Annotated in this window: 63 protein-coding genes and 1 tRNA gene (1 of these 64 cut by a window edge); 27 read left to right on the top strand and 37 right to left on the bottom strand. The window is 69.1% G+C overall.

Going from position 1 to position 53,197, the window contains the following annotated elements; translation table 11 throughout:
• Positions 1-126 carry the 5' end (the start) of a type II toxin-antitoxin system VapC family toxin gene (locus AC5Y4Z_RS07090; RefSeq protein ID WP_499962050.1) on the bottom strand. It extends 261 nt beyond the left edge of the window, so only the first 126 of its 387 coding nucleotides appear in the window; its start codon is at positions 124-126; its stop codon lies beyond the left edge, outside the window.
• Positions 123-386: a hypothetical protein gene (locus AC5Y4Z_RS07085; protein WP_499962047.1), complete on the bottom strand. Its 264-nt coding sequence runs from the start codon at positions 384-386 to the stop codon at positions 123-125. The genes AC5Y4Z_RS07090 and AC5Y4Z_RS07085 overlap by 4 nt, the downstream gene beginning before the upstream one ends.
• A 133-nt stretch (positions 387-519) precedes the next feature.
• On the opposite strand from AC5Y4Z_RS07085, the gene AC5Y4Z_RS07080 reads away from it, so the two are divergent.
• Positions 520-1,308, top strand: a complete 789-nt coding sequence (locus tag AC5Y4Z_RS07080) for a rhomboid-like protein (protein ID WP_499962044.1) — start codon at positions 520-522, stop codon at positions 1,306-1,308.
• Here the strand turns inward: AC5Y4Z_RS07080 and AC5Y4Z_RS07075 are convergent.
• From AC5Y4Z_RS07075 to ligD, 5 genes are all read right to left on the bottom strand, one after another.
• Positions 1,245-4,547 (bottom strand): helix-turn-helix transcriptional regulator, encoded by a 3,303-nt coding sequence (locus AC5Y4Z_RS07075; RefSeq protein WP_499962041.1) that lies wholly within the window; start codon positions 4,545-4,547, stop codon positions 1,245-1,247. The genes AC5Y4Z_RS07080 and AC5Y4Z_RS07075 overlap by 64 nt on opposite strands.
• 92 nt (positions 4,548-4,639) lie before the next feature.
• Positions 4,640-5,848, bottom strand: a complete 1,209-nt coding sequence (locus AC5Y4Z_RS07070; RefSeq protein WP_499962039.1) for an FAD-dependent oxidoreductase — start codon at positions 5,846-5,848, stop codon at positions 4,640-4,642.
• 69 nt (positions 5,849-5,917) lie between these two features.
• On the bottom strand, positions 5,918-6,268 hold the full coding sequence (locus tag AC5Y4Z_RS07065) for a type II toxin-antitoxin system PemK/MazF family toxin (protein ID WP_499962036.1): 351 nt from the start codon (positions 6,266-6,268) through the stop codon (positions 5,918-5,920).
• A complete protein-coding gene (locus tag AC5Y4Z_RS07060) occupies positions 6,261-6,497 on the bottom strand; it encodes a type II toxin-antitoxin system antitoxin MazE7 (protein WP_499962034.1) in 237 nt (78 codons plus the stop codon). Before AC5Y4Z_RS07060 ends, AC5Y4Z_RS07065 begins: the two co-directional genes overlap by 8 nt.
• Positions 6,498-6,531: 34 nt before the next feature.
• The gene (gene ligD / locus AC5Y4Z_RS07055) at positions 6,532-7,581 is read right to left on the bottom strand and encodes a non-homologous end-joining DNA ligase (protein WP_499962032.1); all 1,050 of its coding nucleotides are present in this window, start codon (positions 7,579-7,581) and stop codon (positions 6,532-6,534) included.
• Between the two features lie 26 nt (positions 7,582-7,607).
• Between ligD and AC5Y4Z_RS07050 the strand changes: the two genes are divergently transcribed.
• The gene (locus AC5Y4Z_RS07050; protein ID WP_499962030.1) at positions 7,608-8,681 is read left to right on the top strand and encodes an ATP-dependent DNA ligase; all 1,074 of its coding nucleotides are present in this window, start codon (positions 7,608-7,610) and stop codon (positions 8,679-8,681) included.
• Here AC5Y4Z_RS07050 and AC5Y4Z_RS07045 read toward each other — a convergent pair.
• Complete coding sequence (locus AC5Y4Z_RS07045; protein ID WP_499962028.1) at positions 8,672-9,058, bottom strand: hypothetical protein; 387 nt, start codon at positions 9,056-9,058, stop codon at positions 8,672-8,674. The genes AC5Y4Z_RS07050 and AC5Y4Z_RS07045 overlap by 10 nt on opposite strands.
• A gap of 168 nt (positions 9,059-9,226) precedes the next feature.
• Positions 9,227-9,916 (bottom strand): hypothetical protein, encoded by a 690-nt coding sequence (locus tag AC5Y4Z_RS07040; protein ID WP_499962026.1) that lies wholly within the window; start codon positions 9,914-9,916, stop codon positions 9,227-9,229.
• A gap of 171 nt (positions 9,917-10,087) precedes the next feature.
• Here AC5Y4Z_RS07040 and AC5Y4Z_RS07035 point away from each other — a divergent pair, with 171 nt between their 5' ends.
• Together AC5Y4Z_RS07035 and AC5Y4Z_RS07030 are read left to right on the top strand one after the other, a co-directional pair.
• Positions 10,088-10,534 carry a hypothetical protein gene (locus AC5Y4Z_RS07035; protein WP_499962024.1) on the top strand — a complete coding sequence of 149 codons (447 nt, stop codon included), beginning with the start codon at positions 10,088-10,090 and terminating at the stop codon, positions 10,532-10,534.
• A gap of 43 nt (positions 10,535-10,577) precedes the next feature.
• Positions 10,578-10,946 carry a hypothetical protein gene (locus AC5Y4Z_RS07030; protein WP_499962022.1) on the top strand — a complete coding sequence of 123 codons (369 nt, stop codon included), beginning with the start codon at positions 10,578-10,580 and terminating at the stop codon, positions 10,944-10,946.
• Here the strand turns inward: AC5Y4Z_RS07030 and AC5Y4Z_RS07025 are convergent, their stop codons facing one another.
• From AC5Y4Z_RS07025 to AC5Y4Z_RS07005, 5 genes are all read right to left on the bottom strand, one after another.
• Positions 10,947-12,179, bottom strand: coding sequence for a cytochrome P450 (locus AC5Y4Z_RS07025; protein WP_499962020.1), 1,233 nt, complete (start codon positions 12,177-12,179; stop codon positions 10,947-10,949).
• 31 nt (positions 12,180-12,210) lie between these two features.
• A complete protein-coding gene (locus AC5Y4Z_RS07020; protein WP_499962018.1) occupies positions 12,211-13,116 on the bottom strand; it encodes a haloalkane dehalogenase in 906 nt (301 codons plus the stop codon).
• Position 13,117: 1 nt separating this feature from the next.
• Positions 13,118-13,603, bottom strand: coding sequence for an NUDIX hydrolase (locus AC5Y4Z_RS07015; RefSeq protein WP_499962016.1), 486 nt, complete (start codon positions 13,601-13,603; stop codon positions 13,118-13,120).
• 6 nt (positions 13,604-13,609) lie between these two features.
• A complete protein-coding gene (locus AC5Y4Z_RS07010; RefSeq protein ID WP_499962014.1) occupies positions 13,610-14,965 on the bottom strand; it encodes a WS/DGAT/MGAT family O-acyltransferase in 1,356 nt (451 codons plus the stop codon).
• A gap of 105 nt (positions 14,966-15,070) precedes the next feature.
• Entirely contained in the window at positions 15,071-15,916 is an 846-nt protein-coding gene (locus AC5Y4Z_RS07005; RefSeq protein ID WP_499962012.1) for an SDR family NAD(P)-dependent oxidoreductase, read from the bottom strand.
• Between the two features lie 89 nt (positions 15,917-16,005).
• Here AC5Y4Z_RS07005 and AC5Y4Z_RS07000 point away from each other — a divergent pair, with 89 nt between their 5' ends.
• From AC5Y4Z_RS07000 to AC5Y4Z_RS06985, 4 genes are read left to right on the top strand one after another with little or no spacing between them, the layout of a single operon-like run.
• On the top strand, positions 16,006-17,079 hold the full coding sequence (locus AC5Y4Z_RS07000; RefSeq protein ID WP_499962010.1) for an NAD(P)H-dependent amine dehydrogenase family protein: 1,074 nt from the start codon (positions 16,006-16,008) through the stop codon (positions 17,077-17,079).
• On the top strand, positions 17,076-17,849 hold the full coding sequence (locus tag AC5Y4Z_RS06995; RefSeq protein ID WP_499962008.1) for an SDR family NAD(P)-dependent oxidoreductase: 774 nt from the start codon (positions 17,076-17,078) through the stop codon (positions 17,847-17,849). Before AC5Y4Z_RS07000 ends, AC5Y4Z_RS06995 begins: the two co-directional genes overlap by 4 nt.
• Positions 17,846-18,442 (top strand): TetR/AcrR family transcriptional regulator, encoded by a 597-nt coding sequence (locus AC5Y4Z_RS06990; protein ID WP_499962006.1) that lies wholly within the window; start codon positions 17,846-17,848, stop codon positions 18,440-18,442. The genes AC5Y4Z_RS06995 and AC5Y4Z_RS06990 overlap by 4 nt, the downstream gene beginning before the upstream one ends.
• A 36-nt stretch (positions 18,443-18,478) precedes the next feature.
• Positions 18,479-19,354: a PfkB family carbohydrate kinase gene (locus tag AC5Y4Z_RS06985; RefSeq protein WP_499962003.1), complete on the top strand. Its 876-nt coding sequence runs from the start codon at positions 18,479-18,481 to the stop codon at positions 19,352-19,354.
• Here the strand turns inward: AC5Y4Z_RS06985 and AC5Y4Z_RS06980 are convergent.
• The 5 genes from AC5Y4Z_RS06980 to AC5Y4Z_RS06960 are packed head-to-tail and all read right to left on the bottom strand — an operon-like array spanning position 19,347 to position 23,705.
• Positions 19,347-20,294 carry an LLM class flavin-dependent oxidoreductase gene (locus tag AC5Y4Z_RS06980; protein ID WP_499962001.1) on the bottom strand — a complete coding sequence of 316 codons (948 nt, stop codon included), beginning with the start codon at positions 20,292-20,294 and terminating at the stop codon, positions 19,347-19,349. The two genes, AC5Y4Z_RS06985 and AC5Y4Z_RS06980, sit on opposite strands and share 8 nt — an antisense overlap.
• Positions 20,295-20,305: 11 nt before the next feature.
• Complete coding sequence (locus AC5Y4Z_RS06975) at positions 20,306-20,788, bottom strand: VOC family protein (protein WP_499961998.1); 483 nt, start codon at positions 20,786-20,788, stop codon at positions 20,306-20,308.
• Positions 20,789-20,799: 11 nt separating this feature from the next.
• The gene (locus AC5Y4Z_RS06970; RefSeq protein WP_499961996.1) at positions 20,800-22,047 is read right to left on the bottom strand and encodes an MBL fold metallo-hydrolase; all 1,248 of its coding nucleotides are present in this window, start codon (positions 22,045-22,047) and stop codon (positions 20,800-20,802) included.
• Positions 22,048-22,056: 9 nt separating this feature from the next.
• A complete protein-coding gene (locus AC5Y4Z_RS06965) occupies positions 22,057-23,307 on the bottom strand; it encodes a sulfotransferase family protein (RefSeq protein WP_499961994.1) in 1,251 nt (416 codons plus the stop codon).
• A gap of 11 nt (positions 23,308-23,318) precedes the next feature.
• The gene (locus AC5Y4Z_RS06960; RefSeq protein ID WP_499961992.1) at positions 23,319-23,705 is read right to left on the bottom strand and encodes a DUF2237 family protein; all 387 of its coding nucleotides are present in this window, start codon (positions 23,703-23,705) and stop codon (positions 23,319-23,321) included.
• 132 nt (positions 23,706-23,837) lie between these two features.
• Here AC5Y4Z_RS06960 and AC5Y4Z_RS06955 point away from each other — a divergent pair, with 132 nt between their 5' ends.
• The 3 genes from AC5Y4Z_RS06955 (at position 23,838) to AC5Y4Z_RS06945 (ending at position 26,098) form a co-directional block, all read left to right on the top strand.
• A complete protein-coding gene (locus tag AC5Y4Z_RS06955; RefSeq protein WP_499961990.1) occupies positions 23,838-24,275 on the top strand; it encodes a TM2 domain-containing protein in 438 nt (145 codons plus the stop codon).
• Positions 24,276-24,319: 44 nt separating this feature from the next.
• The gene (locus tag AC5Y4Z_RS06950) at positions 24,320-24,709 is read left to right on the top strand and encodes a hypothetical protein (RefSeq protein ID WP_499961987.1); all 390 of its coding nucleotides are present in this window, start codon (positions 24,320-24,322) and stop codon (positions 24,707-24,709) included.
• A gap of 231 nt (positions 24,710-24,940) precedes the next feature.
• Entirely contained in the window at positions 24,941-26,098 is a 1,158-nt protein-coding gene (locus tag AC5Y4Z_RS06945; RefSeq protein ID WP_499961984.1) for a glycoside hydrolase 5 family protein, read from the top strand.
• Here the strand turns inward: AC5Y4Z_RS06945 and AC5Y4Z_RS06940 are convergent.
• A complete protein-coding gene (locus AC5Y4Z_RS06940; protein WP_499961982.1) occupies positions 26,095-27,591 on the bottom strand; it encodes a serine hydrolase domain-containing protein in 1,497 nt (498 codons plus the stop codon). The two genes, AC5Y4Z_RS06945 and AC5Y4Z_RS06940, sit on opposite strands and share 4 nt — an antisense overlap.
• Before the next feature lie 48 nt (positions 27,592-27,639).
• Here AC5Y4Z_RS06940 and AC5Y4Z_RS06935 point away from each other — a divergent pair, with 48 nt between their 5' ends.
• Positions 27,640-28,332 carry a M15 family metallopeptidase gene (locus tag AC5Y4Z_RS06935; protein WP_499961980.1) on the top strand — a complete coding sequence of 231 codons (693 nt, stop codon included), beginning with the start codon at positions 27,640-27,642 and terminating at the stop codon, positions 28,330-28,332.
• A 25-nt stretch (positions 28,333-28,357) separates the two neighbouring features.
• Here AC5Y4Z_RS06935 and AC5Y4Z_RS06930 read toward each other — a convergent pair.
• From AC5Y4Z_RS06930 to AC5Y4Z_RS06920, 3 genes are all read right to left on the bottom strand, one after another.
• Positions 28,358-28,447, bottom strand: a tRNA-Ser gene (locus tag AC5Y4Z_RS06930).
• A gap of 125 nt (positions 28,448-28,572) precedes the next feature.
• Positions 28,573-29,034 (bottom strand): nucleoside deaminase, encoded by a 462-nt coding sequence (locus AC5Y4Z_RS06925; RefSeq protein WP_499961978.1) that lies wholly within the window; start codon positions 29,032-29,034, stop codon positions 28,573-28,575.
• Positions 29,031-29,552: a tRNA adenosine deaminase-associated protein gene (locus tag AC5Y4Z_RS06920; protein WP_499961976.1), complete on the bottom strand. Its 522-nt coding sequence runs from the start codon at positions 29,550-29,552 to the stop codon at positions 29,031-29,033. The genes AC5Y4Z_RS06925 and AC5Y4Z_RS06920 overlap by 4 nt, the downstream gene beginning before the upstream one ends.
• Before the next feature lie 137 nt (positions 29,553-29,689).
• Between AC5Y4Z_RS06920 and AC5Y4Z_RS06915 the strand changes: the two genes are divergently transcribed.
• Positions 29,690-30,628 carry a prephenate dehydrogenase gene (locus tag AC5Y4Z_RS06915; RefSeq protein WP_499961974.1) on the top strand — a complete coding sequence of 313 codons (939 nt, stop codon included), beginning with the start codon at positions 29,690-29,692 and terminating at the stop codon, positions 30,626-30,628.
• On the opposite strand, the gene AC5Y4Z_RS06910 is transcribed toward AC5Y4Z_RS06915, so the two are convergent.
• From AC5Y4Z_RS06910 to AC5Y4Z_RS06890, 5 genes are read right to left on the bottom strand one after another with little or no spacing between them, the layout of a single operon-like run.
• A complete protein-coding gene (locus AC5Y4Z_RS06910; RefSeq protein WP_499961972.1) occupies positions 30,591-31,190 on the bottom strand; it encodes a putative glycolipid-binding domain-containing protein in 600 nt (199 codons plus the stop codon). The two genes, AC5Y4Z_RS06915 and AC5Y4Z_RS06910, sit on opposite strands and share 38 nt — an antisense overlap.
• Positions 31,191-31,194: 4 nt before the next feature.
• Positions 31,195-31,965, bottom strand: a complete 771-nt coding sequence (locus tag AC5Y4Z_RS06905; protein WP_499961970.1) for an ABC transporter permease — start codon at positions 31,963-31,965, stop codon at positions 31,195-31,197.
• Positions 31,962-32,648 carry an ABC transporter permease gene (locus AC5Y4Z_RS06900; RefSeq protein ID WP_499961968.1) on the bottom strand — a complete coding sequence of 229 codons (687 nt, stop codon included), beginning with the start codon at positions 32,646-32,648 and terminating at the stop codon, positions 31,962-31,964. Before AC5Y4Z_RS06900 ends, AC5Y4Z_RS06905 begins: the two co-directional genes overlap by 4 nt.
• A 2-nt stretch (positions 32,649-32,650) precedes the next feature.
• The gene (locus tag AC5Y4Z_RS06895) at positions 32,651-33,742 is read right to left on the bottom strand and encodes an ABC transporter ATP-binding protein (RefSeq protein WP_499961966.1); all 1,092 of its coding nucleotides are present in this window, start codon (positions 33,740-33,742) and stop codon (positions 32,651-32,653) included.
• Positions 33,739-34,692 carry an ABC transporter substrate-binding protein gene (locus AC5Y4Z_RS06890; RefSeq protein WP_499961963.1) on the bottom strand — a complete coding sequence of 318 codons (954 nt, stop codon included), beginning with the start codon at positions 34,690-34,692 and terminating at the stop codon, positions 33,739-33,741. The genes AC5Y4Z_RS06895 and AC5Y4Z_RS06890 overlap by 4 nt, the downstream gene beginning before the upstream one ends.
• A gap of 114 nt (positions 34,693-34,806) precedes the next feature.
• Between AC5Y4Z_RS06890 and AC5Y4Z_RS06885 the strand changes: the two genes are divergently transcribed.
• Positions 34,807-35,145 carry a LapA family protein gene (locus tag AC5Y4Z_RS06885; RefSeq protein WP_499961961.1) on the top strand — a complete coding sequence of 113 codons (339 nt, stop codon included), beginning with the start codon at positions 34,807-34,809 and terminating at the stop codon, positions 35,143-35,145.
• 117 nt (positions 35,146-35,262) lie between these two features.
• Here AC5Y4Z_RS06885 and AC5Y4Z_RS06880 read toward each other — a convergent pair whose 3' ends face one another.
• Positions 35,263-36,315 carry a phosphotransferase family protein gene (locus tag AC5Y4Z_RS06880; RefSeq protein ID WP_499961959.1) on the bottom strand — a complete coding sequence of 351 codons (1,053 nt, stop codon included), beginning with the start codon at positions 36,313-36,315 and terminating at the stop codon, positions 35,263-35,265.
• A gap of 22 nt (positions 36,316-36,337) precedes the next feature.
• A complete protein-coding gene (locus AC5Y4Z_RS06875) occupies positions 36,338-36,946 on the bottom strand; it encodes a histidine phosphatase family protein (RefSeq protein ID WP_499961957.1) in 609 nt (202 codons plus the stop codon).
• 63 nt (positions 36,947-37,009) lie between these two features.
• Between AC5Y4Z_RS06875 and AC5Y4Z_RS06870 the strand changes: the two genes are divergently transcribed.
• Genes AC5Y4Z_RS06870 through AC5Y4Z_RS06845 form a run of 6 tightly spaced genes read left to right on the top strand, consistent with a single transcriptional unit; the run spans position 37,010 to position 42,382 of the window.
• Entirely contained in the window at positions 37,010-37,654 is a 645-nt protein-coding gene (locus AC5Y4Z_RS06870; RefSeq protein ID WP_499961955.1) for a class I SAM-dependent methyltransferase, read from the top strand.
• Between the two features lie 53 nt (positions 37,655-37,707).
• Positions 37,708-38,739 (top strand): phosphotransferase family protein, encoded by a 1,032-nt coding sequence (locus tag AC5Y4Z_RS06865; protein WP_499961953.1) that lies wholly within the window; start codon positions 37,708-37,710, stop codon positions 38,737-38,739.
• A 1-nt stretch (position 38,740) separates the two neighbouring features.
• Positions 38,741-39,505, top strand: coding sequence for an SDR family NAD(P)-dependent oxidoreductase (locus AC5Y4Z_RS06860; RefSeq protein ID WP_499961950.1), 765 nt, complete (start codon positions 38,741-38,743; stop codon positions 39,503-39,505).
• 18 nt (positions 39,506-39,523) lie between these two features.
• Positions 39,524-40,807 carry an acyl-CoA dehydrogenase family protein gene (locus AC5Y4Z_RS06855; RefSeq protein ID WP_499961947.1) on the top strand — a complete coding sequence of 428 codons (1,284 nt, stop codon included), beginning with the start codon at positions 39,524-39,526 and terminating at the stop codon, positions 40,805-40,807.
• A complete protein-coding gene (locus AC5Y4Z_RS06850; RefSeq protein ID WP_499961944.1) occupies positions 40,788-41,411 on the top strand; it encodes a TetR/AcrR family transcriptional regulator in 624 nt (207 codons plus the stop codon). Before AC5Y4Z_RS06855 ends, AC5Y4Z_RS06850 begins: the two co-directional genes overlap by 20 nt.
• The gene (locus tag AC5Y4Z_RS06845; protein WP_499961942.1) at positions 41,411-42,382 is read left to right on the top strand and encodes an NADPH:quinone oxidoreductase family protein; all 972 of its coding nucleotides are present in this window, start codon (positions 41,411-41,413) and stop codon (positions 42,380-42,382) included. The genes AC5Y4Z_RS06850 and AC5Y4Z_RS06845 overlap by 1 nt, the downstream gene beginning before the upstream one ends.
• 29 nt (positions 42,383-42,411) lie before the next feature.
• Here AC5Y4Z_RS06845 and AC5Y4Z_RS06840 read toward each other — a convergent pair whose 3' ends face one another.
• Positions 42,412-44,286 carry an alkyl/aryl-sulfatase gene (locus AC5Y4Z_RS06840; RefSeq protein WP_499961940.1) on the bottom strand — a complete coding sequence of 625 codons (1,875 nt, stop codon included), beginning with the start codon at positions 44,284-44,286 and terminating at the stop codon, positions 42,412-42,414.
• Positions 44,287-44,489: 203 nt separating this feature from the next.
• Here AC5Y4Z_RS06840 and AC5Y4Z_RS06835 point away from each other — a divergent pair, with 203 nt between their 5' ends.
• Positions 44,490-44,966 carry a lipoprotein LpqH gene (locus AC5Y4Z_RS06835; protein ID WP_499961938.1) on the top strand — a complete coding sequence of 159 codons (477 nt, stop codon included), beginning with the start codon at positions 44,490-44,492 and terminating at the stop codon, positions 44,964-44,966.
• On the opposite strand, the gene AC5Y4Z_RS06830 is transcribed toward AC5Y4Z_RS06835, so the two are convergent.
• The 5 genes from AC5Y4Z_RS06830 to AC5Y4Z_RS06810 form a co-directional block, all read right to left on the bottom strand.
• On the bottom strand, positions 44,963-46,465 hold the full coding sequence (locus AC5Y4Z_RS06830) for a sensor histidine kinase (protein ID WP_499961936.1): 1,503 nt from the start codon (positions 46,463-46,465) through the stop codon (positions 44,963-44,965). The two genes, AC5Y4Z_RS06835 and AC5Y4Z_RS06830, sit on opposite strands and share 4 nt — an antisense overlap.
• A gap of 46 nt (positions 46,466-46,511) precedes the next feature.
• On the bottom strand, positions 46,512-47,216 hold the full coding sequence (gene tcrX, locus AC5Y4Z_RS06825; RefSeq protein ID WP_297725073.1) for a two-component system response regulator TcrX: 705 nt from the start codon (positions 47,214-47,216) through the stop codon (positions 46,512-46,514).
• 148 nt (positions 47,217-47,364) lie between these two features.
• On the bottom strand, positions 47,365-47,520 hold the full coding sequence (locus tag AC5Y4Z_RS06820; protein WP_165608027.1) for a DUF6131 family protein: 156 nt from the start codon (positions 47,518-47,520) through the stop codon (positions 47,365-47,367).
• Between the two features lie 21 nt (positions 47,521-47,541).
• A complete protein-coding gene (locus AC5Y4Z_RS06815) occupies positions 47,542-47,769 on the bottom strand; it encodes a hypothetical protein (protein WP_499961931.1) in 228 nt (75 codons plus the stop codon).
• 80 nt (positions 47,770-47,849) lie between these two features.
• Positions 47,850-48,260, bottom strand: a complete 411-nt coding sequence (locus tag AC5Y4Z_RS06810; RefSeq protein ID WP_499961929.1) for an MmcQ/YjbR family DNA-binding protein — start codon at positions 48,258-48,260, stop codon at positions 47,850-47,852.
• 74 nt (positions 48,261-48,334) lie between these two features.
• On the opposite strand from AC5Y4Z_RS06810, the gene AC5Y4Z_RS06805 reads away from it, so the two are divergent.
• On the top strand, positions 48,335-49,183 hold the full coding sequence (locus AC5Y4Z_RS06805; RefSeq protein WP_499961927.1) for a hypothetical protein: 849 nt from the start codon (positions 48,335-48,337) through the stop codon (positions 49,181-49,183).
• Position 49,184: 1 nt separating this feature from the next.
• Here the strand turns inward: AC5Y4Z_RS06805 and AC5Y4Z_RS06800 are convergent, their stop codons facing one another.
• Positions 49,185-50,126 (bottom strand): class I SAM-dependent methyltransferase, encoded by a 942-nt coding sequence (locus tag AC5Y4Z_RS06800; protein ID WP_499961924.1) that lies wholly within the window; start codon positions 50,124-50,126, stop codon positions 49,185-49,187.
• Between the two features lie 101 nt (positions 50,127-50,227).
• Between AC5Y4Z_RS06800 and AC5Y4Z_RS06795 the strand changes: the two genes are divergently transcribed.
• From AC5Y4Z_RS06795 to AC5Y4Z_RS06775, 5 genes are all read left to right on the top strand, one after another.
• Positions 50,228-50,575, top strand: a complete 348-nt coding sequence (locus AC5Y4Z_RS06795) for a nuclear transport factor 2 family protein (protein WP_499961922.1) — start codon at positions 50,228-50,230, stop codon at positions 50,573-50,575.
• A 38-nt stretch (positions 50,576-50,613) separates the two neighbouring features.
• On the top strand, positions 50,614-51,612 hold the full coding sequence (locus tag AC5Y4Z_RS06790; protein WP_499963258.1) for a phosphotransferase family protein: 999 nt from the start codon (positions 50,614-50,616) through the stop codon (positions 51,610-51,612).
• A 19-nt stretch (positions 51,613-51,631) separates the two neighbouring features.
• The gene (locus AC5Y4Z_RS06785) at positions 51,632-52,159 is read left to right on the top strand and encodes a hypothetical protein (RefSeq protein WP_499961920.1); all 528 of its coding nucleotides are present in this window, start codon (positions 51,632-51,634) and stop codon (positions 52,157-52,159) included.
• 38 nt (positions 52,160-52,197) lie between these two features.
• A complete protein-coding gene (locus AC5Y4Z_RS06780; RefSeq protein ID WP_499961917.1) occupies positions 52,198-52,818 on the top strand; it encodes an Rv1289 family protein in 621 nt (206 codons plus the stop codon).
• A 66-nt stretch (positions 52,819-52,884) separates the two neighbouring features.
• Positions 52,885-53,197 (top strand): MlaD family protein (locus AC5Y4Z_RS06775; protein ID WP_499961914.1); only part of this gene is annotated, 313 nt, incomplete at its 3' end.

The raw sequence follows: 53,197 nt of genomic DNA, 5'->3' as shown, positions 1-53,197 counted from the left end.
CAGCGTGAGCGAATTGACGGCGAGATCCTCGTCCACGGCGCAGATCAACATACGTTCCGCGGCAGCATGGTGCTCCTCGCCGCCGTCAAGAAAGGCAATCAGGACGCTGGCATCAAGGACGATCACGCAGGCCAATCTTCGCGCAGGCGCTTCAGATAGCCGCGGCCGTACATCCCGGTGAGGGCACCGCTGTGCTCGCGGATGGCCTCCATCCTGCGACTTCGTCGTTCGTTCCGCCGCTGCTCGGCGGCATGGTGACCCTCGAGGGCAAGCCGGACCAAGAGCTGTGGTCGGCTCAGACCCGGCCACCGGTTCGCCGCCGCATCGAGCGCCTCGGCCAGGTCGCCGGTCTCGGTCACGAAGTGCCGGGGGCGGGTAGTGGGCATGCACCCTAGTGTAGCACCGCAGCTGCCAAGTGCTACACCGACGGCTGGGTCATCGCGTGAAGATTCGTCACGCGCGTGTAAGAGCTTCGTTAACGGGGAGGCGGATCACGCCGCGGGCCTGCACCGTAGAGCTATGGCACTGTCCATGCTGATGCGCCGCGCGGCCTCGGTGCGCGTCACCGCGGCGTACGCCGGTGTGCTGGCGGCGGTATCGCTCGGGTTGACCGCACTCGGTCCGCACGCGCGCGGCGTCGCCGTGAGCCGCATGAGCACCAACCTGCACAACCTGTCGCACGGCCGCCTGAGCACGCTGGTCGGCAGCGCGTTCGTCGACGCGGGCGGGCGCGCCTACCTGTGGTTGCCGGGGCTCGTCTGCTTGCTGGCCCTGGGCGAGTTGCTGTGGCGCGGCAAGGGTTTGGCCGTCACGTTCGCGGTCGGTCATATCGGCGCCACGCTGCTCGTGGCGGTGGGCCTCGTGGTCGCGATCGAGGCGGGGTGGCTACCGTTCTCGATCGCGCGGGCCAGCGACGTGGGGGTCAGCTACGGCGCGGTGTGTGTGCTGGGCGCGCTGACGGCGTCCATACCGGCGCGCGGGCAGCCGGCGTGGGTGGGCTGGTGGCTCGGCATCGCGGTGGTGGCGGCCGCGGAGCTGGACTTCACCGCCGTCGGGCATGTGCTGGCGCTGCTGCTCGGCATCGCGCTGTCGTTCCGGCTGCCGAAGTCGGACGAGTGGACGCCCGCGCGCGTCGCCCTGCTCGCCGTCGGCGCCGCGTTCGGCTACTTCGTGCTTTCGGGGTCGTCGGTGCCGGCGACGGCCGGCGGCCTGGCGGGTGTGCTGATCGCGCAGGTTGCGAGCGCTCAGCCCTGGCGGGCCGCTTCCTGGGCCAACTGGACCCGCGAGGCAAGCCCGAGTTTGGCGTAGACGTGCGTCAGATGGGATTGCACGGTGCGCGGTGAGACGAAAAGCCGTGTGGCGATGTCGTTGTTGCCCAGGCCCTCGCTGACGAGCCGGACGACGTCACGCTCGGCCGGGGTGAGCGATGCCCAGCCGCTGGCCGGTCGTTTGCGTTCGCCGCGGCCGCGCTGGGCGTAGGCGATCGCCTCCTCGGTGGACAGGGCGGCCCCCTCGGCCCAGGTGGCATCAAAGTCCTTCTCGCCCATGGCGTCTCGCAACCCCAACACCGATGCTCGGTGCGCGGCATCCCAGACTTTGAAGCGGACGGCGCCCGTGCGCTGCCGTGCGGCGTGCGCCGCGCCGAAAAGCCGGACCGCCTCTCGGTAACTGCCGGCATCGCCGGCCAGCGTGGCGAGACACTCGAGGGTGTCGGAAACACCCCAATATGCCCGCATGCTTGCGGTGACCTCCAGCGCGTCGTGGGCGTCACGTTCGGCCCGATCCGTCTCGCCCTGCGCATGGGCCACCCTGGCGCGGATCGTCAGTGCCGACGCCGCGACACTGCCGGTCGTCGCTGCGACCGCCTCCTCAGCCCAGCGGCGGGCCGCGACCAGATCGCCGACCGCCAGGGCGACCTCCGCACTGAAGAGGCGCCACACCCTCTGGGGCGGCACCGTAAGTTGCGACTCGGCCCTCATCGCGCGCTGCGCCGTAGCGACATCGCCGGCGGCCAGGGCCGCGGCACCCAACGCCGCGTAGGCCATGCCCTCTTTGAACACACCAAGCTCCGACGCGGCCTCGATGGCCGCCTCGGCGGCCGCCCGGGCCGCTTCCGTATCACCCTGGAACGCCAACACGAGGCCCATGCCCGTGCGCCCGTCCGCCATGAAGACTTCGTCGTGAGCGGCCTCGGCCTCGGCTGCCACCGCGCCGAATTGTGCGGCGGCAGCCGCCAGTTCGCCCTGCATCATCTGCGCCCAGCCGAGGCTGAAGCGGCAGCGCCGCGATACGAAGCGGTCACCGATCGCGTCGGCGAGGTCGCGGCCTTCTTCGGCAGCCACGCACGCCGCAACCGGGTCACCTGCCATGAACGTCGCGGCCGCCTGCCAACCGAGGAGCTGGCTGAGCCGCCAGGGGTCGCCGAGCTCCCGGGCAAGGCCAACCGCTTCGGCGAAGTACGGGGTTGCCACCTGCGCGTTGTAGGCGGCGATGTAGCCGCAGGCGGTGAGCGCCCGGGCCAGCAGGGCCGGGTCGTCGACCTCGCGCGCGATGGCCAGGGCCTGCTGGGATTGGTCCCAGGTGCCGCCGGCGCCCGCCCAGATGCCGAGCATGGCCCGGTCGGCGAGCGACCGCGCCCGCACCGCGGCCGCAACTTCGGCGCGTGACGTGTCCTCGTCGGCGAGGGCGGCGTCGAACCAGGCGAGCCCTTCCTGGAGGCGACCGCGCGCTTGCCAGAGCGGCTGCAACGACGACGCCAGCGCCAATGCCGCTTCGACAGAGGAGTTTTCGCGGCTCCACGCGAACGCGGCGCGCAGGTTGTCGATCTCGGCATCGGCCTGCTCGAGGCGCCGCTCGTAGTCGCGGCCCGCGGGCGCGTCGAGCCGGGCACCCAGCGCGGTGTAATGATCACGGTGACGCGTCCGCACGGCATCGGCCTCACCGGACTCGCCGAGTTTCTCCAGCGCGTACTGACGCACGGTTTCCAACAGCCGGTATCGAGTTCGGCCGCCGCTCTCGTCGGCGACAACCAGGGATTTGTCCACCAACAGGGACAGCTGATCGACGACTTGGTAGCACTCCACCGGACCGGAACCGGCGACCGCCTGGGCCGCCTCCAGATCGAAGCCGCCCATGAAAGCGGCCAGCCGCCGGAACAACACCCGCTCGGGTTCGGTCAACAGCGCGTGCGACCAATCCACCGAGGCGCGCAGCGTCTGCTGACGACGCACCGCGGTGCGCGCGCCGCCGGTCAGCAGCCGGAACCGGTCGTGCAGGCTGTCGAGGATCTCCGTCAACGACAGCGCCCGCACTCGCGCCGCCGCCAGCTCGATCGCCAGGGGTATCCCGTCGAGTCGCCGGCAGATCTCGGCCACGACCGGGGCGCTGTCGTCGGTCACGGTGAAGTCGGTCTGCGCCAGGCGGGCGCGGTCGGTGAACAACTCGACGGCCTCGTCGGCCACCGACAGCGAGGCCACCCGCCACATCGCCTCGCCGCTGACACCGATCGGCTCACGGCTCGTGGCGAGTACGGTCAGCCCCGGGGCCCCGCCCGCCAGGGCGACGACCGACTCGGCGCACGCGTCGAGCAGATGCTCGCAGTTGTCCAGCACCACCAGCAGCCGGCGGTCGCGCACGAACCGCAGCAGCGTGTCCGTCGTCGAGCGGCCGGGCTGGTCGGGCAGCCCCAGCGCGCGGGCCACCGCGACCGGCACCAGGGCGGGATCGCTGATCGGCGCCAGATCGACATACCAGACGCCATCGGCGTAGTCGGCCGCCACTAGGTTCGCGACTTCTATCGCGAGGCGCGTCTTGCCCACCCCGCCGGCACCGGTCAGGGTGACGATCCGATTATCCGCCAACAGCTTTCGAACCTCGGCCAGCTGCGGGCCGCGGCCCACAAAGCTGGTGAACTGCGGCGGAAGATTGTGCGTGGCAACGTTTTCGGCGGTGCGCAGCGGCGGGAAGTCGTTGCGCAGATCGGGATGGCACAGCTGCACCACCCGTTCCGGGCGGGGCACACCCCGCAGCTCGTGAGAGCCCAGGTCGGTCAACCACACGTCGGAGGGCAAGGCGTCGGCAACCAACGCGTCGGCCGTCCCCGACAGCACGGTCTGCCCGCCGTGGGCCAGGTCGCGCAGCCGGGCCGTGCGGTTGATGGTCGGACCGGCGTAGTTGCCTTCGTCCCGCAGCTGCGCCTCGCCGGTGTGGATCCCGATACGCAGCCGGATCGGCGCCAGCGGCGCCCGCTGCAACTCCAGCGCGCACGCCACGGCGTCCGACGCGCGGGCGAATGCCGCGACGAAGCTGTCGCCCTCGCCCTGCTCGACCGGGCGCACCCCGTCATGGCGGGCGATGACGTCGGACGCGACCTGATTGAGGCGCGCGATCGCGGCGGTCATCGTCGAGGGGTCGGTCTCCCACAGCCGCGTGGAGCCCTCGACGTCAGCTAGCAGCAACGTCACCGTGCCGGTCGGCAATAGCCCGCTCACGCCAAGGTCGCTCCAGTTCAGCAGCGGCGTGTCCACGCGTGGATCAACTTCGCTCATGCTAGCCAGCATGCGGCCGCCGCGGCCGATAAACATCAGCGCAAACGCGCAGATAACTCGATTCCGCGCGCGGATTTCGCTCAGATTGCCGGCTATCCGGCGTGCGCGTCGGGAGTGCGGACATGTTCGGGCCGAAGGCCCCGCCCGAACGCGATCGGCGCGATGAATTGCAGCGGACCTCGGCCGACGATCGCCGGGATATGGATCGGCGACAGGTCACCGGTCAAATTGGGCGCGATCGCCCGGTCCTGAGCGAACACCTGGATAGCCTGGATGACCCGGGTGGGCAGCTCTCGCCGGCGCTGCACTTTGGCCAGGTCGGCGTCGCGAAGACGGCCTTCGCGCAGCGGGGCGCACAGGATGTTGGCCGCGGCGACCGCGTCGGCGACGGCCAGGTTGATGCCGACCCCGCCGATCGGTGACATGGCATGGGCCGCATCGCCGATGCACAGCAGGCCGGCGCGCCACCACGTCTCGAGCCGGTCCACCCGCACGTCGAGCTGGCTGGTTTCGTCCCAGGACGTCAGGTCGTCGACGTGTTCGCGCAACTGCGGCCGCACCGACGCGATGCGTTGCTTGAACGCCTCCAGCGGCTCGTCGCGGGGGTTCGATCCCTTGGGCATCAGGTACGCGATCTGCCAATAGTCGCCGCGGTAGATCATCGCCATCGTGAAGCCCCGGCGGATGACCCCGTACAGCTCCTTCGGGTCGCCGGGGCGCCACTTCAGCCGAAACCAGAGCACGTCCATCGGCGAATGCGCCGCGGCCGTCTCCAGCCCCGCCGCCGCCCGGACCGCGGACTTGCGCCCGTCCGCGCCGACCACCAAATCGGCGCGCACCTCGAGTTCGGGTGTGCGCACCCCGACCACCCGGTCGTCGTCGAAGATCAGATCCTTGACCTCGGCGTTGCGGATGAGCGTGAATTCCGGGTAGGCGGAAGCCTTTTCCGCGAGGAAGTCGAGAAAGTCCCATTGCGGCATCAACGCGATGTAGGGCTGTTTGAAGCCGAGCCATTTGAGCCCGCCGAAGGTGCCGAACGTGCGGATGGAGCCGTCGGTGTCGAATGCGACGCGGTTGACTTTCGTATGCGGTAGGCGCAGCAGCTCGTCGACGAGGCCCAGCTCGTCCATGATCCGCAGCGTGCTCGGATGCACGGTGTCGCCGCGGAAGTCACGCAGGAAGTCGTTGTGCTTTTCCAGGACGACGACCTTGATCCCGGCCCGGGCGAGCAACAGGGCATGAACCAGGCCGGCGGGACCGCCTCCGGCGACGCACACCTGGGTGTTCAGGGTTTCGGCCACGGTGCGACCCTACCGCGCGGTGCGACGGGCCCTTTGCGCTCAAGGCCCCGCCGGTCATCAGCAGCTGGCTCAGGCGATTTCGATGCCCAGAATCAGTGCGAGGCCGCGTTCGATCTGGCGCATGGTTTCGGGGGCGGCGACGCCCAGGCGCTCCAGAAGGCGGCTGCGAGCGATCGCACGGATGCCGCGGCAGACGGCGACGCTTTCGGCATCGACGCCCTCGTCGCGGGAAACGTGTGGCCGCAACGGATTGTGCATGAGCGAACTCGAGACCGGCACCACGACGATGAGTTCGTCGTCGACGCCGGTGAGTATGTCGTCGACGGAGACGACGACGGCGGGGCGGTGTTTACCGGGCTCGCCACTGCGGACGGCGCCGAGGGCGACGAGCCAGAGTTCGCCGCGCTGCGGCTCAGGCAAGGCCGTCGCCGGCTGTGGTGTCCCAGTCGCAGTTCTCGTCGCGGATGGCACGCAGTGTCGCTTCAACGCGGGTGGCCTCGCGTTCCGCGCAGTAGATCGCCTCGCGTTCGGCGCGGGCGGCGAGCTCCCCAAGCAGCGCGGCGATCGACACTCCCCGCTCACGGGCCTGCGCGGCCAGGCGGTCACGAGTCTGGACCGAAACCCGAATTGTAGTCGTTTCGGTAGACATGTTAAGTAGTATAAACCGAGATTTAGATTAGCGCCTACGTATGGCTATTACCGTTTGGTGTGTCTTTCAAGTCCCTGTCCTTGCTGGGCTGCACGCGCTTCGGCTCCCCCGGCATCTTCGGATAGTTCGGCGGATACGGCAGGTCGCCGAGGCCGCGCTGTTCGTCGGCGGCGGCCATCTCCAGCAGCGGCGCGATCGACTGGGCGACGTCATCCATGCCGGCCCACGGATCGTCGCGGCGCGCCACCAACGCGGGCACCGTGGCCATCGTGTAGTCGTCGGGATCGGCGCCGGCCAGCTCGTCCCACGTCAGCGGCGTCGACACGGTCGCGATCGGCGTGCGCCGCACCGAATACGGCGACGCCATGGTGCGGTCGCGGGCGTTCTGGTTGAAATCGATGAAGATGCGCTCGCCCCGCTGCTCCTTCCACCACGACGTCGTCACCGCGTCGGGGGCGCGGCGCTCCACCTCGCGGGCCAGCGCGATGCCCGCGCGGCGCACCGCGACGAAGTCCCAATCGGTGGCGATGCGCAGAAACACGTGGACGCCGCGGCCACCGGACGTCTTGGGGTAGCCGACCAGACCGAGTTCGTCGAGCAGCGGCCGCAGCACGTAGACGGCCACCGCCCGCGCCTGCTCGAAGCCGGTGCCGGGCTGCGGATCCAGGTCGATGCGCAGCTCGTCGGGGTGGTCGGTGTCCGGGCAGCGCACCTGCCACGGGTGCAGCGTGACCGTGCCCATCTGCGCCGCCCACACGATCGCCGACGGGTGGGTCACCTTCAGCGTGTCGGCGGTGCGCCCCGACGGGAACGTCACCCGGCAGGTCTGCAGGTAGTCGGGATGGTGCTGCGGCACCCGCTTCTGGTAGATCTCCTCGCCGTCGATGCCGTCGGGGAAGCGCTGCAGGTGGGTGGGCCGGTCGCGCAGGGCGGCCAGCATCGGACCGCCCGCCACCGCGCGGTAGTACTCCACGAGCCGTCGCTTGGTGCCCTGCGATCCCAGCGCGGGGAAGTACACCTTGTCGGGGTTGGTCAGCCGCACCGAGATGCCGTCGACGTCGATCTCTTCTGCTGCAGCGGCCATACGGTCGATTCCAGCACAATCGGGCTATGGACTTGCCCGTGATGCCGCCCGTCTCGCCGATGCTCGCCAAGCCGGTGCGCTCGATCCCGCCCGACGCGTCGTACGAACCCAAGTGGGACGGGTTCAGGTCGATTTGTTTCCGCGACGGCGACGAGGTGGAGCTGGGCAGCCGCAACGAGCGCCCGATGACCCGCTACTTTCCCGAGCTGGTCGCGGCGGTGCGAGCCGAACTGCCGGAGCGCTGCGTGATCGACGGCGAGATCGTCGTCGCCACCGAGCACGGCCTGGATTTCGAGGCGCTGCAACAGCGGATCCACCCGGCCGATTCGCGGGTCCGGATGCTCGCCGAGAAGACGCCGGCGTCGTTCATCGCGTTCGACCTGCTCGCGTTGGGGGACGACGACTACACCGGGCGCCCGTTCAGCGAGCGGCGCGCCGCCCTCGTCGACGCTTTGTCAAGTTGCGGGCCCTCGATCCACGTCACGCCGGCCACCACCGACATGGCGACCGCGCAGCGCTGGTTCGAGGAGTTCGAGGGCGCCGGCCTCGACGGCGTCATCGCCAAGCCGCTGACCGTCACCTATCAACCGGACAAGCGCGTCATGTTCAAGATCAAGCACGAGCGCACCGCCGACTGCGTGGTGGCCGGCTATCGGGTGCACAAGTCCGGCGGCGAGGCGATCGGCTCGCTGCTACTGGGGCTGTACCAGGACGACGGCCAGCTCGCGTCGGTCGGCGTGATCGGCGCGTTCCCGATGGCCGAGCGGCGGCGGCTGTTCACCGAATTGCAGCCGCTGGTAACCACTTTCGAGGATCACCCGTGGAACTGGGCCGCGCACGAGGCGGGCGAGCGGACGCCGCGCAAGAACGAGTTTTCGCGCTGGAACGCCGGCAAGGATCTCTCGTTCGTGCCGCTGCGACCCGAGCGGGTGGTCGAGGTCCGCTACGACCACATGGAGGGCCCGCGGTTTCGGCACACCGCGCAGTTCAGCCGGTGGCGTCCCGACCGCGACCCCCGCTCGTGCACCTACGCGCAACTGGAGCAGCCGGTCACCTTCAGCCTCGGTGACATCGTGCCGGGTCTCGGGCCTCAGGCGTGAGGGCAGAAGATCCCGAGGATCTGCTGGCAGTTGTCCCGGTTGATGAGGCCCGGCGGCGCCGGCGGGGGCGGCGGCGGGGGATTCTCGCCGTCCCAGATGTTCTGGGCGACATTGCCCTGCCCGAAGTAGACGTAGTAGTAGGTGTGGCAGATGTTTTCGTCCCATCGCACCGGGTTGGTCACGTGGTTTCCGGTGGGCGGCAACGGTTGTCCCGGGCACCAGTGGCACGGTCCCTGCGGGTGGTCGTTGGGGCACCCGGGCCAGGCGTCCAGCGGCAGCGGTCCCGGTTGGGCGCCGGCGGTGCCCGTGGCCAGGCCCAGACCCAGGCCGCCGGCCACCACCGCCGTCGTTGCCAGCCGCGCGATGCGTCGTGTCATGCTCATTGTTCTTCTCCGTGGTGAGGGGATCAATCGCGGTGTAAGTGCACGCCCTGCGCGCGGCTACCGGTCCCAAGTTCTGGGCGGGACGCTGCGGCCTGAAGTTATCGCCGCCCACTTGCGGAATTCTTGCGATGGGTTTGCTGGAATGGCGCCGCTTATTCGGCGTCAGCTTTCGGCGCAGTAGTGCGGGGAGGTTTCGTTGCAGAAATTCCAGCCGCCCATTCTTCCGATGCTGACCGCGAGGACCGTTCCCTTGCCTTGCAAGCCCGTGCCGCGCACGATGGTCACCGGCCCGCCCACCCGGACATTCGCCGGGTTCGAGGTGGCGGTCACGTTTCCCGTGGCGGTGCCGTTGACGATCGAGGTCAGCGCGAAGTCCGCGGTGCCGATGATGCCGCAGCCGGCCAATGGCGCGTCCGGGCAGGTCGATAAGTCGGGATACGCCCAGCGCCCGGTGCCGTCGGGGCGGATGTCCACCACACCGGAATGGCCGCCGCCCCAGTGTCCGAGGAACGGGGCCAACTCCGAGGCTGCGACGCCTGGAGTCGCGGTGGCCGAGGGGGCCTGCGCCGACGACGGCGGCGCGGGCTGCGCGGTCGGGGCCGGGGACGCGTGCTTGTGCTGGAGTAGAAGGAAGCCGGCGACGGCGATGACGCCGACCAGCACCCCGAGGGTCACGACGAGTGCGGCCGTTAGTGCGGTGCGGTTGCGCGACCGCGGCGCCGGCGGGGACGGCTCGGGGGGCGGCTGCTCGGCGGGTGGGGCGGAATGCCATTGCCGACCATCCCAATACATCGCTCCCGGCTTGCCGCTCGGGTCGGGATACCAGTCGGGGGCCGACGGCGGAGTCGTCATATCCGTGTCTCCCCTCGGGAAGAGGTAGGTCGCGCGCGGGCCGTGCCCGTCGCGGCATGTCATGACGAGGTTGCTGCAGACGCCTTGGAAGTTTCTTGGCGCGAATCATAACGCCGAGGTCGCGCACCACCTAGTCCCCGATTCCCGACCCGGCACCTTTAAGCTGTCGTGATGCTGCACATCGCCGCACTTTTCGTGGCGGGCACCGCCGGGACCGACGAAAGCGACGCGATCTTTGCCACGCGCATACCCACGACGTGGTTCCAGGTCGCGAAAATCCCTTTGACAGCGCGGATTCCGGTCGTCCTGGTGGTGCACGCGCAGGCCGGCGGGGACTACGACCCGGAACTGCATGTGGTGTGCAAGGATCCCACCGGCAAGCCGTGCGGAACCCTCACGGGAAGCTGGCATTGGCCGGACGAGCCGGACCGACCCTCCAAGTACCGGTGCTTCGCCCAAGACCTCGCGTTCCCGGTCGAGTCCGAAGGCGAGTACACGATCGGCGCCTACTACGACACGCACGGAAGCATCGAAATGGCCACACCCATACCGATTTCGATCGCGTTGGCCGCGCCGGGACCGGACGTCGGGGCCGCCGGACCCGACGGCGAGGAATAAGAACCCGCGTTTACCCGGGGCACGAAGCGGGCAGCCGGAAAAGATGTCAGTAACAGCATTCAGGGACCTGCCGTTGGCCGATCGTGGCCGCAAGTGGGACGGCGGCGCGGCGGAAAAGCGCGTCCGCAAGTGGGCCGGCGCGCAGGACAAACCGAATCAGAAGTACCGGGACGCCCACATCTGGTACGACGGCGACAAGAAGGACAACTTCACCGCCTACAAGCTGCTGTTCGCCGACGTGATCGGCGGCGAACTCAAAGCCGTGCCACGGGGTGTGATGATCGCCGGTGCGGTCATGGACGGCGCACGCGGCGGCATCGACTTGCCCAAGGCCGACGTGGACCGCGTCAAAAGGCACCTGGCCAAGTACTACGAGAAGATGGACGAGAGCGCGCCGTGGGAGCGCGGCTAGTCAGACGGTAACGGTCAACTCCGCCAGGCCGCGCAGCGTGACGTTCGCCTTGTACCGTGGTTCGCCGGCCAGCAGGGCATCCGGGAAGCGCGCCGCCACAGCCGACAGCGCGACCCCGGCCTCCAGGCGCGCCAGCGGCGCGCCCAGGCAGTAGTGTGCGCCGCGGCCAAAGCCCAAGTGCCGCAACGTTCCCCGGTCCGGGTCGAAGGTGTCGGGCCGGTCGAATTCGTCGGGATCACGCTGGGCGCCGCCCAGCAACAGCATTATCACGTCGCCGGCCGGCACGTCGACGTCGCCGATCGTCATGTCGGCGGCGGCAACTCGCCCCACCAGTTGCACGGGCGGGTCGTAACGCAGGGTCTCCTCCACGATCAGTGGCGCGCGACCGGAGTCGGCGGCCAGCGCCGCCCAGTGAATCCGGTTGCGCAGCATGCTCAGGACGGCGTTCCCGATGAGGTTCACGGTGGTCTCGTGCCCGGCGATCAGCAGCAGGATGCAGGTGGAGACGATCTCCTCCTCGGTCAGCTGGTCCCCGGATTCCTCCACCGCGATCAGGCCCGACAGCAGGTCGTCGCCGGGCCGCGATCGGCGCCGGTCGATCAGGCCGTGGAAGTATTCGCGCAGCCACGAGCCGGCCCGCTGCCGCTCGGCCAGCATGTCCTCGGGCACGCCGGTGATGGTCGAGAACGGGTCGAGCGACTGCGCCAGCACGGCCGAGGAGTGGCTGAACCGTGACTGGTCGTCGAGGGGCACCCCGAGCAGCTTGCAGATCACCGCCACCGGCAGCGGATGGGCGAAGTCCGCGACGACATCGAACGCGCCCCGCTCGGCGATCCGATCGAGCAATCCGGTTACCAGGGCGCTGATTTCGGGTTCCAGCGCGGTCACCACCTTGGGCGAGAACGCCTTGCTGACCAGCTTGCGCAACCGCGTGTGATCGGGCGGGTCGAGGAACAAGAACCCCGTCGGGAATTGCCGGGGCTGGACCACGCCGGCCGCCAGCTGCCGCTTGGTGACGGTCGACTTCCCGTTCTCGCTGCTCGACGACGGGTGCCGCAACACCTCGTCACAGTCTCGGTAGCCGGAGAAGACCACCAAGTTGGACTCGGGTAGCTGCAGCGGACCGAGCTCGCGAAACTGCGCGAAGAGCGGATACGGGTCGGCCCGGTGGGCCGGGTCGAGCAGCTGCAGCAGCAGGCCGTGCGATTCGGCTTGCGGGGGTGCGGTCGTCATGCCCACATTCTGCCTGCACCGCCCGGTCGGCTCAGCGGCGCAGGAACTCCACGATGCGGTCGGCCAGTTCTTCGCCGGCGTCCTCCTGCAGAAAGTGCCCGGCGCCGCGGATCGTCGGGTGCTCGATACCCTGCGCGCCACGCATCTCGCGCTGGAAGATCGCGGCCATCGGCCCGGTGATGGGGTCGCTGTCGCTGAAGGCGACCAGCATCGGCGTCGGGCTCGCGGCCAGCGCGGCCCAGGCCGCCTTGTTGGCCGTCGCGGCGGGATCGTCGGGTGAGGTCGGCACCAGGCCGGGCATGGCCCGCGGCCCCGCGCAGTGCGCGTTGTCCGGGAACGGGGCCTCGTAGCCGGCGCGCACCTCGTCGCTGAGCTGCGTGCGGCACCCGCCCTGCACGAACCACCCGATGTTCAGCTCCGGGGCGGTGGTGATGGCCTCGCGGAAGCGCCACCAGACGTCGGCCATCGGTTGCGCACCGTTGGGCAGTCCGGTGTTGGCGACGACCAGGCGGGCGAACCGCTCGGGGTTCTCGGCCGCCAGCCGCAGCCCGATCAGCCCGCCCCAGTCCTGCCCGACGAGGGTTACGTTGCGTAGGTCGAGGACGTCGAAGGCGACGGCCCGCATCCATTCGACGTGGCGTGCGTAGCTGTGGTCTTCGCGGCGGGTGGGCTTGTCGGAGCGGCCGAATCCGACCAGGTCGGGGCAGATCACGCGGTGCCCGGCGGCGGCCAGTATCGGGATCATCTTGCGGTACAGGTACGACCACGAGGGCTCGCCGTGCAGCATCAGGACCGGGTCGGCGTCGCGCGGACCGTCCTCCACCCACGCGACGCGCAGCGCCCCGCCGTCACCGTCGGAGATCTCGCAATACCTTGGCGCATAAGGGAAGTCGGGCACATTGGCGAAGCGCTCGTCGGGGGTGCGCAGTGTCTGCATGTCAGGTCCCTTCGTGTAGTTGCGCCAGCGTCGGGTGGGCCATCAGTCGATCCAGGAATGGGCGCTGGCCCTTGAGCAGCTTGTTGCGCGCCTGCCCCACCGCGAACCAGCCCACCCGGTCGACTTCGGGGAACTCCCGGATTCTGCCCGAGCCCTTCGGCCACTCCAGCTCGAAGGTGTTGCTGTGCGTTTCGGTGACGTCGAGGTCGGCGGCGACGGCGAACGCGGTGACCACCTTGCCGCTCGGTTGTTTCAGCGCGCCGCAGTCGGTGCGCGGCCCGGCCGGCACGGGCACCCCCAGTTCCTCGTGGAATTCGCGCTGCGCCACCGCCCACGGGTCCTCGCCCTCGGCGTACTCGCCTTTGGGGATCGACCAGGCGCCCTCGTCTTTGCGGGCCCAGAACGGGCCGCCCGGATGGGCGATCAGGACTTCGACCACGCCGTCACGGGTCCGGTACAGCAGCACACCCGCGCTGAGGCTCGGCATCGACTGTCAGACTCCGACGGCACGTTCCAGATCCTTCAGCGACGACTCGAGGTGCGCGAGGAGACGCTGCAGGTGCGGGACGCTGCGGCGGCAGCCCACCAGACCGAACTCGAGGTTGCCGGCGTTGCTGACCAGGGTGATGTTCAGCGCCTGCCCGTCCATCGCGATGGACAGCGGGTAGTTGCCGTCGAGCCGCGCTCCCCCGTAGTACATCTGCTCGTGCGGGCCGGGCACGTTGGAGATGACGATGTTGAAGGGCGGCGACGTGGACGAGACCCAGCCGGGGACCGCCGCCAGCGCCAACGAGCTCATGTTCAGCGCCGACAGCGCCAACGCCTGCACGCGGGGCAACTGGGAAAAAACCCTCTTGTTCTTGTGCATCGACTCGCTGACGGCCTGCAGCCGCAGGGCGGGGTCGTCGGTGTCGGTGGCCAGGTTGCACAGGATCGCGCCGACGCGGTTGCCGCCGGCGTCGGCCTCGTCCTCCCTGCGCAGGCTCACCGGCACCATCGCGATCAGCGGGGTATCGGGCAGCGCGTTCTGCTCGAGCAGGTAGTAGCGCAGGGCGCCGGCGCACATCGCCAGGACGACGTCGTTGAGGGTCACCCCCGCGGCCTTTTTGACGGCCTTGATGCGGTCGACCGACCACGACTGCGCGGCACACCGGCGGGCGCCGCCGATCTTGACGTTCAGCATGGTGCGCGGCGCGCCGAAGGGCAGCGTGACCTGCTGCTCGAACAGTGCCGCGCGGGCCAGCGACACCGTCGACGGGCCAAGCGCCGCAACGGATCCCGCCGTCTTCACCAGTGAGCTCAGGCGGGACACCGGGCTGAACGGGCGCGTGGGTTTCGGCAGGTTCCAGACCGCGCGAACCTCGCGGTCGTCGGGGTCGTAGGACAACGTGCGCTGCATCAGCTTGAGCGCGGAAACACCGTCGATCAGCGCGTGGTGCATTTTGCTGTAGATGGCAAACCGGCCGTCGCTCAGACCCTCCACCACGTACAGCTCCCACAGCGGCCGGTGGCGGTCGAGCAGGCTGGTGTGCAGCCGGGAGGTCAGCTCGAGCAGTTCGCGAACCCGGCCGGGCGACGCCAGCGCCGAGCGCCGAACGTGGTAGTCGACGTCGACCTCGTCGTCATAGGACCATGCCGTCGGGGTGATCCCGCCCATGATTGCCGCGGGGTGCTTGCGGAAGGTGGGCTGAAATTCGTTGTTGGCCACCAGGGCTTCGGTGAACTCGCGGACGAACTCGGGACCGGCGTCCGGCGGTGGCTCGTACAACTGCAGGCCCCCGACGTGCATGGGGTGTTCGCGCGATTCCCCCAGCAAAAAGACCGCGTCGGTGGGCGTCATCAGTTCCATCCACCAATTAGACGCCTAGGGCGAGCTTTCGTGGCCCCGAGTGTGAAAATCGCGACGCGACACGCCGGCGAGGCGTCGCCGAATTCACACTCGCCCGGGTGGCGGTTACAGCAAGTCGGTGATCGTCTTCAAACCGGCGTCATACAGCATGCCGGGCAGCATGCCGCCGTCGCATTCGATGGTGGTGCCGTTGACGAAGTCCGCGTCGCCGCCGGAGAGGAAGACGCAGACGCGGCCCACCTCCGCGGGCTCGCCCGCGCGGCGCAACGGCACGGCGGCGAAATACTTTTCGCCCGTCGGGTCGTCCTTGGGCAGCACGAACGACCGAAAGTTCTCGGTCATCGTCGGGCCGAGCGCGACGCAGTTGACCCGCACCCTGGGACCCCACTCCTCGGCCAGTGAGCGGGTGAGGTGGTTGAGCCCACTCTTGGCCGCGCCGTAGGAGACCAGGGTCGGCGACCCCGCGGGGTGACCGGCGCCGCTGGAGATGTTGATGACGCAGCCCACGCCGTCCTGGGTGCACATCTGCCGGTACGCGCGGATCGCGAACCACAGCGGGCTGATCAGGTTCATCTGCACGGCGTAGGCGTGGAACAGCGCCGTGCGCGCATAGTCGTCGTCGCTTTCCGGCGCGCCCTGAATGCGTTGCACGAGTTCGGGAATGCTCTCCACGTGCGGCGCGGGCACCGTGCCGCCGGCGTTGTTCACCAGAATGTCCAGGCGGCCGTGCGCGGCGACGAACGAATCGATCGAGCGGTAATCGCCTTGATCGCACACCCGTTGCGAGGCGCGGTCCGCCCAGTCGGATTCGATGCCGGGGATGGCGTCCAGCGGCGAGCGTGAGCAGCCGACGACCGTGGCGCCGGCGCGCAGCAGTTCGTGGGCGATGCCGACGCCCACACCGCGGCTGGTTCCGGTGACAATCGCGACCTTGCCGTCGAGGACGCCCATCGATTGACCTTCCTTGTTGACAGTCACTGCCAGGCAGTCATACGGTGCCATCTCGTCGGTGGGTTGTAAAGGCGTGCGGGAGGTCGGCCATGAGCAAGCTTCGTGTCATCCAATGGGCCACAGGCGGTGTCGGCAAGGCGGCCATCGAGTGCGTGCTGAACCATCCGGGGCTCGAGCTCGCCGGGTGCTGGGTGCACAGCGCGAGCAAGGACGGCGTCGACGTCGGTGACATCGTCGGGACCGCCGCCCTGGGGGTCAAGGCCACGACCGACGCCGACGCGGTGCTCGCGCTCGACGCGGACTGCGTCGTGTACAGCCCGCTGGTGCCCAACGACGACGAGGTCCTCGCGATCTTGCGGTCCGGCAAGAACGTGGTGACCCCGGTCGGTTGGGTCTATCCCGACCTAGGCAACCCGCGCCACCGGGCCATCGCCGACGCCGCGCTGGAGAACGCGGTGACCCTGCACGGCTCGGGGATCCACCCCGGCGGCATCACCGAGCGCTTCCCGCTCATGGTGTCCTCCCTGTCGTCGGCGGTCACCCACGTGCGCGCCGAGGAGTTCTCCGACATCCGCACCTACAACGCCCCTGACGTGGTGCGCCACATCATGGGTTTCGGCGGCACCCCCGAGGAGGCCGTGCAGGGGCCGATGGCCGGCCTGCTGGACTCGGGCTTCAAGATGTCGGTGCGAATGATCGCCGACCACATGGGTTTTCGCATCGACCCCAACATCAGGACCATTCAGGACATCGCCGTGGCGACCGCCGACATCGACTACGACCCCTTCCCGATCACCGCCGGCACCGTGGCCGCGCGCCGGTTCCGCTGGCAGGCACTGGTGGACGGCGAGCCGGTGATCACCGCGGCGGTCAACTGGTTGATGGGCGAGGAGAACCTGGACCCCGATTGGAATTTCGGCGGGCTCGGCGAACGCTTCGAGGTCGAGATCACCGGCGACCCCACCGTCAGCCTCACCTTCAAAGGACTGCAGCCGCCGTCGATCGCCGAAGGGCTGCAACGGAATCCGGGCGTCGTCGCGACCGCCAACCACTGCGTCAACGCCATCCCGGACGTCTGCGCCGCCGGGCCGGGCATCAAGACATACCTCGACCTGCCCCTGTTCGCGGGCCGCCCGGCCCGCAACCTCGCCGCCACGCCATGACCTACACGCACCCCGAGTCGATGCGCGGCCACGTCGCGATCGTCACCGGCGCCGCGCAGGGAGTGGGCAAGGGCATCGCCGCCGCGCTGCTGGAACGCGGGGCGTCGGTGCTCCTGGTCGACATCCAGGACGAGTTGCTCGCAACGACAGCCGCCGAACTCGGGGCGGCGGGCCCCGTCGCCAGGCTGGTCGCCGACCTGCGCGACCCGGACAGTTCTCAGCGGATCGTCGCGGCCGCCGTCGACGCCTTCGGCGCGGTGCACGGCCTGGTCAACAACGCCATCGCCACCAACGAACCCAAGGCGTTCGTCGACATCACCACCGAGGACCTGGCGCTCGGCTACGACGTCGGCCCGCGGGCGACCTTCCTGCTCATGCAGGCCGTACACCCCGTGCTGGTCGCGGCCGGCGGCGGCTCGATCGTCAACCTCGGCTCGGGGACGGGCACCGGCGGCGAGCCCAAGTGGGGCGGTTATGCCGCCGCCAAGGAAGGCATCCGCGGGTTGTCGAAGGTCGCCGCGCTGGAATGGGGACGCGACAACATCCGCGTCAACGTCGTCTGCCCGTTCGCCGAGTCCGACGGCGTCAAGCTGTGGAAGCAGTTCGCACCCGACGACTACGCGAAGGCGGTGGGCCGCGTCCCGATGAAACGCATCGGCGACGTGCGCACCGACGTGGGCGCGCTGGTGGCGTTCCTATTGGGCACCGACGCGACGTTCGTCACCGGGCAGACCATCCACGTCGATGGCGGAATTGGTTCCTTCCGATGACGGAGTCATTGCGTGATCGTCAGCGCGCGCAGGTGCGGGCCGACATCCGGCGGGCCGCCTTCCGGCTGTTCGTCGAACGCGGGTACGACGCCGTCACCACGGATGAGATCGCGGCTGCCGCAGGCGTTTCGGTGCGCACACTGTTTCGCCACGTACCGGCGAAGGAGGAACTGCTTCTTGCGCCGGTGCGCTATGGCGGGGCGGCGATCGTCAGCCTCCTCGAAGACCGGCCGCCCGGCGAGTCGCCCGATGTCGCGCTGGTCAACGCCATCGTGACCCGGACGCGTTCGTTCGACCGCGCCGACTGCGAGGAGTGGCGCAAGGCACTGCTGGTCGCGCCCGACCTGCTCGACAAGGTCACGCTGCACCGGCCCGCCGACAAGGAACGGGCGATGAAGCTGATCGCCGAACGCATGGGCGCGAACCCCGACGTCGACATTCGCCCCGGCCTGCTGGTCCAACTCGCGTTTGCCGCAGCCGATTTCGGCTTCCAGCAATGGGTGCGCCAGTCCCGCAACCGGTGGCCGCTGGATCGTTACGTCACCGAGGCACTCGAAGCGGTCAAGAGCCCCCATTGGAGACCAAAAAATTGACGTGTGGCGTGGCGCCGCGGGGGGCACATTACCCCCATGAGCGTTGTGGTCATCGGCCAGATCGGGCGCGACCTCGTGTTGCGCACCGACGGGCGGCCCTCGGCGAGGAAGTCCACGACGGTCCTGCAGCGCAACGAGTTGCTCGGTGGCAAGGGCGCCAACCAGGCCGTCGGCCTGGTCCAGCTGGGGGTGCCGGTCGCGCTCATCGGCGTGGTGGGCACCGATATCGCGGGCGATGTCGTGCTGCGGCAGGCACAGGACGACGGCATCGACACCGCGGGGATCGCGCGTCGCGGCACGACCGCGCTGCTGATCGATCTGGTCTCACCGGACCGCATGCTGATCGAGGACGTGCCCGACAGCTCGCTGGTGCAGGTGGCCGACCTCGACCGGTCGGCATCCCTGCTCCACGACGCCGACACGGTCTCGATTCAGCTGCAGCAGCCTCCTGACACCGCGCTGGCCGCGGCGCGCAGGGCGCGCGGGCGGGGCCAGCGGGTGGTCGCCGACGGGGTGCCGGCCGAAGGCGTTCGCGCCGAGCTCCTGGCGTCGGTCGACGTGCTGCGGGCCGACTCCACCGAGGCCGCGCTGATCGCAGGAGAGGAGATCCGTACGGTGGACCAGGCGGAGGCGTTGGGCCGCGAATTGTTGGGCTGCGGGCCGGAATTGGTGGCGCTGGCCGTCCCGGACGTCGGCGATCTGGTGTTGTGGAAGGACGGCAGCGAGCTGTTCGAATTCTCCGACGTCGAGGTCGTCGACCCGACCGGCGCCGGCGACGCGTTCGTGGCCGGACTGATCGCCGCGTTGCGCGACGGGGCCGACCCGCGGCAGGCCGGTAGCCGTGCCGCGGCGGCCGCCGGTGCCACGGTGCAGCGCCTCGGCGGGCGACCGGACCTCGGCAGACTCAGCTGAGCGCGGGAAGCACCTTGTCGGTGAGCAGCTGCACCGACTTCCACGCCTCGTCGACGGGCATGCCGCCGACCAGGGGGTGCATGACGAGCGGCCCGTACTGGTCCGTGTCGCGGATCTCGGCGATGAGTTGCTCAGGTGTCAGGAACCGGTATCGTCCCGACGCCTTGACCTCGTCCAGCGTGGCTACCCCGGGCAGGTGCATCAGCGAACGCTGGTCGGTTGACCATTGCCCGTAAGTGACCGCCTCCCAAAGGATGTGCTCACCGAGTTCGGCCCACGCCCGGTCGGGGTCCTCGTGCAGGAAGATCATTCCGCGGTTGATCGGCCCGGGCATGAGGATGAGCGGTTTGATGCCGGCCTCGGCGCACAGCTCGCGGTAGTAGGCGGCGATGTCGGGCAGGTGGTCGGCCAGGCTCAGCGGCAGCCGGAACCGCGCCGCGCGCCGCGCCGTGGCGCGCACCCCGCCGCCGACGTACAGGGGTGGGTGCGGCCGGGTCCACGTTCCGGTGTCGGTCCAGACCGACAGCATCCGTTCTACGAGGGCGTCCATCAACTGGCCGCGGCGGCCGAAATCGACGCCGAGCGAATCGTATTCGACGGTGCGGTAGCCCAGCCCGATCGTGGTGTGTAACCGGCCGCGGCTCATGTTGTCCACCAGCGCGATGTCTTCGGCGAGCCGGACCGGATTCCACAGCGGCCCCAGCGCGCAGTCCACGCTGGCGATCAGCGTCGTGGTCCGGGCCAGGAACATCGCCGCGGCCATGATCGGGTTGCAGCTCCACCCGTGCCCGGTCGCGTGGTGCTCGTCGACGCTGATCGAGGTGATGCCGTGCGATTCGCCCCACTGCGCCAGTTCGAGCGCGGCGTTGAGGAGTTCGCTTTGCGTACGCGGGTCGCCGTGCGGCGAGGCGAAGTTGAACCGCAGCACCGTCAGCAACATGGACGCTCCGGTCAGCTATCGGACTGCGGCGCGGCGGCCTGTTGCAGGAACGCGGGAAAGTCGGGAAACAGCGCGCGGTCGACGATCTCGATGCGGGTGCCCGACTCGTCGACGTAGTAGGCGAACAGCGCCAGGTCCGGCGGGTTGACGTCGGCGGTGGCTTCGAAGCTGAAGCCGTTGTCCTCCAAGGCTCGAGCGGTCTCAGCGAGGTTGTCGGTGAAGTAGCCGAGGTGGTGGATGGAGTTGCCCGGCGCGGCGGTCCACGGGCTGTCCGGCACCTCCTGGATCAGTTCGAGGTGGGGTGCCTGCAGGGAGTAGACGAATTTGGAGGTGAGTTCGCGGGTCCCGGTCGCGGTGCGGAAGGGCAGCGTATATTCCAGCGGATTGATCCACCGGTAGCCGCCCAGCGCGCTGAGGCGGGCCATCGCGGCGTCGAGGTCAGGCACGATGATGCCGGTGTGGTAGAAGTCCTCGGGGCGCAGGGCGAATCCCATACTCGGTGTCCTTACTTGTCCGCCAGTCGGTTTCGGAGCCAGGCGCTCTCCCAGAAATTGGAGCTCCCGGCCAACAGCGTTTCATGGGCCTTGTGCAGCACTTCGCGCGCCCCCGCGTGCCCGTCGGGGACCAGCTCGGCGAGGTGAATCGCGTGCAGGGGCCGGCCCGCCTCGAGGTGGGCCCGCGCGCGTTCCACCAGCGGGTCGGCGCCGGCCAGCTCCACCACGTCGGCGGCGACGGCGTCGAACCCGACCGGATACAGCTCGGTGGTCGAGCGGTGATGGAACCAGCCCGAGTAGTTCTCCCAGACGGCGCGCACATCCCAGTCGACCTTGCCGTAGCCCTGGCCCACTTCGTATTCCGGCGGCAGGGTGATCTCGCGCATCAAAGTTCGGACGTCCTTGCCGGCGTTCATCCCCGCCACGGTCTCGTCGTGGATGTACTGGATGGCGTCCCGCAGCCGGGTCAGTTCGGCGTCGATGCGGTCGGCGCCCGCGATCGGATCGAAATGGCCGGTCACCAACAGCTCGGGGCGCAGCGCGCGCACCCGCTCGATCGACGCGATGGCCGTCAGCGCGTCGCGGTAGCGGTCGCCGCGCATGGTGACGAGGTTGGGGATGTGCCCGAATACCGGGCCGAAGGTGTTTCCGCACAGGCAGATTCGCTCGTCGGGCAGCCACACCACCAGCGAGTCGGTGGTTTCCCCGCCCGGCACAGCGATCAGTTCCATCCGCCGGCCGCCGACCTCCAGGCTCAGGGTGTCCTCGAACTCCACGTCGACGGCGGGCACGCTCTGGCCCGCCAGCCGCGTCGTGCCCAGGCGCCGCTGGATGGCTTGGATGCCCGCGCCCAGGGTGTCCCTGAAGGCGAACGCGCTGCGCGCGGCGCGGTACGGGATCAGGCGTTCGTTGTCGTCGCGCCAGGCGGTCCAGTTCGCCTGCGCGACAACCTTTGTGTCGGGGTCGCGCACGCTGTCCAGGCCGCCGACGTGGTCGACGTGGCCCTGGGTGAGGATGATGTAGCGCACCGGCGACGCGTCGACGGCGTCGAAGTTGGCGCGGTGCACCGGTCCCTCGAACCCCATCCCGGTGTTGACGATCACCCGGCCGTCATCGGTGGTCAGCAGGTAGGCGTTCGACAGCCCCGGCGAGCACCACAGCCCCGGGGCCAGCTGTTCGGCCTGCTCGGCGGACGCGGGGCGCATGGCATCGGCGCCCGGCCTGCCGCGATAGACCGGTTCAAAGTCCTGGGTGCCCATCGCTGCTCCTCATTCGGGGCGGACGTCGAATCTATCGAAGTAGAAGCCGAAGCGCCCGCGCAGTTCGTCGGGCGAAATGCCGAAGTGGCGCTGCAGGTCGTAGCGGATGCGGCCGTGTTTGCCGCGCGGGTTGCCGTCCAGGTAGCGCTGGAACCGGTCGCGCACCTTCGGCGTCAGTTCGACGCCGCCGCATTGGTAAAGCCTTTCCAGCAGCGGCATTTCGTTGCCGTCGAGGTGATGGAAACTGATGTCGATGCTACGTTCGGCCGGCACCAGGTCGCGGTCGCGCACGCACGCGGATAGCAGCCGGTGCACCCGTTCGCTCCAGTAATCCAGCAGCCAGCCGGGCTCGATGCTCCTCCGGCGTAACCGGTCCGAGTAAGCCATCATGGTGATCGCCGACTGCACCACCGCGACGGGGTCGCGGTGGGTGAAGGCCACCGTCGCGTCGGGAAACGTCGCCATCAGCGGGCCGAGCTGCTCGCAGTGCTGCGGGCTCTTGAGGACCCAAGTCCGCGGGCCGCGCAGGAAGGTCAGCGCCCGCAACACCTTTTTCAGGTACGCGTAGTGCCGGGTCTGGTCGAGCCCCAGGTAGTAGTCCCGCCAATCGGGCACACGCGCATGCCATTCCAGGACGTAGCCGGCCAGATCGAGGTCGAGGAGTTCGACCTCCTCCTCGATCGCCTCAGGGAACCGGTCGTGCATGGCGGCCACCACCGGGGCGCTGGCCATCAGCGCGTCGTGCTCGGCCTTGGCCCGCGCGTAGCGGGGATCGATCCCGGAGATGTCAGGGCCCTCGCCGGGCGCGGGTATCGGTTCCTGGCTCTCCCAGTAGGGCAGCGCGCGGCGGCGCGGATCGGCGGCGATGAGGTTCACCAGGTGCGTGGTGCCCGACCGCGGCATCCCGACCACGATGAAGGGCTTCTCGATGGGGATCGACTCGATCTCGGGATACCGCTTGACGAGCTCTGTGAGCGACAGGCGGTTGCGCAGCAGGCGAACAATCCGTTGCCGCAGCGACGAGCGGGTGAGCTGGGTGAGCCCTTCGTCGGCTTCGATCGCGGCCACGTGCGCGGTCAACCGGTCGGCGAACCCGTCCGTGTCTTCGAGGTCGGTGGCCCCGCCGGCCTGCTCGACCGCCTCTGCGAGCATCCAGTCGATGTCGAACCCGACGGGCCTCGCCTCGGTGAATTCCAGGATCTGGCGCTGGACATCGGTGAGCCGGGGCGATGTCAGATCGTCGAAGTCGAGGTCGCCCACGTCGGCGGGCTCTACAGGTTGGCCAGGTCGTCGGGGACGTCGACCTTGTGTTCCTGAAGCGTCTCCAAAGGCACCACCTCGAGCGTGCGCTCGTGCGTGGACGCCAGCACCACCGGCGCGGCGCACCCGTCGTGGTGGGCGCGCAGCCAGTTCAGCGCGGTGACACACCAGCGGTCGCCGGGCAGGAGGCCGGGGAACCGGTGCTCGGGGACCGGCGTCAGCAGGTCGTTGCCGATGGACCGCTGGTGTTCCAGGAACTCGGCGGTCATCACCGCGCAGATCGTGTGCCGGCCTAGGTCCTCGGTGCCCGTCGCGCAACAGCCGTCACGGTAGAAGCCGGTGAGTGGTTCGGTGCCGCACGGTTCCAGCGGGCCGCCGAGCACATTGCGATCGGGCACGGGATCAGTATCGTCCTCCCGGGCGCGAAGGGAAGAAGCTTTCTCAACCGCCGGGCATGAAATTTGCCGGCGCCCCTGGCCGGCCCGGTCGGTGGTGGACGGTCCCGCGCCGCGCGGTGTTGACTCCAGCCGATGTCGACACCGAATCCGCCCGACCATCCCGGCGAGCCGCCCCGGGGCTGGCACCCGCCCGGCTACGGGTGGGGCAACCCGCTCCCGCCCGGCTATCCGCCCCCGCCGCCATACCCCAGTTATCCCGGGTATGCGGTCGACCCCTACGCGCCATTCGGGCGCGACCCGGGCACTGGGGTGCCGCTCTCGGATAAGTCCGCGACGACGGCGGGCCTGCTGCAGCTATTCCTGGGCGTGTTCGGTGTCGGCCGCTTCTATGTCGACTCGACGCAGATTGCAATCGCGCAGTTGTGTGTGGGTCTGTTCGGGATGGTTTTCACCGTCTTTTGCCTATTCGGCTTTCCCGTTCTGCTCGGCTCGGCCGTCTGGGCCGTCGTCGACGCGGTCATGATGTTCACCGGCGGCGTGACCGACAATTACGGCCGCAAGCTGCGTTAGTCGTTCGGTCCCCGCCCGGCGGCGCTGCGCGGTAAATTCTGCCTGTGAAAGTTAGCGGCGCCTTTTTGGCGGAAGCGGCCGCGACGGTCGACAACAAATTGAACGTGCAAGGCGGGGTGCTTTCCAAATTCACGGTCGGGCCCGACCGGACGGCCCGGTTTGTCCTCGTGGTGCTGACCCAGCCCGGCGGCGAAGATTCCGAGCGGCGGGTCGACGTGGAGATAAAGCCCCCGACGCTTGACGGCGCGCCGCAATATAAATGGTTCGAAGCGCCCGAAGCCACCCTCGGGGAATTTCCGGGCTTCGCCTTCTTCGAAATCGACGCACGGCTGCCCGAAGACGGCCGCTGGATGATCGACATCACGTGCGGCGAGTCGGCCCTCTCACTGCCCCTTTTGGTGGGTGGCTGGACGCCGCCATCATTTGACATCTGAGCGCGGCCGTTTTCGCCACGCGCACAAGGACTTTAGAGGACCCGGCACGCGGCGCCCGCCGCATCCCAAGGGCCACAACGACACTAAGATAACAGGGCGACGATCACCTCGACCGCCTGCGCGAATGCCGGTAGGTCACAACAGGATAACAATTTCCGTACCGTCGATTAGCTGGCGCGACTCGCTGGCCAAATGCCGGGGACATCGCCTCGCGAAATTTATCGTCAGTTCGTGCACCGTCGAACGGCCCTCAAGCTCCCGTTGTTGCTGGCGGCGGGCACGGCTTTGGCCCACGCGCCCCGCGCGTCCGCGGAACCGGCGCCGCGATCCTCCGGGGAGGTGACCCGGTGGCCGGCCGACCGCGCCAACCGCTGGTATCAGGCGCAGGGTTGGCTCGTCGGCGCCAATTACATTCCGGCCAGCGCCATCAACCAACTCGAGATGTTTCAGGCGGGCACCTACGACCCGCGGCGCATCAACACCGAGCTGGGCTGGGCGCGGGCCTACGGCTTCAACAGCGTGCGGGTCTTTCTCCACGATCAGCTCTGGGCCCAGGACGCGCGGGGCTTTCAAACCCGCCTCGCGCAGTTCGTCGGCATCGCCGCCAACCACGGCATCAAGCCGCTGTTCGTGTTCTTCGACTCCTGTTGGGACCCGCTGCCCAAGCTGGGTCCGCAGCGCGCGCCCCGGCCCGGCGTCCACAACTCGGGCTGGGTGCAGAGCCCCGGCGCCGAACGCCTCGGCGATCCCGGCTACGTGCGCGTCCTGCAGGGCTACGTGACGAGCATCCTGACCCAATTCCGCAGTGACCCCCGGGTTTTGGGATGGGACCTGTGGAACGAGCCCGACAATCCCGCGCGCCAGTATCAAAAGGTGGAGCGCAAGGACAAGCAGGCGCTCGTCGCGGAGCTGCTGCCCCAGGTGTTCCGGTGGGCCCGCGCGGTCGATCCCAGCCAACCGCTCACGAGCGGCGTGTGGCGCGGTGACTGGGGCGAGCCGGCGGGCCGCAGCGCGATCAGCGCGATCCAACTCAACAACTCCGACGTGATCACGTTCCACTCCTACGCCGAACCCGCGGGGTTCGAGTCGCGGATCGCCGAGTTGGCGCCCATCGGGCGGCCGATCCTGTGCACGGAGTACATGGCGCGGCCCCAAGGCAGCACCATCGAGTCGATCCTGCCCGTGGCGAAACGCCACAACGTCGGCGCCTACAACTGGGGCCTGGTCGCCGGAAAGACCCAGACCTACTTCCCTTGGGACTCATGGGATCACCCATACGCAGCGCCCCCGAAGGTGTGGTTTCACGACCTGCTGCAGCCCGACGGGCGGCCCTACCGGGACAGCGAATATCAGGCGGCCCGCGGCCTGACCGGCGGCCAGCCGACCTAACGGCCGTAGAGGCCCAAAGCTTGGGCCGCCGCCGTCGCCACCTCGCCCCGCAGATCCGAGATCGGGGGGCTGCCCCGCACCTGGATCGAGTTCGAGAGCAGGACGACATAGGTATCCGAGCCCGGGTCCATCCAGAGCGAGGTCCCGGTAAACCCCGTGTTGCCGAAGCTGCCGACGGGAAAGGCCACGCCCCGCGGCCTGGAAAAGCCGGTATCGATGTCCCAGCCGAAGCCGAACAAATTCTGTCCGGCGATCGCCGGATAGCTCGGCCCGACCTTAGGTGCCTTTCGAATGGCTTGTCGGGCAGCGTCGTTCGCCGCTTCGAGTTGTTGGGGCGAATGCCCGGGCTGCTGCGGAGTCGTCATCAGCTCGAGGGTCGCTTGCTGCAGCGGAAAACTACTCGGGCGGCCCGCAAGCCGATCCAGCAGGGCCTGGGCGTAGCCGGCGACATCGCGTGCGGTCGAGAATACCCCGGCGTTTCCGGCCACTCCCCCCATCCGTCGCGCCGTCGGGTCGTGCACGGTGCCGCGCAGCAGACGACCGAAATCGGGGTTCGTGCTCGGGTCGGCCCTGCCTTCCTCGTCCCGTGCGGTCGGTGCGACGCGCGCCAAGATGTCGGTGTGCCATGAGTCCGGCGGGCAGGCGACCGGAACCTGCGGTGTGGGCGCCCATGCCACGGCGGCGCCGCGAATCGCATGGGGGCCGCACGCTTTCGCGGGCGGCAAGAAATGCGTGTCATCGAGGCCCAGCGGTGCGAACACGTGTTGTCCGACGTAGACGTCTTCTGGCTCACCGCTGATTTTCTCGAGCAGCGCGCCGAGCAGAAGGTAGTTGATGTCGGAGTAGCGGAAGACCTGACCGGGACCCGACTGCAGCGGCGTGGTGAGCGCCCGACGAACGCCCTCCGCCTTGTCCGGTGCGCCCAGCCCCCACGGGTCGGCGAGGCTGACGTCGATCCCTTCTCCGGACGTGTTGGTCAACAGCATCCGGACCGTCACCTTCGCACGCTGAGGATCGTTGTCCGCGTTGAAGTTCGGCAGATACTTCTGCACCGGATCGTCGAACGAAACCCTGCCTTGTTCGTAGAGCTGCATGACGGCCGTCGCGGTAGCGAGGCATTTCGTCAGCGAAGCGAGGTCGAAGATGGTGTCTTCGGTCATCGGCTCCGCCGGCGCGGGCGATCCGTCCAGGCCCGGTTCGCCGGCGAGCTTGCGCGAGCCATAAGCCTGGTGGAAGACGACGTTGCCGGCGTGGCCGATCAGCACCACGGCGCCGGGCAGCCGCTGGGCCGCAACCGCGTCGTTCATCAGCTTGGAGATGTGGGGGAAGTCGGCGCTGGGCGGAAGAGGCGGCCGCGCCTGCGTTGACTGCGTCGGCTGCGCCGGCCGGACCGGCTGGGTGGCGCTGCCGCCGACGGGCGGGTGCGCCGGTGCACAGGCCGCCGAGAAGAAGGTAGCCAGAGTCAGCAGGACGGCCGCGACGGCGACGGGCATAGCGCAAGGGTAGGTCGACCGTCCGGGCTGGGATAGCGTCGAAAGTCGATGTCCCTGAGGTTCCTGCTTGCCGTACTGGCGACCGGTGTCGTGCTGCTGCAGTGCTCGTGCGCGCCGCGGCCCGCCGCGGTTGGAACCCCGGCGCCAGCGACGTTGTCGTCGCCGGCCCGGACGGCGGCCGCGCCGGCGGGAGCGACGGTCGAGCCGGTCAGCGCCGCGGAACTCGGTGCGAGCTGGCGGCCGGGCTGCCCCGTCGAACCCGCGCAGCTTCGCCGCGTCGCCGTCGACCACCTCGGCTTCGACGGCAACCCGCACCGTGGCCAGCTGATCGTGCACGAAGACCTGGTGCCGGAGGTCATTGCGATCTTCGAGCAGCTCTACCGACTGGGCGTTCCGATCGAGAAGATCCGCCCCGCCGACGGCTATCCGGCCGCCGATGACGAGCTATCGATGGAGGACGACAACACCTCGGCGTTCAACTGCCGCCGCCTCCCGGGCAGCTCCGAATGGTCGCCCCACGCCTACGGCCGGGCCGTGGACGTCAATCCGCTTATCAATCCCTGCGTTTACGCCGGCGGCGCCTTCGAACCCCACAACGCGACGGCCTACCTGGATCGCGGCCGCCACGACCCGGGAATGCTGCACCGCGGCGACCCGGCCGTGCGCGTCTTCACCGACCGCGGCTGGCGGTGGGGCGGCGACTGGGCCAATCCCGTCGACTACCAGCACTTCGAGCGCTGACCTGCGTTAACCGCGGGCAATTTTTTGGCGGTGGCGGAGGGATTTGAACCCTCGGACGGTTTTAGCCGTCACACGCTTTCGAGGCGTGCTCCTTAGGCCGCTCGGACACGCCACCGCCAGGCAGCTTACCCAACCGGTGGCCGCTCACCCCAATCGCTGGTTAGGGCACCGAGATTGCCACCATGGTTGTGCTTCGCCGCCGATCACAGCCATCACGGCAATCTCGACGCCACAGGCCGGTCACCCCAATCGCTGGCGGGCGAAGAAGGCCTCCAGTGGCGCGGCGCACTCCGCCGCGAGCACCCCGCCGCGGACTTCCGGGCGATGGTTGAGCCGGCGGTCCCGCACCACGTCCCACAGCGATCCGACGGCACCCGTCTTGGGCTCCCACGCGCCGAATACCAGCCGCGCGACGCGCGCCAGGACGAGGGCGCCGGCGCACATGGTGCACGGCTCGACGGTCACGGCAATGGTCGCGCCCTCCAGCCGCCACCCGTCGCCGAGCACGCCGGCCGCCGCCCGCATGGCCAGGATTTCGGCGTGCGCGGTCGGATCGCCAAGGGCCTCACGGGCATTCACCGCCCGGGCCAGCTCTGTCCCGTCGGCGCCGACGACCACCGCACCGATGGGCACGTCGCGGGGGCCGGCGGTCGCGGCGACCGACAGCGCGGCGCGGATCAGATCTTCGTCGGCGAGGCTCACCGACCGAGGCGGTCGATCACCGCCGACAGCTGCTCGGCGAAGCCCATCTCGCGCGCGATGCGGCCCAACTGCTCGTCGGCATACAGGTCGGACTCGTCGACGATGACGCCCAGCACCGCCTCGGGCAGTCCGACATCCGACAGCAACCCCAGGTCGCCCTCCTCGAAGGGCTCCGCGTCCTCGAGGTCCTCGGGGTCGATGTCGGCGTCCAGGTTGTCGAGCACCTCGGCGGCGATGTCGTAGTCCAGCGCGGCCGTCGCGTCCGAGAGCAGCAGCCGGGTGCCCGACGGCGCGGGTCGCACGATGACGAAGAACTCGTCGTCGACGTCGAGGAGCCCGAACACGGCACCCGAGCTGCGCAGTTCACGCAGCTCCGTCTCGGCGGTGCCGAGGCTCGTCAGCGCCTTGGGGGACATGGCGTAGCAGCGCCATTTGCCCTCTTCTCGCACCACCGCGACGCCGAAGCCGTCCGGCGTGTCCGCGGACGGGCCTTGCGCTGGCGCCCGCTGTGCTCCCATGGGCGCCTACGCTAGTCGCTGACCTGGCCTCTTGACCAGACGAACCCGCGAGCGACGGGGCACCTGACGGCGCCGCCGAGCCGAGACTGTGCCAACCTTGAACTGTGGCTCGTCCCGTTTCCCAAACACCCGTTTGCGTGCTCGGACTGGGCCTTATCGGGGGCTCGATCATGCGGGCCGCCAAGGCGGCCGGCCGCGAGGTGTTCGGCTACAACCGGTCGGTGGAGGGCGCGCATGCGGCCACCGCCGACGGCTTCGACGCCAGCATCGATCTCACCCAGACCCTGACCCGCGCGGCCGACACCGGCGCGCTGATCGTCCTGGCCGTGCCGATGCCGGCGCTGGCGGGGATGCTCGCCCACGTCACCGAGCTGGCCCCCGACTGCCCGCTGACCGACGTCACCAGCGTCAAAAGCGCGGTGCTCGACGAGGTCACCTCCGCCGGCCTGCTGGAACGCTTCGTCGGCGGTCACCCGATGACGGGCACGGCGGACTCGGGTTGGGCCGCCGGCTACGCCGGGCTGTTCACCCGGGCCCCCTGGGTGGTCAGCGTGGACGACCACGTGGACCCCGCGGTGTGGTCGATGGTGATGACGCTGGCGCTGGAGTGTGGCGCGCTGGTGGTGCCGGCCAAATCCGACGAGCACGACGCCGCCGCGGCCGCCATCTCCCACCTGCCGCACCTGCTCGCCGAGGCGCTGGCCGTCACGGCCGCGGAGGTGCCGCTGGCCTTCGCGCTGGCCGCGGGGTCGTTCCGCGACGGCACCCGGGTCGCCGGCACCGCCCCCGACCTGGTGCGCGCGATGTGCGAGGGCAACGCCGGGCAGTTGCTGCCGGCCGTCGACCGGGTCGTCGAGTTGCTCGGCCGCGCCCGCGACTCGCTGGCCTCCCACAACTCGGTGGCCGAGCTCGTCGACGCGGGCCACGCGGCGCGGACGCGCTACGACAGCTTCCCGCGCTCCGACATCTTCACCATCGTGATCGGCGCGCAGAACTGGCGCGAGGAGCTGGCCGCGGCTGGCCGCGCCGGCGGGGTGATCAGATCCGCTCTGCCAACCCTGGATAGTCCACGATGAACCCGTCCTCGTCGACGCTGACGGTGGTGTCGGCGACGGGCGAGCGCAGCTTGATGCCGTCGAGGCGGCCCTCGCTGGTGTAGCTCACCGTGGCCGCGGTGATCGCCATGTCGGGCACGTTCACGTAGACCACCGGCAACGTCACCATGTCCGCCCGCTCGTGTAGACCGAGGCGCCGGATCGGCAGCGCGTTGAAGAACGGGCTGAACACCACGTCGACGTCGAGCGCGCCGTTGTACCCGGCGCGCCGCTCGCCCTGGTGGTCGGTGACCAGCCACATGTTTTCCTCGTCGCGGGCGATGGACAGTACGCGCTCGCGCTCGGCGAGCGTCACGGTCAGCCCGAGCCGCTTGGTGGCGCCGGTCTCGTCGGTCTGCACGTCGTAGTAGGCGCCGAACGCCGGGTGGGTGTCGGTGGCCGCGGCCACGATGCGTCCGTTGGCCCTGATCCGCTTGCCGGACAACTGGATTCGTACGGACTCCATGCGGGACACGTCGGGCGCGCGCCAGGTCAGCATCGCCTGCCACACGCGCCGGCTGGGATCAGAGGGGGCTGCGTTCACGTATCTACCGTAAGACGTGGCCGTCGGTGGCGGTGGGGTTGTCCGGAAGTGCGGTGGGCGTCACGCGGCCGCGCCGCCCGGTGAACCCCCACAACGGGCCGCGGGATCGGCCCCGCAATCGCCCGGTGCCGGGTGCCGACGCCCACACGGCCAGCGCCAGCAGGCCGTCGAGGATCAGCGCCAGCGCGGCCACCATCAGCGCACCGACCAGCGCGAGCTGGAACTGGCGCTCCTTGATCCCGTCGATCAGGTAGCGGCCCAGCCCGCCGAGGCTCGCATAGGCGGCCACCGTCGCGGTGGCGACCACCTGCAGGGTCGCGCTGCGCAGGCCGCCCAGCATCAGCGGGAGCGCGTTGGGCACCTCGGCGCGCAGCAGCACCTGGGCCTCCGTCATGCCCATGGCGCGCGCGGCGTCGACGACCGTGGGCTCGACGTTGGCGATGCCCGCATAGGTGCCGGCCAGCAGCGACGGCACACCCAGCAACATCAGCGCGACCAGCGGCGGCCCTACCCCGAGCCCGAACAGCAGCACCCCCAGCAGCAGCACGCCCAGCGTCGGCAGGGCGCGCAGCCCGTTGACCGCGCCGACCACCAGCAGCGCGCCGCGACCGGTGTGCCCGATCACCAGCCCGACGGGGACCGCGATCAGCGCCGACGCCCCCACCGCGACGGCGGTGTACTCCAGGTGTTCGAGGACGCGCGCGGCCAGCCCGACCGGGCCGGCCCAGTTGTCCGCGGTCAGCAGGTAGGACAGCGCCTGTTGGACGAAGTTCATCGCGCGCCCCCGACGACGGGAGCCACCACCGCGCGGCGCGCGGTGCCGCGCCCGGCGCGCTCCCAGGGCGTGGCCAGCCGCCCGGCCAGCACGATGAGCGCGTCGATGAGCACCGCAAGCACGAACAGCGCGACGATGCCGGCGACGATCTGGTCGCTCTTGTCGGTCTGGTAGCCCTCGGTGAACCAGGTGCCCAGGCCGCCGATGCCGATTACCGACCCCACCGAGACCATCGCGATGTTGGTCACCACCACCACGCGCAATCCGGCGATCAGCACCGGGATGGACAGCGGCAGTTCGACTTTCAGCATCCGTTTGAGCGCCGGGTAGCCGATCGCGGTGGCGGCGTCGCGCACCTGGGCGGGCACCGCGTCGAGCGCCTCGAGCACGGCCCGCACCAGCAGCGCGGCGGTGTACGCCGTCAGCGCGACGATGACGTTGGCCTCGTCGAGGATCCGGGTCCCGATGATCATCGGCAACACCACGAACAGCGCCAGCGACGGGACGGTGAAGACCACGCTGGCGGTCGCCGTCGTCAGCCGCCGCGCGACCGGGACGCGCTGCACCAGCACGCCCAGCGGCACCGAGATCGCCAGCCCGATCAGCACCGGCACCAGCGACAGCCGCAGATGGATCACGGTCAGCGCCCAGGCGTCGTCGAGGTGGGTCAGCAGGTAGTGCATGGTCAACTCCGCCGTCGGGCTTCCACCTCGGCCAGCACGTCTTCGGCCAGCACGCCGCCGATGACCTTGCCGCCATCGTCGACCGCGACGCCCACCCCCGACGGCGACGACAGCGCCGCGTCGAGCGCGTGGCTGAGGTTGCCGTCCGGGTGAAACAGCGAGCCGACGCCGCTCATGGCGTCGGACAGCGATGCCCCGGCGCGGTAGCGGCGCAGGCCGTCGGCGTCGATCCATCCCAGCGGGGCGCCGGCGTCGTCAACCACGAGCGCCCAGCCGTCCGGGAAACCGGTGTCGGGCAGGGCGTCCCGCGCGATCCGCTCGACGTCGTGGCGCGGCAGCCCCGCGGCGTCCATGAGTTGCAGCCATCGATAGCCGCGTCCCAGACCGATGAACCGGGCCACGAAGTCGTTGGCCGGGCGCGACAGCAACCGCGCGGGTTCGTCGTACTGCTGCAGCACGCCGCCGCGGAACACCGCCACCCGGTCGGCGAGCTTGAGCGCCTCGTCGATGTCGTGCGTGACGAAGACGGTGGTCTTGTGCAATTCGCTTTGCAGACGCAGGATTTCGTTCTGCAGCTCGACACGCACCACCGGGTCGACTGCGGAGAAGGGCTCGTCCATCAACAGGATCGGCGGGTCGGCGGCCAGCGCGCGCGCCACGCCGACGCGTTGTTGTTCGCCGCCGGAGAGCTGGGCCGGGTAGCGGGTGGCGATCCTGGCGTCCAGCCCGACGCGTTCGAGCACGGCGTAGGCGGCCCTGCGGGCGGCCCGGCGGGACTGCCCCTTCAGCACCGGAACCGTTGCGACGTTGTCGATCACGCGTTGGTGCGGCATCAGCCCGGCGTGTTGGATGACATAGCCGATCCCCAGGCGCAGCCGCACCGGGTTGACGCCCGCCACGTCGGCACCGTCGACGGTGATGGTGCCCGAGGTGGGCTCGATCATCCGGTTGATCATCCGCAGCGCCGTGGTCTTGCCGCTGCCCGAGGACCCGACGAACACCGTCAACTCCCCGTTGGGAACCGTCAGGCTCAGCCGGTCCACCGCGGCGGTGCCGTCGGCAAATACCTTGCTGACATTGTCGAAGACGATCAACGCGGTTGGCCGATCGGGTGGTTGAAGCCGTTGTCGCGCACCCAGTTTCGTGCGGCCTCGTCGGGATCGATGCCGGAGTTGCCCGACACCGCGGCGTTGAGCGCGGCCAGGCCGGCCGTCGTCAGCTTAGCCGACACGGCGTCCAGCACGTCCTTGAGCCGGTCGGACTTCTTCTGCGAATTCACCAGCGGCACAATGTTTCCGGCCAAGAAGTTGTGCTCCGGGTCCTCGAGCGCCACCAGATGATTCTGCGGGATTGCCGGCGAGGTGCTGAAGACGTTGGCGGCCGTCACCCTGCCCTCGACCAGCGCGCGCACCGTCACCGCCCCGCCGCCGTCGTTGATGACGATGAAGTTGCCCGGGCTGATGGTGAGCCCGTACTTCTGCCGCAGGCCCGGCAGCCCCGACGGGCGGTTCTCGAACGCCGAGGGTGCCCCGAATCGCACGTCCGGCGAGTGCGCCGCCAGGTCGGCGATGGTTTTCAGGTTCCAGTCGTTGGCGACGTTGCTGGTGACGGTGACGGTGTCGGTGTCGGAAGCCGGCGACGGCGTCAGGATCGACAGGTCACCGGGCAGCTTCTTGTACAGCTCGAGCTCGACCGCGTCGAGCATGGTCACCGTGGCGTCGGGCGCGAAGTACAGCAGCAGGTTACCGATGTACTCGGGCACCAGGTCGATGGAATGATCTTTGAGCGCAGGGATATACGTCTCCCTGCTGCCGACTCCCATCCGACGTCCGACTTCGAAGCCGTTGGCCTGCAACGCTTGTGCGTAGATTTCGGCGACGATCTCCGATTCGGGGAAGTCGCCGGAACCCACGACGATGGATTTGGGGCTGCGGGTCTCCGCGCCCAGCGGATCGGCGTTGCTGCAGGACACGACCAGACATAGCGTCGCCAGCCACACGGCCACGTGGACGGTCGCGCGATGCACGCGCGGCAGCATCCTCATACCGCCGACACTAACGGCACAACGGCCGCCGCGCCGAGGTCGGCGCGGCAGGTCGGCGGTGGCGTTTTGGCCGGAATTGTTTCAATCTGCGCTGGATGGGTCAAAGATGACACTATGAGCGGCCAATCCCCTGCCTCGCCCGACCCGCATCCCCCCGCTTCCCGTGCCGGCGCGACACCCAAGGACCCCGCCGTCGGGTTCACCCGCGCCGGCGCCCTGTGGACTTCACTGATCGCCGGCTTCCTGATCCTGATCCTGTTGCTGATCTTCATCGCTCAGAACACGGATTCGGCGCGGTTTGCGTTCCTCGGCTGGCACTGGACGCTGCCGCTGGGCGTGGCGATCCTGCTGTCGGCGGTGGTCGGCGGCTTGATCACCGTGGCGGCGGGCACCGCGCGGATCCTGCAGCTACGCCGGGCCGCGAAGAAGACTCACACGGCGGTTCCACGCTAAGGACTTGCGCGGGTTTGGGTGTGAATCCTGGGCTTCGGGTGTGCATCCTGGGCGCAAAAGTCGCCGGATCACCGCCACTGGCTCACAATCAAAGCCCTGGGTTCACAATCGATGCGCTCAGCCGGGCAGCTTGGCCAGCTCCGCCAATCCGCGGGAGATCAACGGCGCCACGACCTCGGGCTGGTGCTCCGAGGTGTCGCCCTTGCCCTGAGCCAGATCCGACATCCGCCGGCGGAAGTCGATGCCGGCGGCGATGATCGCGAGCTTGAAATACGCCAGCGCCATGTAGAACTCCCAGTGCGCCAGCGGCAGCCCGGCCACCAGCGAGTAGCGGTCGGCCAGCTCGTCGGCCGTCGGCAGCAGCGGCGACGTCCACGCCGCCTGCGCGTTGACGATCAGGTCCAGGGCGGGGTCGCGGTAGACGCACATCAGCGCCGCATCGGACAGCGGGTCGCCCAGGGTCGACAGCTCCCAGTCCACGACGGCGCGGACCCGCGTCGGATCGTCGGCGTCCAGGATGGTGTTATCGATCCGGTAGTCGCCGTGCACGATCGACGTCCGGCTCTGCTCCGGAATCGACTGGCGCAGGCCCGAATGCAGCCGCTCGACGTCGGCGTCGCGGTGGTCCTCGGGCAGCCGCACCAGCTCCCACTGCGAACCCCAGCGGCGCACCTGGCGCTCCAGATAACCGCTGGGCTTGCCAAAGTCGGCCAGCCCCACGGCGTTCGGATCGACGCTGTGCAGATCGACGAGCACCCGGATCAGGGAGTCGACGCAGCCATCAATGACGGTGTGGCTGAACGATTCGAGCTGCGCACGCCGGCGCACCACCTGTCCGGCAACGAATTCGACGATCTGAAACGGTGCGCCCAACACCGACTCGTCCTCGCACAATGCGATCGCGCGGGCCACCGGCACCGGGGTGTCGTATAGCGCGGCGACCACCTTGTATTCGCGGGCCATGTCGTGCGCCGACGGCGTCAGCCCGTGCAGCGGCGGGCGGCGCACCAGCCAGCTGGTCGCGTCGTCGTACACCCGGAACGTCAGGTTCGAGCGGCCACCGGAGATGAACTCGCCCCGCAGCTCGCCGTCGCGTCCGATCCCGAGCGAGCGTAGGTATCGGTCCAGCGCGGCCAGGTCGAGCCCGTCGAGGCGGTCAACTGAAGTCACCCGAACTTATTTACCACCGGCCTCACCACCGCTGATTTCGGGGCAACAGGTCCCACACGTGCTCGACCCCGTTGACCCCCGCCACCGTCGCCTCGCCGGTGCGCGAGAACAGCAGCCGGGTCACCGACGCGTAGTCGACGGGAAAGGACAGCAACCGCCTGGTCCCCAGGATCTCGTGCAGCAGGACGTTGATGACCCCGCCGTGGCTGAACACCGCGACGGTTTCGTCGGGATCGGCGGCGGCGACGACGTCGTCGACGGCAGCGCGGACGCGGGCGAGAAACGCGTCCTCGTCGACGGCGCTGGGCAGGTGCCCCTGGGCCATCCGGGCCCACTCCTCGGGTTTTTCCGCCTTGATCTGTTCGACGGGGATGTACACGGGCAGGTCGCGGTCGTATTCGGCGAATCGCTCGTCGACCTCGACGCCCAGCCCCCGGGCGGCCGCGACGGGTTCGGCGGTCTGGATGGCGCGGCGCTGCGGGCTGCTGACCACCCGCGCAATGGGGAACCTGGCCAGCGCCTCGGGCAGCCGCTTCACCTGCGCCCGCCCCTCCTCGGACAGTTCGGGGTCGGAGCCCTCGCCGTGTTCGCTGCGCAGCGGTAGCGCATGCCGGACCAGCAGCACTTGCATGTTCGTTCCCGTCGTCGGATGGTGGGCGTGGCAAGTTTCTCATCGCGCCCCGCAGGAGCAGAGATGGCCCAGCCGGCCAGGGATTGGGACGCCGCCTACCGGCAACAGGCGCCGCCCCCGTGGAGCATCGGCCGGCCCCAGCCCGAGCTGGGCGCGCTGATCGAGCAGGGCAAGATCCGCAGCGATGTCCTGGACGCCGGCTGCGGCCATGCCGCCCTGTCGCTCGCCCTCGCCGCGCGCGGCCACACCGTCGTCGGGCTGGACGCCAGCGCCACCGCGGTCGAGGCCGCCGCGGCGGCGGCCGCCGAACAAGGCTTGACCACAGTGACTTTCGCGCAGGCCGACGTCACCACCTTTCGCGGCTACGACGACCGGTTCTCGACGATCCTCGACAGCGGGCTGTTGCACGCGCTCCCGCCCGAGGGCCGCCAGGACTACCTGCGCTCGATCCTTCGCGCCGCCGCGCCGGGGGCCGCGCTCTACATCCTGGCGTTCGCGGCCGGCGCACTGGGCGACCGGGAAGACGGGCCGCGCGGCTTCACCGAAACCGAGCTGCACGACGCCGTCGCGGAGCTGTGGCGGGTCGACGACGTCCGTCCCGCAAAGGTGTACGGCAACGCCGTCGGCGGTGCGCCGCCGAACGTCGAATACGACGGCGAAGGCCACTTCATGGCGCCGGGTTTCCTGCTCAGCGCGCACAAGCCGTGACCGGGTCCGTGGAGAATGCTATTCTCCACGCGGAGAGCGGGGTGTGCAAGCCTATGACCAGTGTCAGCGAGACCCACCTTGACCCGGGCATTCTTGGCCGCTGGCTCGACGCGAACGGCGCGCCGGGCGGCGGCGAACAGCCGGTCACCGAACAGCTGAAGGGCGGTTCGCAGAACACCCTGTATCTGATCGAGCGGGGCGGCGAGCGCATGGTGCTGCGGATGCCCGGCGCGCGCGCCGACGCGGCCCGCATCGACGGGCTGCTGCGGGAGATCCGGCTGGTGCGCGCCCTGTCGGGCACCGACGTGCCGCACGCGGCGCTGATCGCCGCCGACGACACCGGCGACGTGCTCGGCCTGCCGTTCTACGTCATGCAGGCGATCGACGGCTGGAGCCCGATGGACGGCGGGTGGCCGGCGCCGTTCGACACCGACCTGGCCGCCCGGCGCGGGCTGGCGTTCCAACTCGTCGAGGGCGCGGCCAAGCTGGGCCGGGTCGACTGGCGCGCGCAGGGGCTCGAGGGCTTCGGCCGCCCGGACGGCTTCCACGAGCGACAGGTCGATCGGTGGCTGAAATTCCTCGACGCCTACAAGGTGCGCGAGCTGCCCGGGCTCGACGAGGCCGCCGACTGGCTGCGCAACAACCGGCCCGCGAGCTACCGGCCGGGGATCATGCACGGCGACTACCAGTTCGCCAACGTGATGTTCGCGCGCGGGGAGCCGGCGCGACTGGCCGCGATCGTGGACTGGGAGATGACGACGGTCGGCGATCCGCTGCTGGACCTGGCGTGGGCGCTGCTGGGCTATGACGGCGAGGAATCGCGCGCCGACGGCTTCTATCTGGACATGCGAGGCATGCCGACGCGCAGCGAACTGCTCGAGCACTACGAGCAGGTCAGCGGCCTCTCCGCCGAGAACATCGACTACTACCTGGTGCTGGCCAACTGGAAGCTGGGCATCGTGCTGGAGAAGACCTACGCGGCCGGGGTGCGCACCGGGAAAGTCGATCCCAAGATCAAGGACGCCTTCGGCGCGATGATCCCGCAGCTCATCGCCACGGCGGCCGAACTGGCCAGGTCCCGCTGAGATGGGCTACGCGGACGGGCTTTTCGACCTCACCGGCCACGTGGTGCTGATCACCGGCGGCAGCCGCGGACTGGGGCGCGAGATGGCGTTCGGTGTCGCGCGGTGCGGGGCCGACGTGGTGGTCGCCAGCCGCAACATGGACAACTGCGTGGCCACGGCCAAGGAGATCGAGGCCGAGACCGGTCGCTCGGCCATGCCCTACCAGGTGCACGTGGGGCGCTGGGACCAGCTCGACGGGTTGGTCGAGGCGACCTACGCCCGCTTCGGCAAGGTCGACACCCTGATCAACAACGCCGGCATGTCACCGCTGTACGACAAGCTGACCGACGTCACCGAGAAGCTGTTCGACGCGGTGGTCAACCTGAACCTCAAGGGGCCCTTCCGATTATCCGCGTTGGTCGGCGAGCGGATGGTCGCGGCCGGGCGCGGGTCCATCATCAACGTGAGCACCGCCGGATCGCTCCGACCGACCCCCGACATCATTCCGTACGCCGCGGCCAAGGCCGGGCTCAACGCCATGACCGAAGCGCTGGCGAAGGGCTTCGGGCCGGCCGTGCGCGTCAACACGCTGATGGCCGGGCCTTTTCTGACCGACGTCAGCAAGGCGTGGAACCTCGACCAGGCCAAGGGCAAGCCGTTCGGGCATCTGTCATTGCAACGCGCCGGTGATCCGCGCGAAATCGTCGGCGCCGCGCTGTTTCTCGCCTCCGACGCCTCGAGCTTCACCACCGGATCGATCGTGCGCGCCGACGGCGGCATCCCCTAACAGCAGAGGAGCATTCGAATGCCTTGGGACTTCTCCACCGAGCCGGAGTTCGAGAAGAAGCTGGAGTGGATCCGCGAGTTCGTGCGCGAGGAGGTAGAACCCCTCGAGGTGCTATTCGGCGGCTGCGAGTTCCTGCCGCTCAACGACGAGCGGCGCCGCATCGTCGATCCGCTCAAGCAGCGGGTGCGCGACAACGGCCTGTGGGCACCGCATTTGGGTCCCGAGTTGGGCGGGCAGGGTTTCGGCGCGGTCAAGCTGACGCTGATCAACGAGATCCTCGGCCGCAGTCCCTGGGCGCCGATCGTGTTCGGCACGCAGGCGCCCGACACCGGCAACGCGGAGATCATCGCGCGGTTCGGGACCCAGGATCAGAAGGACCGCTACCTGGCCGGGCTGCTGTCCGGGGAGATCTTCTCGTGCTTCTCCATGACCGAGCCGCAGGGGGGCGCCGACCCGCGTGTCTTCACCACCCGCGCCGTTCGCGACGGCGACGACTGGGTGATCAGCGGCCGAAAGTACTTCTCCTCCAACGCCTCGGTCGCCTCGTTCTTCATCGTCGTGGCGATCACCGACCCCGACGTGCCCGTCCACCAGGGCGCCTCGACGTTCCTCATCCCGGCCGGTACCCCGGGGCTGATCCTGGAGGCCAACCACCACCTCGTCGGCGCCGACCCGCACGAGCCGGGGCACTCGCTGGTGCGCTACGACGAGGTGCGGGTGCCGTCCGACGCGCTGCTCGGTGAGCCCGGTCAGGGCTTCCTGATCCTGCAGACCCGCCTGGCCGGTGGGCGGCTGCACCACGCGATGCGCTCGATCGGGATGGCGCAGCGCGCCGTCGAGATGATGTCGCGGCGTGCGAAAAGCCGCTTCACACAGGGCAGTTCGCTGGCCGACAAGCAACTGGTGCAGGAGTTCGTCGCCGACTCCTATACCGAGCTGATACCGTTCCGGCTGACCGTCCTGCACGCCGCCTGGCTGATCGACAACGGCGACGAGCGGGGCGCCCGCGCGGAAATCGCCGCCTGCAAGATCTTGGCGTCGCAGGTGCTCAAGTCGATTGCGCTGCGCGCGATTCAGGTCCACGGCGCGCTGGGGCTGACCGATCAGCTGCCCCTGGTCAACGTGCTGCTGGGCGGCATCGCGCTGGGCCTGGCCGACGGGCCGACCGAGGCGCACAAGGTCAACCTGGCGCGGATGCTGCTCAAGGGCTACGACGCCGAGGACGGGGACTGGCCCAGCGAGATGCTGGACGTCCGGCGCGCGGCGGCCCGCGCCAAATACGGTGAGCTCGTTGACTTCTAGCCGGGTCGCCGCGGCCGTCGAGCGCGCCCTCGACGACCGGCAGCGGGAGGCGACCGAGGAGGTCGAACGCATCCTGGCCGCGGCGGTGCGGGTGATGGAGCGCGTCGCGCCCGAGGCGCCCCGGGTCAGCGACATCGTCGCCGAGGCCGGCTCGTCGAACAAGGCGTTCTATCGCTACTTCGCCGGCAAGGACGACCTCATCCTGGCGGTCATGGAGCGCGGGGTGGGGATCGTCGTGTCCTACCTGCAGCACCAGATGGCCAAGGAATCCCTGCCGCGTGACAAGGTCGCGCGCTGGATCGAGGGCACGCTGGCGCAGGTCGCCGACCCGCACTTGATCAGCATGACCCGCGCGGCGGCAGGGCAGATGTCGGCGGGAACCAATTGGCGTGCGGCCGACCAGGAGATGATGCGGCCGCTGCGGGACCTGCTGATCGAGCCCGTCGCGGCGCTGGGCAGCGCCGACGTCGATCGCGACGTCGAGGCGGTGTTCTGCTGCACCGCGGCGGCCATGCGGCGATACGTGGGATCCGCCGACCGGCCCGGTCCCGGCGACATCGCGCACCTGGTGGGTTTCTGCCTGCGCGGGTTGGGAATCGGGTGATGCGCGCCGTCGTCTGCCGCGCCTACGGCACACCCGACGACCTGGTGGTCGAGGACGTCGCCGATCCCGTCCCCGGCCCGGGTCAGCTGGTGGTCCGGGTGCGCGCCGCGGCCGTCAACTTTCCCGATGTGCTGCTGATAGCCGGCAAGTACCAGGTCAAGATTCCGGTGCCGTTCACCCCGGGCAGCGAGCTGGCCGGCGAGGTACTGGCCGTCGGCGACGGCGCCGGCTTCCGCCCCGGCCAGCGCGTGGTCGCGACCACGCCGACCGGGGCGTTCGCCGAACAGGCGCTGCTTGACTCGGGAGCGGTGGAGCCCATGCCCGACGGTGCGGACTTCGCGTCGGCCGCCGCCTTCGGCGTCACCTACCGCACCGCCTACCACGCCCTGCGGTCGATCGCCGAAGTGGCGCAAGGTGATTGGGTGGTGGTGCTGGGCGCCGCGGGTGGCGTGGGAGTGGCGGCCGTCGATCTGGCGGTGGCTATGAAGGCCCGGGTTCTCGCGGCGGCGTCCAGCCCCGAAAAGCTCGAGCTGTGCCGGCGCCGCGGCGCCGAGGCCACCGTCGACTACGACCGCGAGGACCTGAAGACCCGCATCCGTGAGCTCACCGACGACGCCGCCCGCGTGGTCCTCGACCCCGTCGGCGGGGCGTATGCGGAGCCCGCGCTGCGGGGGCTGGCCCGCGGCGGGACGTTCGTCACCCTCGGCTACGCCTCCGGCACCATCCCCGCGATCCCGCTCAACCTGGTGCTGCTCAAGGGAATCGCGGTGCGCGGCATGGAGATCCGCACGTTCATGGCCGACCGGCCCGACGACGCCGCCCGCGACGTCCGTGAGTTGGGGCAGATGTTCGCCGCCGGCACGGTCCGGCCCTACATCGGCGCGCGGTTCCCGCTGGCCGAAACCGCGGCGGCGCTAAGGCATGTGGCCGATCGCAAGGTGCTGGGCAAGGTCGTCATCGACGTCACCTGACGAGCGGCCGCGAGAAGACGCAGAACCGACTAGGGCGTCACGATGTTGAAGTTCGGGTCCGGCTCGTCGAGCGCATCCAGGAGGGCCTGCAGCGCCGCCTGGTCGCCCAGTATCTCCAGCCCCGGCGAGGCGAAGTCGCCCATCGCCGCCGCCAGCAGCCGAACCTTGCTGTCCGCCTGGACCGTAACGGTGGAAGTCGCGGGATCCGCCGCCACCCGGCGGTACACCAGCACGCCGTTGCGCAGGGTGAGCCGATAGTTGGTGGCCGCGTCGGCGAAGGTGATGTCGACGGCGATGTCGAGGTCCCAGCTGCGCGGTCCGTTGACCCGGATCGCGAGGCTGTCGAAGATCTGCTCCGGAGTCAGCTGGGCAAGCAGGCTCGGCGAGGCGACCTGACCCGCCGTGCCGAAGTTGCCGTCGCGCAACTCGGCCGCCCCGCTCATGAAGAAGTTGCGCCAGGTGGCGTTCTCGGCGCCGTAGGCCAGCTGTTCGAGCGTGTCGGCGTACAGCTCGCGCGCCGCGGCGTGCTGGCTGTCGGTGAACACGGCGTGATCCAGCAGCGTTGCGGCCCAACGGTAGTCGCCGGAGTCGAACGCGGCCCGGGCGAGCTCGACGACGCGGTCGATGCCGCCGATGGCGTCGACGTAGCGCGGGGCGAGCGCCTCCGGCGGATGGGGCCACAGCCGCGCGGGGTTGCCGTCGAACCAGCCCATGTAGCGCTGGTAGACGGCCTTCACGTTGTGGCTGACCGACCCGTAGTACCCATGGGCGTGCCAGGCCCGCTCCAGCGCCGGCGGCAGCTGGAACATCTCGGCGATTTCGACGCCCGTGTAGCCCTGGTTGAGCAGCCGCAGCGTCTGGTCGTGCAGGTACGCGTACAGATCCCGTTGCAGCGAAAGGAATTCGACGATCCGTTCCCGGCCCCAGGTGGGCCAATGGTGCGACGCGAACACGACGTCGGCGCGGTCGGCGAACGTGTCGATGGCCTCGGTGAGGTAGCCCGACCAGACGTGCGGGTCGCGCACCAGCGCACCCCGCAGGGTCAACAGGTTGTGCAGGTTGTGGGTGGCGTTCTCGGCCATGCACAACGCGCGGTAACGCGGGAAGTAGAAGTGCATCTCGGCCGGGGCCTCGGTCCCCGGCGCCATCTGGAACTCGATCTCCACCCCGTCGATGGTGTGCCGTTCACCGGTCTCGCGGATGTCGACGGTCGGCACGATGAGGGCGACCGCGCCGGTGGACGTGGCCTGGCCCAGCCCGCAGCCCACGTGGCCACGCGGCCCGCGCTCCAGCGTCACCCCGTACATGTAGGTCGCGCGCCGCAGCATCGCCGGGCCGGCATAGACGTTCTCCTGAACGGCGTGCGCGGTAAAGCCTTCGGGCGCCAGGACTGCCACCGCGCCGCTGTCGACGTCGGCCTGCGAGGTGACGCCGAGCACCCCGCCGAAGTGGTCGGCGTGGCTGTGCGTGTAGATCACCGCGACCACGGGGCGGTCGCCGCCGCGGTGGGTGCGGTACAGGTCCAGCGCCGCGGCGGCGACCTCGGTGGAAATCAGTGGGTCGATGACGATGATGCCGGTGTCACCCTCGACGAAGGTGATGTTCGAGATGTCGAGGCCGCGGACCTGATAGATGCCCGGCACCACCTCGTAGAGACCCTGCCTGGCGGCCAAAGTCGATTGGCGCCACAGGCTGGGGTGCACGGACGTCGGCGCGTCGCCCTCGAGGAAGGAGTAGGCGTCGTTGTCCCACACCACGCGGCCGTCGGCGGCCTTGATCACGCACGGCGACAGGGCCGCGATGAATCCGCGTTCGGTGTCGTCGAAGTCGCGGGTGTCGTCGAACGGCAGGGCGTGCCGGCTGTGGGCGGATTCGATGACGGCGGTAGGGAGTTTGTGTTCCACGATTACTACATTGCCACCAAATCCGGCGTCCTGGAGCGAACGGAAATAATATTTCCAATCCGCCATTGGGCAAACGCCGCGCCGCCGCGTTCAGCGTTCGAAAAGATTTTTCACCTAACCTCTTTTGCGCAGCTAGGCAAACCCGCATACTGCCTTGACGGCTCTCAATGCCGAGGACCGCAACGATCGGGTTAGGAGAACAGGTGAAGCGTGGACTGACTGTCGCAGTGGCCGGAGCAGCAATTCTGGCCGCCGGTATTTCCGGGTGTTCGAGCAACAAGTCGACTACGAGCGGGTCCGGGACCTCCTCGGCCGGCACATCGGTCGCCACCGGCGGCGCCGGCGGAGCAAGCCCGAAGGTGACCATCGACGGGAAAGACCAGAACGTGACCGGCTCGGTCGTCTGCACGACGGTGAACGGCGACACGACGATCGCGATCGGCGGCGCGGCGACGGGCATCTCCGCCGTGCTCACCGGCGACAACACCGTGAAGTCCGTCGGGCTCGGCAACGTCAACGGAGTGACGCTCGCCTACGCGCAGGGCTCCGGCCAGGGCAACGCCAACGCGACCAAGGACGGCAACAAGTACACGATCAAGGGAACCGCCACCGGTGTCGACATGGCCAACCCGATGCAGCCGGTGAACAAGCCGTTCGAAATCGACGTGACTTGCTCCTAGCTGGTTGACGCGGGCGGTTGCCACCCGTTGAGTGGCAACCGCACCGTGAATTCGGTGTGACCCGGTGCGCTGTCCACCGTGATCGTCCCGTGGTGCGCCCGCACGACCGCCGACACGATCGCCAGCCCCAGCCCGGTGCTGCCGCCCTTGCGCGAGCGCGAGGTGTCGCCGCGGGCGAACCGCTCGAACACCTCGGATTGAAGCGTCGCCGGAATGCCGGGCCCATTGTCGATGACCTGCAGCACGCTGTGCGCGGGCTCGGTGCTCAGCCGCGTCGTCACCACGGTGCCGGCGGCGGTGTGAATGCGTGCGTTGGCAAGCAGATTCGTCAACACCTGGTGCAAGCGCGCCGCGTCGCCGGTGACGACCACGGGCTCCTCGGGCAGGTCGAGCTCCCACTGGTGATCCGGCCCGGCGACGTGCGCGTCGCTGACGGCGTCGACGGCCAACCGGGACAGGTCCACCGCTTCGCGTTCCAGCGGCCGGCCGGAGTCCAGGCGGGCCAGCAGCAGCAGGTCCTCGACCAGCCGCGTGATCCGCTCCGTCTCGGAGGCCACCCGGCTCATCGCGTGCGCCACCGCCTCGCGGTCGTCACCCATGCGCTGGGTGAGTTCGGTGTAGCCGCGGATCGCGGCGAGCGGCGTGCGCAATTCGTGGCTGGCGTCGGCGACGAACTGGCGCACCCGGGTCTCGCTGGCCTGCCGCGCCGACAGGGCCGCCGCGATGTGGTCGAGCATCCGGTTCAGCGCCGACCCCAATTGACCCACCTCGGTGGACGGGTTGGCGTCGGATTCGGCCACCCGCACCGGCAGTTCGACCTCGCCGCGGTCCAACGGGAGTTCGACGACTTCGCTGGCGGTTTGGGCGACGCGGCGCAGCGGCGCCAGCGCCCGCCTGATGATGACGACGCCCGCGGTGGTGGCCGCGACCAGAGCAATCACCGTGACGACGCCGAGGATGACCAGCATCCGCATCATCGTGGCGTCCACGTTCGACATCGACAGGCCGGTGACGATGACGTCGCCGCCGCTGCGGCTCGGGGCGGCGACGACGCGGTAGCGGCCGAGTTCGTCGAGGTCGAGCGTCACCGGCTTGCGGCTGCCGGCGATGCGCTCCAGCTGGGCTTGCGCGGTCGGGGTCAGCGCGGCGCGCGAACCGGCGCTGGTCAGGTATCCGGCGTCAACGGCCTTGCCCTTGCTGATCACCGCGGCGACCATGCCCGCGGGCTGCCCCGGGGCGTCGAGAAAGCGGGGGCCGGGGCCTGGCCGCGGGTAGGAGAAGTGCGATTCGTGGTGCCAGCCCGGACGTTTGGGTTCGGGATACATCAGCGCCGAGCGGTACGACGTGCCGGCGAGTTGCCCGTCGAGCTGGGCCACCAGGTGGTGCAGCAGCGCCAGTTCGGTCGCCGCGGTGATGCCGATGCAAACCACGGCGAGCACGACGATCTGCCCGGCCAGCAGCCGAAACCGAAGTGACCAGACCCGCCGCGTCCTGGCCAACGGTCGCGACCCGCTGCGTCCGGCTTCGCCGCGCTTGCGATCGCTCCTAGCGGGCCGGCTTAAGGACATACCCGGCGCCGCGCAGCGTATGGATCATGGGTTCACGACCGTTGTCGATTTTCTTGCGCAGGTAGGAGATGTAGAGCTCGACGATGTTGGAGCGGCCGCCGAAGTCGTAGCTCCACACCCGGTCCAGGATCTGGGCTTTGCTCAGCACCCGCTTGGAGTTGCGCATCATGAATCGCAGCAACTCGAACTCGGTGGAGGTCAACGAGATTGGCTCTCCCGCGCGCGTGACCTCGTGGCTGTCCTCGTCGAGCACCAGGTCCCCGACCACCAGCTGAGCGCCGCTATCCACGGTGGTGACCCCGGTACGGCGCAGCAGGGCCCGCAACCGCAGCACCACCTCTTCGATGCTGAAAGGTTTGGTCACGTAGTCGTCGCCGCCGGCGGTCAGCCCGGCGATGCGGTCTTCCACCGCATCCTTGGCGGTCAGCAGCAGCACCGGCAGCTGCGGATTCTCCTCGCGCAGTTTGTGCAGCACATCGAGCCCGCTCATGTCGGGCAGCATGACGTCGAGCACGACCACGTCGGGCCGCTGAGCCCTGGCCGCGGCGATGGCCGACGACCCGTCGCCGGCGGTGGAGATGTTCCAGCCCTCGTACCGCAGCGCCATGGACACCATTTCGGCCAGGACCGCTTCGTCGTCGACGACGAGGACGTTGATGGGGTTGCCGTCGGCACGACACATGACAACCCGCTCTACCGAGGCTCGGGGCTGGGTCACAGGTTCTAGTATCCGCGCCTGACTGGGGCGTCGCTATGGCCATCCTTTGCGTGTCCTGTGAAAAGGCCGCGTGACTGGCGAACAGTCACGCGGCCCCGGTACCAGCTGGCTACTAGTACCAATACCTTCTGCCGGCGACCGGCCGGCCGACAGAGCCGAGGATCCACAGGATGGCACCGATGACGAGCAATATGATGCCGATCGTGGTCAATATAGGTATGTGGAATATGAATCCCAGTACCAGCAGGACAATACCTAAGATGATCATTTCAACTTCCTTTGCTGAGGGTTATAGGGTGATCGATTGCATTGAGCTGGGTTGGGGCAAATGGCAGTCCTTCACCTTGGGATTGACTCCCGCGTAATTCAACGGCCCAGCGATCACCGTGACAGCGACGGTTCCTGCTGAGGCACAACTTGATTGGTCATTTTTGAAGTAGCCTCGCTGCCACGCGGCGACGACTCCTATGACTAGCCACACCAAGACAATCGCGCTGACTATTCCGCGACCACGCATGTGACCTCCAATGTGTTCGAGAAGGTTTCTCGTGCGCCTAGCTTTACCCATTTGACTCGTGCCTAAACCACGTTGCGTGGCTAGGAATGGTCCGCCAGCCAAGCATCGGCCCGCCGCTTCGATGCCCGTGACAGCCAGGCGTCCTGGATCAGCTCGGCCAGTTCGGTCGTGGTGATCTCCGAGAGGCGACTCGCCCGCACCAGCACCGAGGGGTGTCCGTCGAAGTGGCTCGTGGTGAAGAAAGGCGACGCGGGGTCCTGCACGAGCGCCAGCTTGTCGCTTTCCGACTCGACCCAGAGCATGATCACGTCGGCGTAGCGCTGGCCGGTGTCCGGATCGGTCGCGTCGGGCTGGGGCGTGCGGAAGAAGACGAACGACTTTCCGCCCACCTGGTAGATGGAGTTGCCTTTCGGGCCCTCCAAACGCTTGACGTGCGGCATCGATGCCGCGATCCGATGCACGTCGCTCACCCGGGCAGGCCGCTCAGCCATGCCCGTGACATTACCGCTCACGGGCGGGTCTGTAGCATGGCGAGTGACGTTGCGGTAAAGGGGGTTTGAGATTCGTGACTGACACCCTGTTCGCTGACGTCTCCGAATACCAAGTGCCCGTAAATGATTCGTACCCGTACCGAGTGCTTTCGATTCGGGTGTGCGACGGCACCTATCGCGATCACAACTTTGCGGCGAACTACGCGTGGATGGGCCGGGCTTTGGACAGCGGGCGCCTGACGTTCGGGATCGTCTACACCTACGTGCGGCCGAACTGGCTGGCCAACGCCGACACCGTGCGCTCGATGATCGATGCCGCCGGCGGTCTGCACCCGCGGGTCGCGCTGATGCTCGACGTGGAATCGGGCGGCAACCCACCCGGCGACGGCTCGAGCTGGATCAATGGGCTGTACTGGAACCTGGCCGACTATGCCGGCTCTGCCGCTCGAATCATTGGTTACGCCAACGCTTATGACTTCTTCAACATGTGGCGGACGCGGCCCGAGGGCCTGCGGGTCATCGGCGCGGGCTACGGCTCCGACCCGGACCTTCCGGGCCAGGTCGCACACCAATACACCGACGGCACGGGCTTCAGCCCCAACCTGCCGCAGGGATGCCCGCCGTTCGGGCACTGCGACATGAACTCCGCCGACGGGCTGACCCCACAGCAGTTTGCCGCCGCCTGCGGCATCACCGCGAACGGAGGATGGTTGATGGCACTCACCGACGACGAGCAGGCCGAGCTGTTGAGCAAGGTGCGCGACATCTGGGACCAGTTGCGCGGCCCCGGCGGCGACGGGTGGCCGCAACTCGGCCAGAACAGCCAGGGCCAGAACCTCACGCCGGTCGACGCGATCGCGGCGATCAAAGATGACGTCGAAAGTCAGCGGGCCGGCACCGGAACGTCCTCCAACCCAAGCTAATTCACCGTCGCCGCTGCGCGGACACGTAGAGCGTGGGCGGCATCACGCTCTGGGTGCCTTCCGCGGCACTGCGGCCGTAGCGGGCCATCAGCTCGGAGAAGGTCGCCGTCGACACCTCCCAGCCATGCTCGCGCAGCCAGCCGTCGACCGGCGTGCGCTCCTCGGGGTACCAGAGGTCGTCGAAGTCCGTGATCTCGGTGTCGACCAACTTGGCGGCCGCGGCGCGCATGCGCCGCATGTCCTCGCGCTGGCGCCGAACGAGGTCGGGGTCGGTGAAACCTTCGCCGGGCACGTTGGAGGCCAGCCAACTACCTTCGGCGCTAAGCGAATGCACGCGCTCGAACAACAGGTCCTGGGCCTGCGCCGGCAGGTAGCGGACGAGCCCCTCGGCCGACCAGGCCGCCGGTCGCGACGCGTCGAATCCCGCTTCCCGCAGCGCCTTCGGCCAATCCTGGCGTAGGTCGATGGGCACGTTCACCAGCCGCGCCTTCGGCTGTGCGCCGTGCTCGCGCAGCGTGTTGGCTTTGAATTCCAGCACCTTGGGCTGGTCCAGCTCGTACACGACGGTGCCGTCGGGCCACGGCAGCCGCCAGGTGCGTGCGTCGAGTCCGGCGGCCAGGATCACCACCTGCCGAACGCCGGAGTCGGCGGCGCCGAGAAAGAACTCGTCGAAAAACGCTGTGCGCGTGGCCATGAAGTCGATCATCAGCTGGATGCGGGCGCGCACGTCCGGTTCGAGCTCGACCGCCTTGGCCAGCAGCTTGGGATCGGCGTAGATGCTCCACATGCCCTCGCCCGCGGCGTCGACGAACACGCGCGCGAACGGGTCGTTGATGAGTGGGTTCTCGCTCTCGGTCTCGGCGGCGCGCGCCGCGGCAACGCCCAGTGCGGTGGCTCCCACGCTTTGGGTGATGTCCCAGGAATCGTCGTCGGTACGCGGCATCGCCATGCCCCTTCCAGGCCCGAAGTCGGTTAGTTCCGCTCGCTATTGTTCCAGCCTCCGGCGGCGCCTGCCGGGCGTCGCCGGTGACCTAGGCTGCTGTCATGACGCGTACGCCGCAGGAAGTATTCGCCCACCACGGGAAGGCGCTGGCCGCGGGGGACCTGGACGGGATCGTCGCCGACTACGGCGACGATGCGGTGCTGATCACGCCGGACGGGGCCGCACGCGGCAAGGACGGCGTCCGCGGCGTCTTCGTCAAGCTGCTCGGCGACCTGCCCGACGCGGCGTGGGACCTGAAGAACCAGATCTTCGAGGGCGACCTGCTGTTCCTCGAGTGGGCCGCCGATTCGGCGGTCAACCGGGTGGACGACGGCGTCGACACCTTCGTGTTCCGCGACGGCATGATCCGCGCCCAGACCGTCCGCTACACCCCGCACCCCAAGGGCTGAGCGTGAATCACGTCAACCTCGACGCCGTAGCGGCGTGGATGTCCGGGCAGGGACTCGGCGAGGGGCCGCTGGAGGACGTCGCCACCGTTACCGGCGGCACACAGAACGTCATGCTGCGCTTCACCCGCGCCGGCCGGCCCTACGTGCTGCGGCGCGGGCCGCGGCACCTGCGCCCACGCAGCAACAGCGTGATCCTGCGGGAAACCAAAGTCCTTGCGGCGCTGGCCGGCTCCGACGTGCCGCACCCGCACCTGATCGCCACCTGCGACGACCCCACCGTGCTCGGTGACGCCGTCTTCTACCTGATGGAACCGATCGACGGGTTCAACGCCGGCGAAGGGTTGCCGCCGTTGCACGCGGGCGACCCGAAGGTGCGGTTCGGGATGGGGCTGTCGATGGCCGACGCGCTCGCCAAGCTCGGCGCCGTCGACCACGTCGCCGTCGGCCTGGCCGACTTCGGCAAACCCGACGGCTTTCTGGAGCGCCAGGTGCCGCGCTGGCTCGGCGAGCTGGACTCCTATCGGCAGTACGCGAACTACCCGGGGCCCGACATCCCTGGCATCGAGCAGGTCGCGTCCTGGCTGGAGCGCGGCCGCCCGCAGGCCTGGACCCCGGGCATCATGCACGGCGATTACCACGCCGCCAACGTCATGTTCTCCCGCACCGGACCCGAAGTGGTCGCCATCGTGGACTGGGAGATGTGCACGATCGGTGACCCGCTGCTGGACCTGGGCTGGCTGCTTGCCACCTGGCGCCAGCCCGACGGCACCAGCGTGTTCAGCCACGCGCTGGGCGGCGAGGACGGGCTGGCCAGCACCGACGATCTATTCCAGCGGTACGCCGCCAACACCACCCGCGACCTGTCGCACATCACCTGGTACACGGTGCTGGCCTGCTTCAAGCTGGGCATCGTGATCGAGGGCACGCTGGCCCGGGCCTGCGCAGGCCAGGCCGAGAAGGCGGTGGGCGACCAGCTGCACGCGGCCACGGTGCATCTGTTCGAGCGGGCGCTGACGCTTATCGACAACCAACCGTGAGCGACTACCATCTCCCCTCGTGCCGCCCCACCCCGAGAACCCCGATTTCTACTCCGAGCCGACCCAGGCCGCCGGATACGGCGGTTACGGGGATTACGGCGACTACGGTTCCGCGCCCGAACCCGAGCATCCGACGCCGTGGTACCGCCGCCCGCTGGCGTTGGTCGCCGCCGGCGCGGTCGGGGTGATCGTGCTCGGGCTCGCGGCGTACGCGGTGATCAAGTTGGTCGCCGGGCCGCCGGCGCCCGCCCCCACCACGACGACGTCCGCCCCGACCACGTCGTCCTCCGTGGCGACGACCACGACCACGACGGCGCCGCCGCCCCGCCACCACGGCGGCGGCGGAGGCGCGCCCGCGCCGACCGAGGCGCCGACACAAACCGTGACCGAGACGGCGCCGCCGCCCAGCACGGATACCCCGACGACGACCGTCCCGCCCAGCACGGACACCCCGACGACGACCGTCGCGCCGAGCACCGAAACCAGCACGGTCACCCAGACCGTGACCGTCCCGCCGCGGTGGGGGCCGTTCCAACCACGCCCATAGTCGGGACAGGTCGGGCGCTGCGCGGTTAGCCTCCATGCGTGGACGTCGGGGACGCGGTCAGGCGATCACTGGACCAGTGGGAACGGCGCGACTGGGACTCGGCCATGGGCCACGCCTGCAACGCCGTCGACGGGACCGGGAAGAAGCGCTATCCGCAGCTCGGGATCGCGACCCGGTTCAAGCGCACGGTCCGTGACTCGCTGGACATCTTCCGGGTGATGGCCGCGCCGGGTGTCGACTTCGACCAGAGCCGCTTTCCCATCGCGGTGAAGTCTGATCTGCCCGACGGCCGCCCCGACATCGCCGACGTTCTCTACGGCGTGCACCGCTGGTGCCACGGCCACGACGACGAGCTGCCCGAGGGTTTCGAGCTGACCCCGCCCGGGCCGCGCCCGCTGGCCGTGCAGATCTGGAGCACCGGCAAGATCCAGCTGCCCGCCGCCGCGGTGATCGGGCTGCTGGCTGTCGCCGTGTTCTCACCGGAGAACAAGGGCGAGACCATCCCCGACGGCTACCAGCTGAGCTGGTACCAGCACGTCTTTCATATCTGCCTGTGGTGGGGCTGGCAGGAGCACTTCCGCGAGATCATCGGCACCGCCCAGATCCCGCAGACCGTTCTCGACTTCGCCGACTCCTGGGAGGACTGGACGCCGGCCTGACACGGCTGAAGGCATCGCGCACAGGACGCGCGCGTCCCCGGCGGCGAGCCACTAGATTTAGACGCCATGACCAATCTCGCCGCTCGGATCAACCCGTCGCGGGAACCGCCGTACCGGTGGCTCACCTTCGGCGTGTTCGTCGTCCTGGCGGTGATCATGGTGTTGGTGTTCGTGCAATTTCGCGGGGGGTTCACGCCGAAGACGACGTTGACGATGGTGGCTTCCCGTGCCGGGTTGGTGATGGATCCGGGCTCGAAGGTGACCTATAACGGAGTGGAGATCGGCCGGGTGGGCAACATCTCCGAGGTCGTGCGGGACGGCAAGCCGGCGGCCAAGTTCGTTTTGGAGGTGTATCCGCGGTATCTGTCGCTGATCCCGG

Source organism: Mycobacterium sp. NGS63, assembly GCF_059812295.1.
The sequence above is the reverse complement of the archived record's forward strand: the minus strand, read 5'-3'. Positions and strand labels throughout refer to the sequence as shown.

Bases quoted from the DNA above. Each gene is read 5' to 3' on its own strand.
- AC5Y4Z_RS06975 (WP_499961998.1), bottom strand. From the start codon at position 20,788: ATGGGATTCGCCCTGCGCCCCGAGGACTTCTACCACACCGGCATCATC.
- AC5Y4Z_RS06865 (WP_499961953.1), top strand. From the start codon at position 37,708: ATGACCAGTGTCAGCGAGACCCACCTTGACCCGGGCATTCTTGGCCGC.
- AC5Y4Z_RS07080 (WP_499962044.1), top strand. From the start codon at position 520: ATGGCACTGTCCATGCTGATGCGCCGCGCGGCCTCGGTGCGCGTCACC.
- AC5Y4Z_RS06870 (WP_499961955.1), top strand. From the start codon at position 37,010: ATGGCCCAGCCGGCCAGGGATTGGGACGCCGCCTACCGGCAACAGGCG.
- AC5Y4Z_RS06905 (WP_499961970.1), bottom strand. From the start codon at position 31,965: ATGAACTTCGTCCAACAGGCGCTGTCCTACCTGCTGACCGCGGACAAC.
- AC5Y4Z_RS06845 (WP_499961942.1), top strand. From the start codon at position 41,411: ATGCGCGCCGTCGTCTGCCGCGCCTACGGCACACCCGACGACCTGGTG.
- AC5Y4Z_RS06980 (WP_499962001.1), bottom strand. From the start codon at position 20,294: ATGTTGCTGACGGTGCTGCGGTTCAACTTCGCCTCGCCGCACGGCGAC.
- AC5Y4Z_RS06935 (WP_499961980.1), top strand. From the start codon at position 27,640: ATGTCCCTGAGGTTCCTGCTTGCCGTACTGGCGACCGGTGTCGTGCTG.
- AC5Y4Z_RS07000 (WP_499962010.1), top strand. From the start codon at position 16,006: ATGAGCAAGCTTCGTGTCATCCAATGGGCCACAGGCGGTGTCGGCAAG.
- AC5Y4Z_RS06885 (WP_499961961.1), top strand. From the start codon at position 34,807: ATGAGCGGCCAATCCCCTGCCTCGCCCGACCCGCATCCCCCCGCTTCC.
- AC5Y4Z_RS07010 (WP_499962014.1), bottom strand. From the start codon at position 14,965: ATGGAACTGATGACGCCCACCGACGCGGTCTTTTTGCTGGGGGAATCG.
- AC5Y4Z_RS06820 (WP_165608027.1), bottom strand. From the start codon at position 47,520: ATGATCATCTTAGGTATTGTCCTGCTGGTACTGGGATTCATATTCCAC.
- AC5Y4Z_RS07025 (WP_499962020.1), bottom strand. From the start codon at position 12,179: ATGACGACCGCACCCCCGCAAGCCGAATCGCACGGCCTGCTGCTGCAG.
- AC5Y4Z_RS06860 (WP_499961950.1), top strand. From the start codon at position 38,741: ATGGGCTACGCGGACGGGCTTTTCGACCTCACCGGCCACGTGGTGCTG.
- AC5Y4Z_RS06970 (WP_499961996.1), bottom strand. From the start codon at position 22,047: ATGGGCACCCAGGACTTTGAACCGGTCTATCGCGGCAGGCCGGGCGCC.
- tcrX (WP_297725073.1), bottom strand. From the start codon at position 47,216: ATGTGTCGTGCCGACGGCAACCCCATCAACGTCCTCGTCGTCGACGAC.
- AC5Y4Z_RS07040 (WP_499962026.1), bottom strand. From the start codon at position 9,916: ATGACGACTCCGCCGTCGGCCCCCGACTGGTATCCCGACCCGAGCGGC.
- AC5Y4Z_RS06855 (WP_499961947.1), top strand. From the start codon at position 39,524: ATGCCTTGGGACTTCTCCACCGAGCCGGAGTTCGAGAAGAAGCTGGAG.
- AC5Y4Z_RS07015 (WP_499962016.1), bottom strand. From the start codon at position 13,603: ATGCCGAGCCTCAGCGCGGGTGTGCTGCTGTACCGGACCCGTGACGGC.
- AC5Y4Z_RS07075 (WP_499962041.1), bottom strand. From the start codon at position 4,547: ATGAGCGAAGTTGATCCACGCGTGGACACGCCGCTGCTGAACTGGAGC.
- AC5Y4Z_RS06800 (WP_499961924.1), bottom strand. From the start codon at position 50,126: ATGCCGCGTACCGACGACGATTCCTGGGACATCACCCAAAGCGTGGGA.
- AC5Y4Z_RS06940 (WP_499961982.1), bottom strand. From the start codon at position 27,591: ATGCCCGTCGCCGTCGCGGCCGTCCTGCTGACTCTGGCTACCTTCTTC.
- AC5Y4Z_RS06995 (WP_499962008.1), top strand. From the start codon at position 17,076: ATGACCTACACGCACCCCGAGTCGATGCGCGGCCACGTCGCGATCGTC.
- AC5Y4Z_RS06920 (WP_499961976.1), bottom strand. From the start codon at position 29,552: ATGGGAGCACAGCGGGCGCCAGCGCAAGGCCCGTCCGCGGACACGCCG.
- AC5Y4Z_RS06955 (WP_499961990.1), top strand. From the start codon at position 23,838: ATGTCGACACCGAATCCGCCCGACCATCCCGGCGAGCCGCCCCGGGGC.
- AC5Y4Z_RS06900 (WP_499961968.1), bottom strand. From the start codon at position 32,648: ATGCACTACCTGCTGACCCACCTCGACGACGCCTGGGCGCTGACCGTG.
- AC5Y4Z_RS06890 (WP_499961963.1), bottom strand. From the start codon at position 34,692: ATGAGGATGCTGCCGCGCGTGCATCGCGCGACCGTCCACGTGGCCGTG.
- AC5Y4Z_RS07030 (WP_499962022.1), top strand. From the start codon at position 10,578: ATGTCAGTAACAGCATTCAGGGACCTGCCGTTGGCCGATCGTGGCCGC.
- AC5Y4Z_RS06985 (WP_499962003.1), top strand. From the start codon at position 18,479: ATGAGCGTTGTGGTCATCGGCCAGATCGGGCGCGACCTCGTGTTGCGC.
- AC5Y4Z_RS07035 (WP_499962024.1), top strand. From the start codon at position 10,088: ATGCTGCACATCGCCGCACTTTTCGTGGCGGGCACCGCCGGGACCGAC.
- AC5Y4Z_RS06875 (WP_499961957.1), bottom strand. From the start codon at position 36,946: ATGCAAGTGCTGCTGGTCCGGCATGCGCTACCGCTGCGCAGCGAACAC.
- AC5Y4Z_RS07050 (WP_499962030.1), top strand. From the start codon at position 7,608: ATGGACTTGCCCGTGATGCCGCCCGTCTCGCCGATGCTCGCCAAGCCG.
- AC5Y4Z_RS06815 (WP_499961931.1), bottom strand. From the start codon at position 47,769: ATGCGTGGTCGCGGAATAGTCAGCGCGATTGTCTTGGTGTGGCTAGTC.
- AC5Y4Z_RS07045 (WP_499962028.1), bottom strand. From the start codon at position 9,058: ATGACACGACGCATCGCGCGGCTGGCAACGACGGCGGTGGTGGCCGGC.
- ligD (WP_499962032.1), bottom strand. From the start codon at position 7,581: ATGGCCGCTGCAGCAGAAGAGATCGACGTCGACGGCATCTCGGTGCGG.
- AC5Y4Z_RS07005 (WP_499962012.1), bottom strand. From the start codon at position 15,916: ATGGGCGTCCTCGACGGCAAGGTCGCGATTGTCACCGGAACCAGCCGC.
- AC5Y4Z_RS06810 (WP_499961929.1), bottom strand. From the start codon at position 48,260: ATGGCTGAGCGGCCTGCCCGGGTGAGCGACGTGCATCGGATCGCGGCA.
- AC5Y4Z_RS06790 (WP_499963258.1), top strand. From the start codon at position 50,614: ATGTCCGGGCAGGGACTCGGCGAGGGGCCGCTGGAGGACGTCGCCACC.
- AC5Y4Z_RS07020 (WP_499962018.1), bottom strand. From the start codon at position 13,116: ATGCAGACACTGCGCACCCCCGACGAGCGCTTCGCCAATGTGCCCGAC.
- AC5Y4Z_RS06795 (WP_499961922.1), top strand. From the start codon at position 50,228: ATGACGCGTACGCCGCAGGAAGTATTCGCCCACCACGGGAAGGCGCTG.
- AC5Y4Z_RS06990 (WP_499962006.1), top strand. From the start codon at position 17,846: ATGACGGAGTCATTGCGTGATCGTCAGCGCGCGCAGGTGCGGGCCGAC.
- AC5Y4Z_RS07085 (WP_499962047.1), bottom strand. From the start codon at position 386: ATGCCCACTACCCGCCCCCGGCACTTCGTGACCGAGACCGGCGACCTG.
- AC5Y4Z_RS07060 (WP_499962034.1), bottom strand. From the start codon at position 6,497: ATGTCTACCGAAACGACTACAATTCGGGTTTCGGTCCAGACTCGTGAC.